Consider the following 57,671-nt stretch of genomic DNA (forward strand, 5'->3'; position numbering starts at 1 on the left):
TACACCGTATGCTGCGGGAACGGCTTCATTTCTCCTGCCGCCATCGCGGGCTGTGGAGAGCCGAGCACCGGAAATAACTGCATTGCAAGCACAAGCGAGGCTCCAAATCGATACACCTTGTTCATAAGTGCGCTTCTCCCCTCGTTTCAAACGTTTACAAGCTATAGGCTTCGATCTCGTTGATCGTCGGGACATCGGTTGCCGTCGTGATATAAATCCGCAAATACCGGGAGGTCACAGGTGTGAAATTGATCGTTTTGCTCGCGCCGACCGTCGTTCCGGCCGTCCCGGCAATATCCGTAAAGGTGGTGCCATCGGTGGACGACTGCAGCTTGTAGGACGAGACCCGCTGATAAGTGATTTCCTTAAGCACGACCTGGCTGTATGCCGTGGCAGTGCCGAAATCGACCGTGACCCATTGATTGTTCAGCGAGCCGCTCGAGGCCGACCAGCGTGTAGTGGTACTGCCGTCGAACGCGTTCGCCGCAGGATAAGAGGCACTCCAGGTCGTCGAGGCGCTGTACGTTTTGCCTAACGCAAGATTCCCCCCCGCCGCCTGCGTCGTGGCCGTGGCCGTATTGCTGGCCGCCGATACATTCCCGGCTGCGTCCTTCGCTTTGACCGTATAGCTGTAAGCCGTCGAAGCCGTAAGTCCTGCATCCGTGTAGGTCGTCGTTGTCACGGAACCGACCTTGGCCGCGCCGCGATAGACATCATAACCCGTGACGCCGACATTGTCGGTCGACGCCGTCCAGCTCAGCTGAATTTGGCTGCTGGACGCTGCCGTTGCCGTAAGCCCTGTCGGCGCTGCCGGTGCCGTCGTATCCCCGGCCGCAGTGCTGTAAACCTCGACCTCGTTGATCGTCGGAACGTCAGTTGCCGTTGTGACATACAGCCTTAAATAACGGGAAGTTACAGGCGAAAAGCTGACGGATTTACTTGCGCCGATCGTCGTGCCCGATGTTCCCGCAATGTCCGTATAGGTCGTGCCATCGGCCGAGGACTGAAGCTTGTAGGACGAAACCCGCTGGAACGTCGTTTCCTTGAGCACGACCTCATTGTACGTTGTGGCCGCACCCAGATCGACGCTGACCCATTGATTGTTCAACGAGCCGCTTGAGGCTGACCAGCGCGTAGAGGTGCTGCCGTCGAATGCGTACGCCGCAGGATACGATGTACTCCAGGTCGTCGAGGCGCTGTACGTTTTCCCCAGGGCGAGATTGCCCCCTGCCGCTGCCTGAGTCGTAGCGGAAGCCGTATTGCTCGCCGCCGAGGCGTTGCCCGCAGCGTCCTTCGCCTTGACCGTATAGCTGTAGGCCGTCGAAGCCGCAAGCCCCGTATCGCTGTAGGCTGTCGTGGCGGACGAGCCGACCAAGATCCCCCCGCGATAGACATCATAGCCCGTGACGCCGACATTATCGGTTGAAGCCGTCCAGCTCAGCTGGATCTGGCTGCTGGATGCTGCCGTTGCCGTCAGGCTCGTCGGCGCTGTCGGCGCCTGCGTATCATTGCCGCCGCTTGTATTCCGCTGGTTTTTCACCCACAGAAATCGGGCGAACGTAGCCATGCTCGTTGTGGACAGATTCGGCAAATCCACGTTGCCCAAGGTGTAATAAATATCCGGGCGAAGCGCCGCCAGGAACAGGTTTCCGTTGCGCGCATACGTCGTCGGCGCACCGTGTCCCGTACCGTCGGTTCCATCGACGCGGCCTGCAAAATCATTCGGCCCCCTCATCATCACATCGGCATACATGTTCGCAAAGGGCATCATCATAGCGGTAGTTATGCCATAACGGCCGATCAGGAAGGCACGGTAAAAGCCGGCCACGTCCAGGCTTGCGTGATTGGAGTCCTCCCCGCCGAGGATCGTAGGATTGTATCCCCAGTTGTAGGCGACATTTCCTTTGCTGTCGATATACGTTTGCTTGGCGCTGTCATCGGCAAAAAACCAATTGAGGTTCGTTTGCACAATCCCATCATATTGAGTAACAAGGGAGGCGTTATCCCCGATAATCGCATGGGATGCCGCCAAATTTTGCAGGCCGTAGGAAATCATCATCTGCTGATTCCATGGCATGATGCCTCCGGACATGTAGGGCGACTGCGTGGAGAAATAGTATTTATTGCCTCTGGAGAGATCCAGCAAGCTCGGAAACAGGAACTGGCTGACAACATAATCCGCCTCGGTAATAAAAGTGTTGGCCCGCTGTCTGTACGTCGCCCCATGGCCGTAGGTGTCGGTAACGGGAACCGTCGTATTCCAGATCGCAGGGGTCTGAAGAATCAATCTTGCACAGTAAGCCAGGTGGCCGACGGAATCACCGTTCGCCGAATCGGCGGAGGCAGTACCTGTATTGTTGCCCGGCCATATAGGGGCAATCGTATTCGTCCAGACGGTACGTTGGCCATAAGGGGCCGGTAGAATATCATTGCGCTGCGACAGCAGCACATCGCAGAAATAGATCATGCGGTCAAGGATCTCGGTATCCCCGGTAATTTCATACATGAGGCCCATCGCCTTGATGTTTTCGCCGCTTTTGCCCTGCGCATACTCGCTTTGCATCGAGCCGGTGTTCGGCCATACGACAGGCTCCACCGTTTGAATAAAGGCCTTGAAGGAAGTGATTTCGTTCTGGGTGACAGGACCGTCGTAGCTGTCCAGCACCATGGACCCGGCGGCCGACACTTGATGTCCCGGCGCCAGTCCCGTTCCGCTAATGACGCTAATGATCAGTACAGCAAGTAAGATACGTGCGAATAAGAGCCGCATAAGTAAACCCTCTTTTCCCATCCCCATCGGCTGGGGGTTTGGCTGCAAAGCATTGTGGCCGAGACAAGAGTACCCGAACACCTCCCTTCCTAATGGACATCGTCATGCAACAAAAGGGCCGTTCCCCGAAGATTATAAAGCGTTTTCAAATGAGAATGAATGACTGCCGCTAACTACTTTCTTCGTGAAACTAACTTTGTGCCCCCCTGATAGAGCTTGCGATAGTCCGAGGGCGTTATGCCCGAATGCTTTTTAAAGGAGGTGGAGAAGTGGGAAGCGTCGTTAAACCCCGTCGTATGGGCAACTTCATTGATCGTTAACGAGAAATCGCCCAGCAGCTCCTTCGCCTTCTCGATCCTACGCTCTTGGATGTAACGCATCGGGGACATGCCGAGATGGGTTTTAAAGAAACGGATAAAGTAGTTCGGGTGAAAATGCGCGGTTTGGGAAAGCTCCGGGATGGAAATCTCTTTGTCCAAATTAGCGTCAATGTACCGGATCGTGTCCATCAGCTTGTTTATGGATAAGGGCTCCACTTCGATTGCGGATTCCATCAGCGCGCTGTCCATATAGCAAGCCATAATTTCGAATAGAGCGGACTGAACCTTCATGAGGGAGGACGGATGATCTTGGCCACGATGGTCAATCAGCTGCCGAAAATGCGCCAGTATAGCTTCGCAATCCTGCACATTCGTAATATTAGGGACACCCATGGAGCGAAATAGAGGGTTGAATCCGATGTTGGAGGTGAAATGGCACCAGTACATCGTAAATGGCGGGCCGCCAGCTGCCGAATATGACTGCAGTGCACCTGCCGGAGCAAAGAACAGCTGTCCCGGCTCAGGCTGATACAGCTTGCCATCGATTCGGATCCATCCGGTGCCTTCGCAAATAAAGTAAAACTTGTTGTATTCGGGTACAAAATCGAAACGGTTCCACTCCCGGGTACAAACGGAAAACTTAGCGGCTATCAGCTTTACCTTGAGTTCAGCGAGGGTATGGTACAACAACGGATTAGCAGCTTGCATGGCAGACCCATTCCTTTCCGATTGGGGTGCATACCTGGTAAGGAGGAACGCTCCACATGCTTTGGGCAAATGGAGCGTTGACGTTCACGCGTATTCGGTCATCTTGAAAAAGCATTATTTCTTATACTTCGTATCATAGGCTTCCTGATAAATTTGCAAATAGCGTTTAATTTTCATTTTGTCAAGCGTCGCCAAGTAATTGTCCCATTCTTTGTCGATCTGCAAATCCCCTATCACCATGCGGGCAAATGTCTCTCTGCGATAATCGTCTATTGTTTTGGCGAGTGATGCAATCTCTTCCGTTTGACCGATCGAAAGCGCTAATGGCGGGACGTTCTTCTTCATATCCATCGCATACGGGGTATAATTGTTCTTCGTCTGGTTATACAGAAACACTTCCAAAGGGTTATTGAGATCGGCAGATTGGCCTAACCGCCACTCATTCGTCCGGACCGAGGGTCCGATTTGCGCCCAATGCTCATTTTGCGTAGCTCCGAATGTAGTCAATACATCGTATAATGCCGGCTTTCCGTTGATCCCGAGCGTCGTTTTGTCCGCTACTTTCCAATCCTTATCCGGTACGCCCAGCAGCGCGCGGTATGTCGCCTCCTCGCTGTACAGAAAATCTGCCAGCCGGAAGGCTAGCGCCGCACTTTTCGCTTTGCTGGTGATAACGTAATTACCGTTGGTTACACTGTAGGGCCAGTACTTGGAGGATTGAATGCCGGTCGGCCCCTTCAAAGGCGGAACGGATACGTAATCTTTCCAATTGGTTGCAAAGATCGTAGGGTTTTGTGCCGGAATGGCGCCCGCAATGGCAATCGGGTTATCTCCGATCTTTTTCAGCTGCGTCCGGTCCTGTGTCAAGGTTTGCGGAGCGATGAGTCCTTCCGTATACAGCTTGTGCAAATAGTTCAGGCCATCCTTCCAGCCGGGCTGTGTATACGCGAGATTGACTTTACCGTCCTTGACGAACATCAGTCCTTTATCGCTCTCAACAAACGATTGCATCAGAAACTCGTCAAGCGTTGAGTTCGAGTTCGTTGCGCCGACCAGCGGAATTTCGTCCGCCTTGCCGTTGCCGTTGGGATCCTTCTCCTTAAACGCTTTCAAAACCTGCTCAAACTCCTCCGTTGTCGTCGGCATCGCCAAGCCCAATTTGTCCAGCCACGCTTTATTGATCCACATTTTGGAGCTCTGCCAGCAGTGGTAGCATTCGTTGACGACTGGAAGGGAATAGATGCTGCCTTCATTGTTCGTGATTAAATCCTTCACGGTAGGCACCGCTTGAAACATCTTTTTCGTTTCCACTCCGTACTTGTCGATTAACGGATTGAGCGGGATAAACACACCGTCATGTCCGTAGAGCGACAGCTCGCTGTCCCCCATATTAAACCCGAGAAATACTTCCGGATATTCCCCGCTGGCCAGCGTAATATTGAGCTTTTCCTTCGCATTGGCATTCTGGACAACCTGCCATTCGATATGAATGTTCGTCTTCTCCTCCAGCCATTTCGTAAATTCATTGGTCTCGAAATTATCCACCTTGCCGCTGTTTTTCACCATCACCTTTAGCGTCGTTTTCGTTTTGGCAATGGGAAGCACACCCGGCGGGTTCAAGTTATCGTCCGCAGACGCTGCCGCATCGTTTCCCGGGGACCGGGCCGCATCCGGATTTTGTGTGCAGGCGCTTAAGAGCAGGGCCGCAAGCAGGATGAAACACAGCATCCGTGTTCCTGATTTTCTCATATTCAATAAACCTCCCTATTTCATTCCTTACGGCGTTCGTTATCCTTTGAGAGAGCCGATCATGATGCCTTTCACAAAATGCTTTTGGACAAACGGGTAAATGATCATGACCGGGAAGGATGACACGACTATCAACGCGTATTTCAATAGCTCCCGCTTCCCTTCCGCCTGCAGGTCCGAAGTTAAATCAATTCCGTCCGACTTGTTTTGAACCAAAATTTCACGTAAAACGAGCTGCAGCGGATACAGCTTCTCCTGGCTTAAATAAAGCAATGCGCCAAAATATGAATTCCAGTGTCCGATCGCATAAAACAAGCAAAGCACAGCTATAATCGGGCCCGATAGCGGTACCACAATTTTGGATAAAAATTGGAAGTCGGTGCAGCCGTCCAATTGAGCCGCCTCGAACAGCTCATCCGGGATCGTCGATTGGAAATAGGTTCGGGCAATGATCACATTCATCACCGTCAGCGCCCCCGGAATGATTAACGCCCAACGGGTGTCGAGCAAGCCGAGATCCTTTACGACCAAGTAATGGGGGATCAGCCCCCCGCCAAACATCATCGTAAATACATAGAGAAACATGAGAACATGGCGAATGTAGAAATCTTTACGCGACAGCGGATAGGCGGCCATTAAGGTAAAGACCACGTTGAAAAAGGTGCCGACCACCGTGTAGTAGACCGAATTGCCTGCCCCCCGCCAGACGGCGTTATTGTCCATTACGGCTTGATAGCCATCGAGAGTAAACTGGACGGGCCACAGCCACACTCTCCCCGAAAGAATGGCTTCTGCCGAGCTGAAGGACGAGCTTACCACATAAACAAGCGGATACAATACGGTTAATGTAAATAGCGCGAGAATGATATAATTCACACTGTTAAATATACGGTCTGTTTTCGTTTCGACGATACGCTGGGATTCCATCGTTCTCCGGTTCACTCCTTCCTGTTACCATAGGCTCGTTTGCCCGACTTTTTTGGCTACCTTATTGATCGTAATGAGCAGGATCAGATTCACAACCGACTTGAAAAGTCCGATGGCTGCCGAATAAGAATAATGAATCCCGGTCGAAGCAAGACCGACTTTGTACACGTACGTATCTATGACCTCTGAGGCTCTTATATTTAACGGATTTTGCAATAAGAGCACCTTCTCGAAGCCTACATCCATAATGTGGCCCGTACTCATGATTAATAAAATAATCGTAATCGGAAGAATACCGGGGATATCGATATGCCACATTCGTTGGATCTTGGTTGCCCCGTCGACGACAGCGGCTTCATGAAGCGAAGGATCAATGGCAGCCAAGGCGGCTAAATAGATGATGCAGGAGAAGCCGACATTTTGCCATATCCCGGACCAGACGTACAGCGACATGAAATATTTCGGATTGCCCAGGAAATTGATCGCCTCGAAGCCAAATAGCTCGATGATCCTGTTGACGATTCCCGTTCGCGGGTCCAGCAATTGAAGAATGATGCCTACCATGACGACGAGAGAAATAAAATGGGGCGCGTAGGTAATCAGCTGCACAGATTTTTTAATTAAGGTACGGTTCACGTAATTTAAACTGAGCGCCAGAATGATGGGGAATGGAAATCCGGCGACAAGACTATAAAAGCTCAACACAAGCGTGTTCTTAATAACCTGCCAAAATTCGTACGATTCAAAAAATTTCTGGAACTGCTTGAACCCGACCCAGGGACTCCCCGAGTACCCCTTGACAGGCGTATAGTCTTGAAATGCGATAATGATCCCGTACATAGGCAGGTACTTGAATATAAGCAAGTACAGCAGCGGGAGAGCGGACAGCAGGTACAGCTGCCATGACTTCCTTACATTTCTGAGCATCAGAACCAGGTGACCCGCTTTTTCTTTTTCCACTTTTCGTTTCGATAATGTAACTTCCAATCGAAGCCTCCTCCTTCTTTTCCTATAAGCAAATTATAGGTTCCGTCCCAGAAGGAGGCATACCAGTAACTTAAGCACGTATTGAACTAACTTAAGGCGTTCCGTGCAGGATTGAACTCTACGGCTTCCTTTCCTGCTCCGCCCGGCATCGTTAACGTCACCACCGCCCCCGTCCCCGAGGTGCTGTTGGCAATGGTGAGACCGTACTTATCGCCGAATACCATTTGAATCCGGTTGTGCACATTCACCAGGCCGATGCCTCCTCTTCGTTCCTGGCGCTCCGCCGCATCAGGACTGGCTTGCAAGCCTCCGCCCTTCAGCTTCGTTTGAAGCTCCTCCAGCCTCTCGGGAGTTATACCTGCGCCGTTGTCCGTTACAGTCACAATGAAATCATCATGATCGATAAAGGCATTGATCCTTATGCAGTGGTGGCTCTCCATGCCATTGGGGAACGCATGCTTGAATACATTTTCCACTACCGGCTGCAGCGTAAGCCGTACCATTTTGTTCAATAAAAGCTCCGGTGGAATAAGAACGTCAACTTCAAAGGTGTGACCGATCCGGTAGTTCATAATGTTCATAAACTGCTGGACATGCTTCAATTCGTTGGCTACCGTAATTTCCTCCAGGTCGGCCCGAATCGAGTAGCGCAGCATGTAGGAAAGGGACCGCACGATGTCCTTGATCTCTTGGGAATCCTGAATGACGGCATAGCAAACAATCGTTTCCAGCGTGTTGTACAGAAAATGGGGGTTGATTTGCAGCTGCAGCGCCTGAAATTCGGCGGCTTGCCTTTTGAGCAAATACTCCTTGTTCTTCAGCTCCTCCAGGTAGACCTGCTCCATCAGCTCCTGCAGCCGGGTGACCATCATATTGTAGCTCATGGTCAAGCGGTCCATTTCCCTCGTGTTCCCGCTGAGGGCGACATGCGTCCATTCCCCCTTCTCGGTTCTCCGCATTCCGCTTTCCAGCCTTTTGATCGGCCCGAGGATCGACCGTCCGAACCGGTAGGCAAGAAACAGCGCTGCAAGCACCGCAAGAAAGCAAGTTAGCAAGGTTGTTCTTCGGATGTTCATAACCGGCTGCTTGAGCTCATCCAACGGCATGGAGGCTACAAGCGTCCAGCCCGAATAATCGGATTTTCTGTTGAAATACACCCGTTCCGTATCGTCCTTATAGTTGAAAATACTATTGGTGTGTTGGTTCAGCTTCACTAATAATTGGCTATCCAGATGGGTACCGATCATGCCCGCCTTCGGGTGATATACGATATCTCCCTTGTCGTTCACAATGAAGAAATATCCGCTTTCCCCTAAATGTATGCCCTTCCATAAAGTTCGAAGCTCATCGATGTTCAGCTCGATGCCGAGAATTCCCTTGAACACCTTGGACGTTGGGCGATCGGACAATTTGCGGGTCAGCGCGAGCATGCCGTCCACAAAGCTCCAATTCATAATCGTCAGCTTCCCGTCATGATTCGTAATGTCCTTTAAATCCTGCATTTTCTCAAGCAACAAGGACTGGTTCATATCGGGAACATCCGCTCTTTGATCCGTAATAATCTGGCCTGAATAATTCATTAGGTACACGATGCTGATCTCCGGATTCCCGTTGAGCAAGGGCTGCATCATCTTCTCTTTGATCGGCCGGATCGACTTGTAATACGAGATGAAGTCGTTCTTATCCATGTTCAGAAATTCCTTGACATTGCTCGTCGTCATGATGGACAGCGTAGCCCGATCGTATCTTTTCAAATACATATCGGTATGCTGCATTGCATTATCGACGATTTGCGTCAGGAACACCTCGGTTTGTGTCTCCACCTCTTTGGAGGACTGGATGTACAGGACGATCCCGACGATAGAGGAAGAAATAACGATGACGATGATAAAATATAAAAACAATTGGACCGCCATACTGGTTCTCATCATTTGATTCCTAGCATGCTGCGGTATTCAGTCGGCGAGCATCCGGTCATTTTCTTGAATATTTTCGTAAAATACGGATAGCTCTGGTATCCGATTTCAATACCGACATCGACTACCTTGTAATGCGGAAGCTCCAGCAGCTGCTTCGCCCTCTCAATCCGTTTTCTCATGCGATACTGGATGAAGGTTTCATTCGTCATCTTTTTAAACATGTAGCTGAAGTAGGTCGGAGCCAGGCCCATCTTCTCGGCTACCTCCTCCAGGCTCAGCTCCTCCGATATGTGGCTGTCCATGTATGCTTTAGCTTCCTCGAACACATTTTTTTGATTGCCGCCTCTCCACAGAAACAATTGATTGTACAGGCTGACCAATTCCGATTCCAAATAATGCATCGTTTCCGCTGCGGATTGGGGTGGCGGGGTTGCGGATTCATGGATGGAGAAGCTGGCCATTCCGCGTGCATTAAGCTTTTTGACCAAAATCTTAAGTCCGTCCGTAATGATTAAGGCAAGCTGCTGAACGGGAATGCCTGCCGTCATCTCCTCCTGCTTCCAATCCTCCAGAAGACGGACGAGCGTCTTGAATTCGAGCGACCATATAGCCGCCTCTACCTGTTCGAGCCAGGCCTCCACCTTATAGATCGATATCGGAGCCGGAGCGCTCTGGAGCAGCAGTTTATCCAGCACGGGATATAGCTCATGTTCTGTTACCGGTTTCAATAAGTACTCCTTTACGCCGTACGTAAGGCACTTCTGCGCATATTTAAAATCATCGTAGCCCGATATGACCGCGATGGACAAGCCTTGGTGAAGCTCCTGCACCTGACTGCACAATTCGAGCCCATCCATCCTTGGCATGTGGATGTCTGTCAGCACTATATCGGGTCGCTGCTTCTGAATCTCGTTCAAGGCATCCGCTCCGTTGGCTACTGCGACAGTGCTCAGCAAGGGGCTGTACTGCCGGACCAGCTTGGCTAACCCGAGCCGGACCGTCGGTTCGTCGTCAACAATCAGTATATGTTTCATAGCGGGCTCACTCCCTCATTTGACTTTGGATGATTCTGTCATTACCTGCATTATACGGGCATGGAAATAGGGAATCAATGCGAAAAAGAAGACCGGAGGTCTTCTTTTTCAAGCCATTAATACTTGGCATTGGCAGGATTGACATACACATCGACTGTGATCGATTTGCCGCTGGCTGCGATCAGGGTTACCGTGAAGGAAGCGATTTCCACATCTGATCCATCCACTGCAGATTTCGCAGGCATATAGACATATTTGGCATCACCGCGGTTCAGTCTCACCTTGGGATTGACCGTGGAGAATACCCAATCCGCCGGATCTACAGCCGCACCGGCCGTAGCGCCAATGGCCGAATCTGTGACAGGATAGGTGTACACGCCCTTCGCATCCGGTCCATTCAACGGGTAAGGCGCATTGGATAAACCATTGACACTGTTGACGCCGCTACTATTGGACTCCACGGCAATATAACCCGAACCCGGCACGATAGAATCGGACGACCATCTGACATTGCTGACCAGCGCTTGTATGCCAAATAACGGAAGCACCCGGGTAATCGAGCTGTTCTTAAAGTAGTTGCTGACGTACTGATCGTTCATCGTTATGTTGCTGAAGGTGATGTTCTGATTCAACCGGCCCGTACTGTTGCCTTGGAAAATGTTGATTCCCGCTTTCAAGGACGATAGCCAGATGGATTTGGCCTTCCCGTTATACGTCGCCGCAAAGGAAGCTACCGACAAACCATCCTCCTTCACAGCGATGTTATCCAGAGCGGCGAATTTAAGACCGCTGTAGTTGGACGGCTGGAACGAAACCGCGATGTTCGTGGTGCCTGTATCCTTTCCGCGAATACCAAAGCCGTCGAACGTATTCGGGACCTGCCCGTCCGGTTTTGTTTTCAGAACGACCGTAGCGACTGCGGCATTCGATACGGACACATTTTTCACCGCATTGTTAGGCAGCTGGACGATATTGCCCCCGGCATCCTTGGCCGTTAACGTAACCTTGCCGGCAAACATATTCTCCAGCGCGTAGCCCTCCGTGCTGTACACATATTTCGTTACCGTGGAGGTCGGATCATTGACGGCTGCGGATGCTGCGCCCTGCAGCACGCCCTTCACTTTATCAATCGCATAGATTCCGTTAGGAAAAGGGGAAATCGTATAGGTTAAATTGTCCGCCTCCTTGCCCTTGAGAAGCTGGACGGTGCTTACCGCCGTAGATAGAAGCGTTGCCGTTCCCTCTGCGACAGCCGTCCGGTCGCCTTTGAACAATTTGGCGGTCATTCGATAAATGCCCTGATTGTTATCACCCACGTTGGAAACGAAAATAATATCTTTATCCCGATAAGCGTCGATATCCGTTTCGGTTATGCTTTTTTCTGTAGGCTTGTATCCGTCTACGGAACCGTCCGCGCCATTTAAAATAATCGAGGTGACGAGATTTTTGGTTTTATCGAATCCGCCCTTGAACAGGTACACCCCATCCGTTACCGAGCCCGCAGCTTTATCCATTGTCAATTGAACGGAATACCCCCGGTAATCCCTGTAAAATTCCTCTCCATATTGGTCTCTGAACTTAATCCGGGTCGGATTCTCGGTTCTTCCATTATTCATATCAAAGGAAGGCATCATTTTAGGCTTCGGCACGACGGAGATGAATACAGTAGCCGGATAACGTTTATCGTAAATGTTCGTGCTCCAGGTCGCCGATTTGCCGCTTGTCGAGACGCTGGCCGTGATGGTCAGCGTTCCCTTGCGCTGGTTGTCAGGCCTTAGCCGGCTGGACACTCGAATTTTTCCCCGATTGGCGCCGGTCGTCTCCATACCTCCGATCAGCTTCGTTCCGGCCGAATCAACAACTCCCACCGTTACCGTGCTGGATCCGCTGCCACGAACGTTAATTTTGTCAGCCTGATTAACCAGATCATCCGTGCTTAAAGGATTCCCGGCAGCATCCTTCACGACGATAGGTATAAATACATCGTCGTCACCGACGGCAATCGTCCCTGTAAAGGAGCCAAAGCTGATGTCATAAGGAATTTTGGGAACGGCGATTTTCATCACTTTGGTGACGGTCTGGCCCGATTGGAGGGCTACAACCCGGAAGGTCACCTCCTGATCTGTTGAAAAATCGAATTTATCGACGGCCTTGATTCGCAAATCAGGCAGGCTGTCGCCTGTCTCGTCCGTAACAAAACCAAACCCGTGCAGGGGAGCCGTTATTTTCGTATCAATAATTCCATTGTCCGTGCTCCATGTGCTTACGTATTCCTGAAGTACGTCCAAATCGATCACCGGGTAGCCATATTGGTCGTACGCCTTGTAAGCGAGGGAAGCGAAATCGCCTTCCTCCAGACTCGTTTTACCGGAAGCATAAATGATGTCGCCCAGCTCGATCTTTCCGACCGTTTGCTCATCACCCAGCTTGAAGGACTTCGTCACGGTCAAAGTATCATCGAAGGAACGCACGGTTACGGTAAAGGTGCCCTCCTTGTCCAGTATGCCGGTGCTGACGGCATTAGCTGTGTCGATCGTCACGGATTGGGAATCGGCTGCCGGGAGCGCATCCAGCTCCGGGCTCGTCATCACCGTAAATCGGGCGGCGCTTTGATCGGAAACTTCATTATATTGATTTATGGCTTTAAATCCGATTTTGATTCTGCCCAGAGCTACCGTTTCGGATGGGGCGGCAAACTCCAGCTTCATCAGCTTCTCATCTACTGCAGTCACATCTGCAGTGCCTTTATCGACCGTTAAACCGCTATCTTTAGCAGCCTCTAATTTGACGGTATACACGCCGCTGACTATTTTGGCATTGAGTGTGATGGTGGCTTCATTTTTGACTGCATTCCACTTTGGGGTACCATTGACCGGTGTCCCGGAAGTCCCCCCGCTGAAAACCGAAACGGTTAGCTTGGCCGGATCGGCAATAGCGCCGTTCAGCTTCAACCCTAATGTTTTGGCGCCGGTCACTTTCAATTCGGTAATGGATACATTAGTCACGACGGGGGGCTGGCTGCCGCCGGGTTTCCATTGGGTTGCTTCGTAGGCGGCTTGCACCGCCACTTCCCGCTTGGCAGCCAGGGTGTAATCTGGCATCGATGCAATAAACCCTGCCTTGATGGCTGCGGCCACGCTGTCTTTGGCCCAAGGAGAGACGGCTCCGCTAACCGAAGCGTTCGGGTCAGGCTGGAGCTTGAACGCCCGAGCCATGACAGCTGCAACCTGTTCGACCGTAATGCTTGCGGACGGTTGAAAGGTGTCGGCGGATACGCCGGTCATGTAGGTGGCCTTGGTCACGGAGCCGATGTAACCGGCTGCCCATCCGGCTCCGTCCAAATCGGTGTACACGGCGCTCGCTGCTTTATCCTCCTTGAGACCTGTCAGACCTGCCAAGACCTTCGCCATCTGGGCGCGTGTCATTTCCTTATCCAGCCCAGCCGTACCCGCTTCATCCAGACCGTCAAAAATCCCCTTCCCCTTAAGAGCATCAAACTTGGCTTGAAGGGATGTCGGGGCAGCGGAAGCGTTGGCTGGTGCTGTAGTGCCTGGAGCTGAGGCAGCCGGTGCGGATGCGGCTGGCGCTGGCGATCCCCCCGGAGATGGCGCTGTGGATGCTGCCGGTGCTGCTGATGAGGCTGCTGCCGCTGTCGGCGATGCTGTCGAAGCTGATGATGAGGCTGCTGCTGCGGTAACCGCCGCTTCAGCCAAGGCATCTGTGGCGATGCCAGGGCAATTCAGGGAAACGGCAGCGAGCAGTAACAAGCATTTTTTCATAATGATACGCTTCACATGGATTCCTCCTACAAAAATAATGTACAACGATTTTTTCTATAATGGCTCTGCCCCTTGATGACATTCAATCTCTTTTTGCAAGCGCTTACTATTTTAACTCTCCTTTCGCTCTTCTTTCGCTATCTTGATCACATCATAATGGACGGGAAAGCGCGCAACATACTAGTTTCTTATGATCGTATTGAGCTAACTTAAGGTAAAATAGCTAAAAAAAACGTAAGGTAAATTCATCCTGGCGGTCCTTTCGTATGTAAATTCATACGTTTGCACGTCCGGGAGGGAATTGGGCATGAGGATTTGTTCTCTGATTCATCGGAGACTTATAAATTTTTATGTGGTAAAAAAAGAGGCTTGCCCCTAAGGTATTGAACCTTAAGGACAGCCCCGTCAAGAGTACTGTATGTTTGAAAAAGCAGCTGAACGGCTGTTTTTCATCGCTATTCTTTTTCTTAAATATTCGAGCTCCTCCTTCAGCGTCACCTTACCCTTAATGGTGAACTTACTGTGACGCAGCATTTTACCGAAGGAAGCAGCTTTGGAGCCCGAAATTTTACAAACTCCGGCAAGCCAAAAAAAGGAGCCCCACGCCCTTTTCAGGTACGTAGAAGGCTCCTTCTTCCTTGTTTATTGCAGGTCAACAGCCCCTGCCGGTGTTATTTCACTTCATCGTTCAGGCTTTTTTGCCATGCTTCGCTACCGTCGTTGTTACGGGTCGATTCATGGGAAACCGTAGCTTCCTGCACGTCTCCTTCAGCCCAATGACTTTCCGGTACATCCGGGAACTGCGGCGCAAGACCGTGAAGCGGTCCGCGATACAGCATCCGGTTAATTAACGTCACTGCTTCCGAACGGATAATATTGTTTTGCGGCTTGAATGTTCCATCCGGATAGCCGGACACATATTTGCCGCGATACAAAGCTTCAATCGCATCCGCCGCCCAGTATCCTTCAACATCCGTGAAGTGAGCTTCCCCTGCTTTGCTCACGTTCAGCTTCAGGAAACGGGACATGACGGACGCAAGCTCACCTCTTGTTACCGGCGCATCAGGACGGAAGGTTCCTCCCTCAAAGCCATTGAAATACCCGTATTTCGTTCCAATCTTAATATAATTGGCCGCCCAGTGACTTTCGGTCACGTCGCTGTAGTTCAACGGTTCGGATAAATGGTTGTTATCCGTCAATCTCGACACGATAGCCGCCAATTCAGCCCGGGTGAGCGGACGATCCGGCTTAAACTGTCCGTCCGGATACCCCAGAATATAGCGCTGATGGCTTAAGTGACCGTAACGGTCGGAGTAAACCTTGACCTTCGCCGCCGAGCTCGCCTTTACAGCCTCGGCATCACCGCTGCCTACAGAAAATTGAGCCGGGAAATCGAACTCTTTATCCGCTTGGGACAGCTGGTTCCACTTCACTTCCAGCTTCAGGCTGCCTGCTGCTCCTGCCGCCAAATCGGATACGTTCCACGTGATTGTGCGGCCGTCCACCTTGCCGCCGTTAGCGTTCACCACCACGGCTGCCTCCGGTACGGTCACTGAAATTTGACCTTCGCTCAGTGTTGTCGAAGCGAGGTTTTTGTAATCCAGCGTAATGATCGAGCTGTCGCCTTCCTTCACGAGGTTTTTGTCCACAGAAAGGTTCAATGAAACATCCGGCGTCGGTACAGAGGCAGAACCGCCGCCCGAGGAGTGGCTGGATTTGCGGATTGGCGTCAGTTCAAAGTTTCTTTGAACGATATCTTTTTCCACGTTGATGGTCTCGCTTGTTTGACTGATATAGCCGTCTTTGGTTACCACGATGTAATAATCTGCATAAGGATATACCATGTACGCATACAAGCCTGCGGCATCGCTCAGCTGCACCGGACTCTGATTGTTATTCGGGGCAAAATCGCTGATCGCCGGCAGCGTAACGCCAGTGTTCGGTGTTCTGCCGTTGTCGCGGTTTCTTTGTGTATCTGCATAGTACAGAGCTACCTTGGCACCTTGAATCGGGCTATGCGTATAGGCATCCGTTATCTTGCCGTAAGGGTCCACCAGCTCCAGTGAAATGTTCATTTCACCGTCAGCCGTTACCTTCACCGTGCTGCGTCTCACGACGATTTCCTTGCCCGGTTCGATCTCGTAGCTGACCTCCAGGCTGTATGTCTCGCCTTTCGTTAATCCCTCTACGTTGAATACGCCTTGATTCTGCAATGCATATACCTTTGGACTTCCGTTTTCCATCAGGTAATTGCCGTTGGCATCCTTCATGTATACTTTCATCTTGCTTAGCATATCCGAGTTAAACAAGCTGGACGTACCGTCCTGTTTCTTGAAAAGAACCATACCGGTGACCGTTTCCTCGGAATCAAAGGAATCGTCGCCAGAGCCTTCAACGGTTCCGACCTTGGCTAATTGCTTGTAGGTTACAGGCGTTTGCACTCCGCCGATCGTTACATTTTGCGTAAATTCCAGTGTGTATTCCTTGTCCCCTTCAGGAACAGGAAGCGAATAAGAGCCGTTCGCTTGGGTCGTTACCGTCTGATCAAAATCAACACCCGGTTGAATCAAGCCATCGCCGTTCAAATCCAGCGTAACCCGAACCGTTGCTCCGGCGACAGGCTCATGATTTGTACCCGATGTGATGATGCCGTTAATCGTCGGCGGCAGGAAGGTAAGCTCGATCTCATCCTTCGCCGACACGCCTTTGGCGATATCCAGCACGGTTGCCTTGACAGGGATTTGGTGCTCCTCTACCCCGGAAATTTTGGCCGATTTAAAAATAACGCTGGCTCTGCCCTGGCTATCTGTAATGGCCCGGTCCGGACCTACAAACGAGCCTTGGCCTGCAGGTGCGCTGAATACCACCTCACTGCCCGCAATCGGGTTTCCTTCTTTATCCGTAAGCACAGCCGTCAATGTGGAAGTCGACTTGCCGTCGGCCAATATTTTGGCTGGATTGGCTGCAAGCTTTAGAACCGCCGGTGCCGGAACCTCGAATTTATTATCCGCCAGTCTGGAATTCGGCTCCGCAGGCAGCAGTGTGCTGTCTGCAGCTTGGGCCGCAAAGGACACGCTGTAGATGCCAGGAACGGTATCCTCGGACAGCTTGAAGGTGGTCGTTTCCCACTTCGTGAACCCATCCGTCATATAAGTCGTCGGATTCGTCAAATTCAACGAAACGGTCGTTCCGTTCACGGTAGCCGTTACTTTCTCCGCATCCACCGAGCTTACCGCCGACAAAGGAAGCAGTTGTCCCGGAATCACCTTGACCATGGAGGCATCTCCTTGGGCTTTGCTGCCAGCCCAGCCGTCCAACGATTTGTTGACCTTGATGCTAACCGTTGCCGGTGCGCTTTGTTGTCCGTCCGCGTCCGTTACCGTATAAGTAAAGCTGTCTACACCTGTAAAGCCGGCATTTGGCGTATAAATCCATTTGTCGCCATCCGGATTGTTGTCAGGAGCCGGAGTCAGGGTTCCTTTATGAGGCTGCGACGCAATGCCATACACAAGCCCTGTGACGGTTTCCAGATCGGAGCCCTTCAATACGATGGTAATCGATGGGGTTCCTTCTTCCGAACCGGCAGCCAACGGCTGGGCGACAGGAAGTCCGTTATAGCTGATGCTTACCAGTGCCGAGGCTTCCGCATTCTGCTTGCCGTCATTGCCCACCCACGGGAAAGTGACCGTGCTTCCGTTCGGCAAACCTGCTGCAGGCTTAAACTTCAAGCTGTCCAGCTCGGATTTGCTGATCGTTTGGGTTGTACCCGGATTCAGATACGTAGCACCGGATACCGACGTGTACCACAAGGTGCCTTGGCCTGCGAACGTGCCTGGAAGCGTGATGCTTACCTTCTGCAGCTCGTCTCCATCCGCATCGGTATAGCGAGGCGAGTTGGCAAAGTCTGCCCCATTGAAGGAAATGACCGTGCCGGCCAAGCCGGTTTTCGTCACATTCCCGAGTACCGGAGGCGTATTAATCGTTACGGTTACCTTCTTCGGCGTTTGCGCGTACTGCACTCCGTCGGAGCCGTTCCAATCAAACGTTACCGTACCAGTTTGGCCTGCCGCAGGAACAAATTTCAGCTGGTTAAGGCTGGCTGCAGGAATTTCCTGACCAACCGTAACCTCCACTGCGCCCAGCATTAATTTGCCCTTCGCAGGATCGGGAAGGGAAAGAACCTGGATTTTGTTCAACGGTCCATTCTCGGGATCGATAAATTTAGTGCCGGTAAAGTCATCCGGCGAGAAAACCACATCGGTGCCTTTGTTGACGGATTTCGTTATCGGATCCACGGTAGGGGCCGCATTGGCCGTAATCGTCACGTTGCCGTCAAACAGCTCGTAATCCGTCCCGTCCGAGGTGCCGTTCCATTTGAACGATGCAGATCCGGTGAAGCCCCCGTCTGCATTAACGGGCACGAACTTCAGCTTGTTCAAATCGAGAACGTCGATTTCCTGGACCAAGGTCACGTCTGTCGGCGGATTCGTGCCATCATCCAGCACCAGCCGGCCTCTAGCCGGATCCGGAAGCGTGACGATCTTCACCTTGCTCAGCGATTCCGGTTTTTCCGAGCTATCCAGCTTGGCAAACTTGTCTTTGAATTCATCGGCGTTAAAAGGCGTCGGCAAATATTGGGCACCGTCCTTTTCGATGTCTTTCAAAGTCGAGGTCATATAAATTTGCTCGGCCATCCCCGGGTCAATCGGGTTGGCTGCTGTAACAGCTCCACCGCGATCATCGAATAAAATAATATTGACCGAATATTCTTTCGCCGGATCGAGTCCGGAACCAAGCTCAATCCCGGTCCAGCTCTGTTCTGTGCCGGCTGCCGAACTCAAGAACCGTTTGGCCGCCGTGTCCAGATTTTGCTCGTTGACCGTTCCGTCCGCATCCTTCACTTTCTCAATCAGGCTGACCTCCATAGCGAAGTTCCCGCTTATTTTCGGGAGAAAACCTGTATCCACGACCATTTTGCCGTCTACAATGTGGAAATTCCCTTTTGTCAGCTCGCCTGTCTGCCTTATGCCGCCGTCAATAACCAGCTGGCCCCAATCGACTTCAACAACCCAGTTCGGGTTAAAGTTGCCGGCCTTGTAGTAATGATGGGTCGAAAGAGCCGCATAGTAATCTGTATTCGCCGCCGTGATGAGCGATGGATCGACCTGCAGCACCGTCGTATTCCATTTTTCATTATTCCCGGACAAGGCGCCCAAATAGTTGGCCTGGGGAAGCTCCTTCTTGTACTCGTCCGCTGCCCCCCAGCTCGCAGGCCATGGTGTATAAGGCGCCCCCAGCTGGAGATCCGCTGCGTTGGACGAGAAGTAGATGCGGTCCCATTCGCCGGTACCGGAAGTTCCGTCGTATTCGTCCACGTCAAAGGCTCTTACAAGCAAATGGGCACTTTTAACAGGCTGCTTGTCCACATTCGTAAGTTTAAACTCGATAGGATATTTGGCATCGCCGTTCTTGATTCTCGACGGACTGCTGTAATCCAGGTCGCCATCCGCCGGTGTGCTTCCAACACCGTTACCTCCCCAGTTATCGGTATCGGTAAAATAGGTTTGTCCCTGCAAGCCGCCCCCTGCCGCCCAAGCAGGAGCTGCCGCCATGTTGCTCAGCAAGCACAAGCCCATGGCTAACGATATAAAACGTTTACTGCCCCGTTTCTTTCTCAACCTTTTTCTCTCCTTTTCGCTGTACTCAGGTTTTACGTCCTACCTTTATACCTCCTTAGTCCCTTGATTATCATAAAGCTGCGATCTCGACAATTTCTGAACAAATCCGATTGGCCTTCGTGAACATAGGTCATCCGACCTATCACATGAAGACATCCCATGATTTCGAGCGCGCAAAAAAGACACAAGCATGAAACCATACGGTCCATTGCTTGTGCCTTTTATTCAATTATGAATGTGAGCCTGCAGTTCAATTTCCATCTGTACAATTTCTAAACAAACGGTGCAGCCCCATTAAGCCTGGACCTGATTCAACGGTTCCTTCCCGCTGAACACATCGAGCAGCGCCTGGGCGGTAACCAAACCCACCTTATGATACGTTTCGAACGTTTCCGCCGCCGTATGCGGTGTAGACACCAGATTATCGAGCTGGAATAGCGGGTTGTCCGCCGATACGGGCTCGTGCTCATAGACGTCAATCGCCGCCCCGGCAATCAGACGATTGCGCAGGGCATGATAAAGCGCCTGTTCATCCACAAGCGCCCCTCTCGCCGTATTGACGAAGTAAGCCGTTTCCTTCATCATCGCAAACTGCACTTCGCTCATCATGTGATGCGTCTCCGGAAGGCTTGGAAGATGCATGCTGACGATGTCGCTTTGCTTCAGCACCTCATCGCTGCTTACCAGCTCGACGCCAAGCTCTCGGGCTCTGTCCGCATTCGGGAATTTATCATAAGCGACGATGCGGATATCAAAGCCGCTCAATTTCTTCGCGACCATCTGGGCGATGTTGCCGAAGCCGAGCAGCCCGACCGTTCTTCCAATCAGCTCCGCTCCGACAAAACGGTCCCAGTAGCCCATTCTCGCCGATTGATGCAGCGAAGGGATATTTCTCATGACGGATAAAATAAGTCCGACTGTCAGCTCCGCTACCGCGTTCGCGTTGCCGCCCGGCACATTGGTTACCTTCACGCCGTACTCCCGCGCTTTCCCCAAGTCGATATTGTCGACGCCAACGCCAAAGCGGGCAATGGCTTTCAGCCGGGGCGCAAGCTTGAATACATCCTCATTCCATGTGTCCACTCCCGCAACGACACCGTCGATATCGGACACAAGCTCCTTCAGTTCATCAAAGGTATGGGGACGCCCCACCTTATTTTCTATCACTTCAACGCCATGGCTTTCCAGCAACTGCTTGGCTTCTGCACAAAGCGTCGAGTAATTCGTTGCCGTTACGAGTACCTTTTTCACGTTGGACATTATTTAACTCCTCCTACTGTCATGCCGCTGACCATAAATTTGGATGTAAACAAATACATAATGATGACCGGAATTGAAGCGAGAATCGAGCCGCCCATCAGCGGTCCCCAAGCGAAGACGTCGCCGACGATCATATCGGACAAGCCGAGCGTGATCGTCTTATCCGCGCTTTTCGTCACCACGACCAAAGCGTACAAATATTCGCTCCAGCAGAGCGTAAAGGCAAAAATAAATGTGGCCGCAATCCCCGGCGCCGATAAAGGAAAAATAATACTGAGCATCGTACGAAGCCTGGTGCAGCCGTCGATCATCGCCGCTTCTTCAATCTCCGTCGGAATCGATTTGAAATACGAGATCAGCATCCATGTCGCATAGGGCACGGTAATGGTCGGGTAAATGAGCATCAAGCCATAAATGGAATCATTGAGCCCGATTCCCGACACGAGCATGTAAAGAGGAATGAACAATACCGCCCTCGGCATCAGGTAGGCATACAATATTCCTTTGGATACAATGCCCCTACCCTTAAAGTGCAGCTTGGAGATCGCATAAGCCGCAAGCATGCTGATGACAATCGATACGAAAGAGACGAGCAGCGATACCCACACACTGTTTTTCACGTTAGTAAGAAAGTTTTTCTCGTTCACGAGCTTGTCATAGGCGCCCCAGCCAAAATGCTTCGGCCAAAACGACGGCGTCATGCTGTATATTTCAGCCTGCGATTTGAACGACGTGTTCAGCATCCAGTACAGCGGAAACAAGGCAAATATCAATAATACGATTAATGTGGCATACACGATAATTTGTTTGCCCACCGAAGTCTTCTCCATCCTTAATCACCTACTCCTTCGATAGCGAACGCTTCGTGACGATGTTAATCAGCATAATAAGAGGTGGCATCGTCAGGATCGCAATGGCAATGGCCTTGCCCAGATTCATATTCAAGAAACCGATCGTATAGCTAAGCGTGGACAATACTTGAGTTCCGTTCGAAGGCCCTCCACGCGTGAGCAGCCAAATGATTTCAAAATCGTTCAGCGTCCAAATCGTCGTCATGACAGCCGCCAATACCGTAACTTCTTTAACCGAAGGCAAGGTCATATAGAAAAACCGCTTGATCGCTCCCGCCCCGTCCAGCATGGCTGCCTCGTACATCTCCTTCGATACCGTCTGCAAGCCTGCAAGAATTGCTATCCCCATAAACGGAATGCCCCTCCACACGTTAACCAATATGACGGAGAACATGGCTAAATCAGGGGTTGCGAGCCAGCCTACAGGTTGGCCCACCAGTCCGGTTTTCATCAAAATAAAGTTCAGCACGCCGCCGACATCCGAATAAATCCACTGCCATGTAAAAACCGAGACGATCGTCGGAATGGTCCAGGGAAGAAACAACAGCACCCGGAATACGTTGCGGAACATAATCTTCTCATTCAAAACCAATGCCATAACCATACCAAAAACCGTTTTGCCGACTACGGCGATCACCGTAAACAAAATCGTGTTCCATACCGCTTTCCAGAACAACGATTCCTGAACCAAATCGATATAGTTTTTAAATCCGATAAACGTTGCGGGAACCCCCACGACCTTGTTGGTGAAGCTTAAATATACCGCCCAGCCGAAAGGAAGCACCATGACGGCAAGAAGATAAATCAGCACAGGACTCATCAGCACATAAGCAAGCTTGTTGTCATCATTCGTTTTCAATCCGCATCCCGCCTTACTTATTGAGCCTTGGATGACCGGACTGGCCGGCCATACCAAGGAATATCAATTATTTTTTGTTATACGTTTCTTCAATTTTGGTTTGCAAATCTTTGACGGCCGCTTCCGGTGTATAGCTTGTTTCGAGAAGCAGCTTCTGGAACGTGTCATTCACCAAACGAAGGTTGAACACTTCGCCGGCCTTCGGATTGTATTCACCCGGGTAGCCGAGGAACGAGAAGCCCTTGACGGAGTCAACGAATGCTTTATTTTTGGCATCCTGCCATACCGGCTCGCTTGATAATTTGCTGTAAATCGGGCCTGTGAGCGGAGCGCCTTTTTCAATCCACGTTTTGTACCAGTCTGGCGCTACCATGTAGGCTACGAACTTTTTAGCCAAATCCTTGTTCTTGGAATCTTTGAAAATCCCGAGGTTGTTGCTGATACCGGGAATGAACGTCCCTTTAGGTCCCGCCGGGTAAGGAGCGATGCCTGTATTGTCATACAGCTCCGGATTGTCCTTCTTGATCGTGCCAAGCAGGCTGCCTACGTTGAAGATCATGGCGGACTGGCCGCTCAGGTAAGATTTGTTGTTGCCGCTGTCGTCCCAGCCGACCGAGCTGGGCGGCGTACTCTTATCCGTCAGGAAAATATCCCGGATGAACTTCGTCGCTTGAACCGTTTCCGGCGAATTCGCGATGATCGTCTTGCCGTCCTTCGTATCGACCGATCCGCCGTAGGACCAAATGATGCCCCGAGTCAAAAACTCCGCGTCCGAGTTCCCTTTGCCGTAGCCTAGCCCTGCTCCGTAAATCCCTTTGCTCGGGTCCGTTAAAGCCTTGGCCATCGATCTGAACTCATCCCAGGTTTTGGGAGGGTTATCGAAGCCTGCCTTCTTCAGCATATCCTTCCGGTAGTACAGCACCTGCGTTTCCGTCCAGAACGGAATGGCATACTGCTTCCCTTGGAAAGTAACCGCCTTCTTCATGCTTTCTTGAATGTCTCCGTTACTGCTCTCAACCGTTTTCACGACATCGCTTACATCTTCGAGAACATTCTTCGCATAAAATTGGCCCACCTCCTGATAACCGAAGAAGGACACATCCGGCGTCGTAGACGATTCAATGGCTGCCGACCATTTCGGGTAGAAATCTTCATAGGCAATCAGCTCGACGTTAACATTTACATTATTTTCCACACCGAACTGTTTGGCACGCTCTTGAATCAGCTTGTTCTGATCGTCGAACAGCTGCTTTTTCATCCAAAAGGTTAACGTGCCTGTCGGCTTCGCACTGGACTTGCTTGCACTCCCTGCCCCGTCCGTGCTCCCGCCGCTGCTGCAGCCCGCAGCAAGCGAAGCCAGCAATAGCACAGCTATGGATTTGGATCCCCATTTGTTCATCTTCATTCGTTTGACCTCCCTAGAGCTTATGAAATGATGTTTATGATGCTTGCCTTACTCTTTTTATTGTAGAGGGCGGGCTGGCCGCTTGATATGGCAAGGTTTTAACCAAGGGGATACAATCTTAACACGTTGGAGGCTGGCGCAAAAAAATACAGCCTGCCTCACGATGAGGGGCTGCATGATGATGAGGAAACCTGTTTAATTACCCTCCTCCAGCTTTAAACGGTATTCCTGGGGAGTCAAGGAATAATACTTTTTAAACACTTTATTGAAATAATTCGGATTCTGATAGCCTAATTTCAGAGCGATTTCATAGTTTTTGACCGACCTGTTGGCGAGCATCGCTGCCGCCATTTCCATTTTCAGCCGCAGAATATAGTCACTCAAGTTCTCCCCGGTCTCCAGCTTGTAAATTCTCGAAATATGAACGGGATGCATATACATGAAGTCGGCCACGGCCTGCAGCGACACATCCTTTGTAAGGTGCTTTTGAATATATTGCTTAATTTTCCCGACGGTATGCTCCCGGTCATTTCTCGTTTCATTTTCCATACTGTCGCGCATGAGCCTGAATGCTTGGAACGCCCAGCTTTCCAGTGATTGAATCGAACGGCATGCCGTCAATCCGGCTACGTCGGATAAGGCCGGGCCGATCATAGCGGCCAATTCACGGCCGTTCTTATGCGCAAACGAACTGAACGAGGCATAGATGGCGAAAAACACCTCAATCAGGTGCTCCGAGGAATCGGCCCATTTCCGGTGCAGCTCGTGAAATATGTTGACGAGCTTGTCCTCCGCCGACTCCCAGCTTGCCGATTCCAGCAAATGAACAAGCAAAGGCGGCTCATACAGCCGCTGCAGCGAATGGACGGGCTGCTGCTCCAGCTCGTCGGATACGTAAATAAACAGTCCGCTTTGGCTGCCGATCCTTCTGCGGAGCGAGTACAGGCTGTCCTGGTACAGCTTGTCGACATCGCCCGGGAACTGTCCCCATTTGCTGATCAACACCGATACCGTCCCTTTCAGGTAATGGTTGACGCTCAGCTGCAATTGGGAGGCCAGCTGCTGCAGCTGCTGATCGACAGCCTCCTTCTCGGCAAGCTCCTCCCTCTTCTCCGCCTTCACCATTACCAGAAATACGAGGAATCCGTGAATATCCTTGCAGGGCCATAAACGGAAATAATCCTCGAATATTTCCTCCGCCATATTGCCAATGGCAAAATCCATTAACGATAAGCTGTATAGATCCAGCTCCGACAGCTTCCCCTCCATGCGAACCAGCATGAGGGCAATGCTCTCGTCCAGGAGCATGCTCACCTTGAGCAGCTCCATCTTCTCCTGCAAGCGGCGCGGTGACAGCTTCAGCCCCTGCAGCAGGTCGTTCAGCAGCTCGCCCCTGAGCTTCGGGAGGCTTTCCTCGAACGCCTGCGCCACAAGCTGGTACGACTGAAGCTCATCCCGCTCCACCTTCAGCAATTCCACCAGCTTGCTCACCTTGTCCAAAATATCTTCATCGCTGATGGGCTTCAGCAAGTACTCGTAGGTATCATGCCGGATCGCTTGCCTTGCATAGTCGAACTCCGCATGTCCCGAAAGCAGGATGCATTTCATTTTTTTCCAGCTGCGTCGCGTCTTCTCGAGCAGCTCCAAGCCGCTCATGCCCGGCATGCGAATGTCGGTTATCAGGATATCAATCGTATTCGTATGGAGAATTTCAAGCGCTTCAAAGCCCGAATACGCTTTAAAAACAGAGCCGATACCGATCTGCTGCCACGGCAGCGTATCGGCAAGGCTGTCCACTACAGCGGATTCATCATCCACGATTAACAATTGAAACATAGCTAGGCCTCTCCTTTCTTCAGAACGTCGTCGCTTCGTTGCTCCCAGGCCATCATGACACGAAATCCATTCATAGGAGACAGGGAGAAGCTTAGGCCCGAACGCCCCTCATACATGTGGACAAGCCTCTGGTGTATATTCCAAAGACCGCAGCCCGTTTCTTCCTCCATCGGCAGCTCCAGCTCCTTCTGAAGGCGGGCCATCTCATCCATCGATATGCCTTTCCCATTATCGTCCACAATCAGGCGATGGAGGCCGTCTTCCGTCACGCCCGACACGTAGATGATTCCGAATTCGGGGCTGTTCTCAATGCCATGAATAATCGCATTCTCTACAAGCGGCTGAAGCAGAAGCCGGGGGATCGACAGATCCAGCATCGCTTCCGGGATGTCGATTTCATAATGAAACCGCTGAATACGCAGGTTTTGAATCGTCAAATAATTGTCCACCAGCTTCAGTTCTTCCCTGAGGGTGGTCATCGTTTTCTCCGTGCGGGTCGTGTAACGGTAATATTCTCCCAGATTTAAAGCCATAGCCGCCACGGCTTCCTTCTCCCCGAGGCTGGCCATGCTTTTGATGTAAAACAAGCAATTGTACAGAAAATGCGGATTGATTTGGGACTGCAGCTGCTTTAAGGTTGCCTCCTTGGACCGGAGCGTCTCTTTATACACCTTTTCGATCAGCTCCTGGATCTGCTCCGCCATCTCGTCGAAGCTGTTGAACAGGAAGTCGAACTCATTGTTCGGCTGCTTCTTCAAGCGTACGGAATATTGGCCGTCCTTAATTCGTTGGACACCGCGGATCAAGAGACGGATCGGCCTTTGGACATTGCGGTAAAGCAGCAGGGTAACCAGAATGCTTAAAAGCAGCAGCAAGCCGACGATAATATAAAATAAATTACGGTTGACCGTAATGGGCGAATAAATTTTTTCCAGCGGAACGAAGTCAACCAGATACCAGCCCAAGCTCTCGGAGCGAATGTAATTGACGACATACTTTTGCTCCTTCAGGGTAATCGTCTGGCTGCCCGACCTGTCCAAGGCGATGCGGTCCAATTGCTCGATGACCCCTTTCACCAGCGCCTGGTTAGCGGTTCGGTTCGTCAGTGGCTCCTGCCCCTTCTGGTACAGGAACGGGTCGGTTTCTCCTCCCTGCTTCAGCAGGTTCAGCATATTCTCGATGTTGTCGTCGGCAAACCGCACCTCAACCAATAAATTAGGTTTGTCCGACTCTTTCAGCCTGGAGAAAAAGGTTTGATCCCCCAGCTTGCGGTGGGACCACCTTTTAAATTCTGAGCCCCGGATGTAGCTCTCATTGTACGTAACGGAGTAATCGGTAGAAATAACCTCCTTCGAATCGGTTACGTACAGAATGAGCTGATTATTCCAGCTGCTGGTCGCAATCTGCATATTCAGCATTTCCGAAATCCGCTGCCGTCGTTGAACCTGAACGACCGGGGAGCTTTGATTTCGTCCGTTTAAGTATTCCATGATGCTGTAATCCTTGCTGGCAATGACGGAATACTTGGTCAGCTGCTCGATCATCGATTCCATTTGGCTCATAAAAAAAGAAAGACGGTTGCGATTTCCGTCCTCAACCGTCTGTTTTACGACATTGACACTCACTTGATGGGAATATCCGTACAACACAATGATCGGAACCAGCAAACAAATAATGAGTGCAATCACTTTGCCAAAGGTGTTCATCTTTAGGTTCATGGGCGTGTACCTCATTTTTTGTTGTCTCTGTCTATGATGTCCTGAAAATCAGCATTCGCCTTAGTTGCGGCTTCCTTCAGATCTTCCCCGAGCAGGCCTTTGATCACCATATCTCCAACAATATCGCGCGCTTCCCCGACACTGATCACCTGCGGGCGGTCATGCCCTACACCGGCTTTGATCGATTCGTTAATTACGGCAATGTACTGTTGAGGAAAGCCGCTCACCCCTTGGGGGTCATTCCAGACCGAGTTGCGTGCGCCGGGGTTGCCTTTTTGCTGGGATCTCATCACGAGATCCTTGCTTGTCGCCCAATGGATAAAGGACCAGGCGGCGTCTTTATTGTCGGAGGCGGCGTTGATAGCCAGCCCCCAAGCCGTAATGTTAAAAGGTCTTGCCCCCGCTTGCCCGGCCGGGAACATGGCATAGCCCACCTTATCCGCAATCGGTGACTTCTCCGGGTCCGCCGCACCGGAATAAATAGCGCTGGCATCGGTATAAAAGGCGGCCTTGCCTTGCGCAAAAACCCCCATCGCCTGCGGCCAGCCCATATTCATCACTCCGGGAGGGCCGTAGTTTTTCAGCAAATTGACGTATCGGCTGATCCCGCGGATGGTCTCGGACGTATTCAGCGCAGCTTTGTCTCCATGCTGGAAATCGCCGCCCTCGGAATAAATAAAGGAAGACAGCTGGGTGACCAGCGCATTTTTCTGCCCTCTGGCGACGAAGCCGTACATACCGTTTGGCGGATCGTGCAGCTTTTTCGCCGCGTCCTCCAGCTCGTCCAAGGTTCGCGGAACGGGGAGGCCGGCTTGCTGGAGCAGGTCCTTGCGATAGTATAAAATTTGCTGCTCCGTGGACAGAGGAATGGATAGCAGCTTGCCCTTATCTGTCGTGGAATCGATCGCCGACTTGGAGAAATCGTCGAAATCATAATCGGCATCCTTTCGGACGTATTCATCCAGAGGCTGAATCCAGCCGTTCTTATGAAACAGCTTTAGCTCCTCCAGCGGCCTAAGCATAAGGACATCAGGATTCGAGCTGTCTGCGGCAAGCTGAACGGACAGCTTCGTGCTCAGCTGTTCGTTAGAAAATATTTGAAGATCTACCTTCAAGCCGGTTTGCGATTCAAATTCCGGTAAGGAGGCTTTGATGACCTCCGCTGCCGGCCCTCTGCCCATATAAACCCTGATCGTTTGATCGGCAAACTTGGCGGCTCCAGCTTGATCGGAAGCGTTGTCATTATTTCCCATGCAGGCTGTCAGGGCGCATATCAGAAAGGCAAAACAAACAGGTAGGGCCGACCTGCGGATTTGTTGGAATTTCATGCGTCATCACTTCCACTTCCCGGTAAGCATTCTTTTTGTATTTTCTATTGTACACACGATCCGTGAAGAATGAAAATGGAAGATATTTATCTTAGGGGTAATAAATTAGCCTGATGAACAAAGAAAAGACCGGGATGACTGATCATCCGGTCTTCTATACGAAATTGCTATATTCAGGTGCAGATGCAGATTGGTTTGCCACATACATGGCATACTCCAACGGCTTCCTAATAGAAGCCTGGTAGCAAGCCAATTCCTTCGATTTCAGAAAGGCGTCATGGCTTGGCTTCGGATTGGCCTCAATTAACCAAACGTTCCCTTGGACATCGATCCCGACATCAAGTCCAAATTCAATCATGGAGCCGAAGCGGTCTTCCACTACACCCATCAATTGGTGAGCCAGGCGTTCGCATTCCCGATCGATCTCGCCTGCTTTTTGTGCCCCAAAACGGTCTTTCATAAAGGTCTCAAACCGCAATGCTTTCCCGTCACCGTAAAGGAGATTGGTTGTGGGGCTGTTTCTTCCCCCTACGCGCAGCACCTTTCCGGTCACTCCCCATTGTCCGCTGCCGTCCTTCTGTATCAGCAGCCTTGTATCCACCATCCGGCCAGGAATGAGCTCCAGGTCCAGGCCCTGCTGAATCATGAACTTGCCTGAACGAATTTGTTGGGATTGAACCCACCTGTTGAACCAGCGGACTGCTGCTTTCATGGAGCCCACCTTCTGGTTGACAACCGCACCCGACCTTTTCCTGCCCCGAATCCAATATCCGCCGCTCACCTTCTGAATCTTGGCCACACTGTGGCCGCCGGTTCCATTCCCCGGCTTCACATAGACGATGGGATGCTTCTGCAGCATTCGTTCAAGCTCAGGGGCAGAATACATCAGCGTCTCGGGAATCCACTGCTTCACCCGGTCGGAATCAGCGAACAGCCTCATCGCCCTCCATTTGTAAGTAAACTTATGATTGGCGTAAGTGAACAAGTCTTGACGCCGGCGCATCTCCCGAAACGGTTTATACAGCTTGCGGCAAAAATCAATAACCACGTCAGGCCACGGATGCGTCCCCATCCTCCACCTGCCGCCAGAGTCAGGAGTAAATCCGCGAATGGTTCTGCTTCGCTCATTCAGGTCCAGATGGGAAAACACATAAACGTGTGCCCCCAGTTTATCGCTTTCCCGGACAAGATCACGCAAAAACCTGGCATTCCTTATGACGTTGCCGTTTCGATGCACGAGAATCCCGACCACTGGCTTTGCCATATGTCACCTCCATTTGACCCTCGTCATGCTTTATTATGCCGCAAGCTCCGGAGTAAGCTTTAGAGCGGTTCGGGAATCGACAGGTTTTTCGTTTCAACCGACGTAATCCGGTTATTCTTATCTACGAATACAACCTTCGGCTCAAGAGATGCGATTTCTGCCGCATCCATCAACCCCATGCTAAGAATGATAACGATATCCCCGGGCTGAAACAGATGGGCCGGCGGGCCATTCAGGCATATTTTCCCCGAGCCTTCGGGTGCCGGAAGCGCGTAGGTTTTCCAACGGGTTGCATTCCGCAAGCTGGTCACCTGAATCATTTCGTAGGGGGAAATGTTGGCTTCCCTCATGAGTCCCGCATCGATCGTAATGCTGCCCACATAGTTCAGGTCCGCTTCCGTCACGGTGGCCCGGTGAATCTTGCCCTTACACATCAATCGCAGCATGCTCGAATCTCCTTTAGATAGGTATTTATCCTATATATACGCTCCGGCCCTCGATCCGGTCTATGCGGATGCCCAGTCTTTGAAATCATAGGTAGAAGCCGTTCCCTTCTCTTTTTACCATTATAAAATAAACTAACGACCTAACATCTCAATCAACGGCATGCACAAGCTGAAGTACGGAGGCACAGAATGAATACATTTGCTCTTGTTTGTTCCCGCTGCGGAGTGCGGCAGCCCTTTGCGCTGAAAGGCGTTTGCTCATGCGGCGGCACGTTGCTGGTAGAATTCGATACGGAACGAATCTCTTTATCGCTGCGTGATGAAATCCAAGGGCGCCCTTGGACTATGTGGCGGTACAAGGAGCTTTTGCCTGTTTCGAACATAAGTCGGATCGTAACCTTGGGAGAAGGCGGCACCCCGTTACTGCGGCTGGAGCGGCTGGAGAAACGATTCGGCTTGGGACCGCTTTACAGCAAAAGGGAAGAGCTCAACCCTACGGGCAGCTTTAAAGCAAGAGGATTTTCGTCAGCCGTCACACTGCTGAATGAACGGGATATACGAAAAGTGGCCGTTAACTCCAACGGCAACGCGGCCTCCGCTTTAGCCGCTTACGCAGCCGGCTGCGGGATGGACGCTTACGTTTTTGTCCCCAAGGACTGTCCGGGACTGATCGTAGAGGAATGTCTTCTTTATGGAGCCCATACTTATCTCGTCAACGGTTTCATCCAGGATGCCGGTGCTATTGTTGCAGAAGGAGCCTCGGAGCAGGGCTGGTTCCATGTCGGAACCCTAAAGGAGCCTGGACGAGTGGAAGGCAAAAAAACAATGGGGCTGGAAATCGCGGAGCAGCTCGGCTGGAAATTCCCGGATATCGTCATCTATCCTACTGGCGGCGGGTCAGGCATTATTGGTTTATGGCGGGCGTTCCTGCTGCTGAAGGAGCTCGGCTGGGTTCAAGGACCATTACCGCGCTTGATCTCGGTACAGGAGCAAGGCTGTGAGCCTGTTGTTCATCGCTTCGGGGGCCGAGACGCTCAAGTGGGGGAGGAGCATGTCACGGCAAGTGCTACGGGGCTGCGCGTTCCGAAGCCTCCCGACATCGAATTAGTCGTATCTATTTTACAGCAAACCAACGGGCATGCCGTATCCGTCAGCTTGAGCGAGATCGAAGCAGCGGTTCAAAGCTTGGGACGATACGGACTTAGCGCATCGCCGGAAGGTGCAGCGACGTGGGCCGCTTTGCTGAAGCTGAAGGATGAACAGCGGATAACGGCCGGTGAAACCATTGTGCTGTTCAACACGTCCCATGCCGGAAAATATATGCCGTGGAAAGTAACCCAACAAACACCGGTAATCACCTCATATCACGATTTTCGATATTGGCACAGCAGGAGGTCATAACCGATGCCCGGTAAATGGAGCTTGCATCGATTTTACGAGAGGGATCCCCGCCTTCGCAAACTGCTGCCGGAAACACGGCTGCTCCGGCCCGAATCGTTCCGGGCGATGGTTCGCCGGTACGGTTCGGTCTATGTTAAACCGAATATGGAGCATGCCGGCAAAGGGATATTAAAGGTATGGAAGACGAAAGGCAGCTATCGGCTTGTCAAAATAAAAGGAAAGCCGCGGCAGTTCGGCTCCCTGAAGGAAGTCACCCGCACCGTCATGAAGCAGGTAAGCAGGAAGCCTTACATCGTCCAGCAAACGATCAACCTCGCGGTTGTCGGCAGCCGCCCCTACGATATCCGCGTGATGATGATGCGGGACCGTCATGACCGCTGGCGGTACACCGGCATGCTCGCCAAGGTAGCGGGAGCGTCGAGCGTCGTTACGAACGTTCAACGCGGCAAAGGATATGTGCTTCCGATGGGGAAAGCGCTCCGGCTTTCCCTTACTCACGACTCCGGCAGGCAGAAGCGGATCCTGAACCGGATCATTCATACCAGCTACGCTGTGTGCAGGAGATTCAACAAATATAAATATTCCTCGCAAATTGGAATCGATTACGCCTTGGATCGCAAAGGCCGTCTATGGATCATCGAGGTGAATTTCGACTATCCCTCTCACGCGCTGTTCGCCCGCTTGGCCGATAAAACAATGTATCGCTTGATCAAGCAGCGACGCAGCGAATATGTTCGCAGAAAAAGATAAAGCGATCCCGCAGGGGACCTGCGCCTACGCTCTACAGAACGTTCCGCCGTGCCCGCGAATGGAATCGGCGTACCGTTCCCGACGTTACCCGCTTGCATTCCCGATCTACTCAAAAAAATGAGTATAGCATTTGCCCACCCTGTATGCTTATGATAGGATTACAGGCAATCATAGCCGTTTCGAGATGGGAAAAGGAGGATGACGGATGAGTGCAAACGGGGAAGCAGACGAGCAAAACCTGTACCAACGGCTAGGAGGACAGGAAGGGGTCAGAGAGATCGTACGCATTTTTTATGAGAAGGTGCTGGGAGATCCGAACGTAAATTCCTACTTTAAAAATACGGATATGGCCAAGCTGGCCGAGCACCAAACCGTGTTTATTTCCTTCGCCGTTGGCGGTCCGGAATACTACACGGGACAAAGCTTAACGCAGGCGCATGAAGCGCTGAACATTGCCTCAGGACATTTCGATCAGGTCGTTAAATATTTGGTGGAATCGCTGCTGGAAGCAGGCGTAGCCATTACCGACATCGACGCTGTAGCTGCCAAGCTTGTCCCGTTAAAGAGCTGTATCGTTCGCCAGTCCTGAAGCCCCGATCAATGAAGGCTCCATCCTTGCAGACCTCTCTGCAGAGATGGAGCCTTTTGGGTGTTCCTTTACATAGCGCCGATTACCGATATCAGATTGGTAGAGGAGTGGCCAAACCCGACATGCCAGCTTCCCTTTGTTACCGCTACCCCAGGGTGATGCTTTTGAAGGATGGCTGCTCCCGGAATTGCGCATGGGCGAAATCCGGCCTGCCGGAGCCGATCGGTCCAATGCTCTGTCAGCTCATGCCTTTCGCAGCGAAGCTCTTCCGGACTTGCGACAATGTCTTCGATTTCCCGTCCGAAAAATATTTTCAAAGCCCGTTTTTCTTCTATTTGGAGCGGCAAGGAGTCAATGAAGTGAAAGACGACGGAAAAATGGCGCCAGCTATGATAGAAACGGTGTCCGAGATCATTGGTCTGATGGTTGGAATCCGGCTCGCAAAGAACGAAGACAGAGGGCTGTAAGCGCTGGATACGGCGCAGGATTTCATCCTTCATGGAGCGTTGGGCCCCGTTATCGCGGATATGATGAAGCGCGAAGGAAGCATTGACCAGCATGGAGCCCTTTTGTTGCTGCAGCAGATCCCAAGCACTGTCCGGCAGACGCTCGATTTCCATGCAATACGGATGAAAATGAAGGGGAATCCCCAGACATTCTGCTGTCTCCTTCACATTCCTCTCCGCTAGCTGCATGCAATGCTCGCTCGGCTCAATCGCATACAAAGTCAAGGAAGAGGGCAGCTTGCCTTGTTCGGCAAGAAGCTTCAGCAGCAGGACGATCTGGCGTCCGGTGCCGATCCCGATCTCAAGGAACCGGAGCGGCTCTCCCGCCCGCACTTCATGAGCAAGCATCCGGTTCGCTGTCGATGTAACGCACGTCATTAGCGGAAATTGGTCAGCAAGCAGATTGAACAATGCAATTTGTGGAACATCGTACTGCTTCAGATACAAATTCATCTGATCGCTTTTGGCTGTATCCAGCCGTTTCATCAAAGCGGTGGTGAACAGATAGGACAAGAGGTCCTCCTGATTGTCCTCTACATGAAGCCGGTCCGCGAACCGGGAGAGCTCCGCTCTGACGATAGCAGGATCCGCCTCCTGCAAAGACCTGTGCAGCAATGAGGTAAGACAGTCGTAAGCCGATATTTGTTCAAGGTTCATCATAATAGTCACTCCTATCGTTTAGCTTGCCGGGTCATTCGGTTACCCGTTCATAGTAGCTAGCTTACGACATCGCAGGAGCTTGCGATATACTTGCTTTTTTGAGTAAAAACGCGTGAGCCTGCGCAAACTTTATCCTTTTATGGATGAAATATGTATTTCGGACTATTTACGCGGAATCATCGCATCCGATATACTTACTTATAGTTTTGCCCATTTCCAACTTTTACCTTGGGCTAGGAGGATGGCAACAAAGCATGAAGCCAATTGACGTGTTTGTATGCGAGGATGACCCCATGTTCCGGGAGCTGTTCGTCGACTATTTGAGCAGGCAGGAAGACTTGCGGGTTGTCGGCTCGGCGTCCTATAAGCATCAATTGATTTCAGCCATAGATACGATCCCGATGGATGTGCTCGTGCTGGATATCAACCTGAGCGGAACGAATTATGACGGACTGGAGGCTGCCATTGAGATCAAATCCAAGCAGCCGGAGCTCCAAATCATTGTCCTCTCCTCGCTTGACGGCGAGGATGTGATGCTTCATGCCGTATCGTACGGACGCGTAACGAACTATATTACCAAGGAGCATTACCGCGACCTGCCCGAGGCGATCCGGATGGCGCATCTTCGGCAGTCGGGCTTGCACCATTCCTCTGCCGGCAAGCTGCTCAGCCAATTGAGTCACAAGGAAAATGAGGAATTGAAGCGCAAAATTACGCCCAAGCAAATTGAAATTTTGCAGCTGCTGGATCAAGGCTATAGCCGCAAGGAAATCGCTGATAAGCTGTTCTACAATGAGCAATCGATCAACAATGAGCTGTGCAAAATATCTAATGTCGTCAAAGGCAAGTTCCCGTATCTGGAATGGCTTCGGCTGAAAAAACACAACACGATTCATATCCTTGAGCTGGCCAAACAGCTGGGCATTCTCTCTTAAAGTTTGATATAAAGGACCTGATCGGATGTTGTTCATACTTATGTTCGTCACCTTGTGGACGATTAGCTTCGTCATTTGGCGTCATGCCCGCGGTGCCGACTACGCCCGCTTGGTTGCGCTGATGTTTATTGCAGGCGGCTGCGCCAGCTTCTCCGTATCTATACACCATGTCATCCTACCCTTTTTGCGGCAGCATACCGAAGTACCTCTCCCGCTGCTGGAAGCCGGACGTATCCTCGGAACCGCCGCTCTCCATGTGTACTATTATTTTATTTATTACCTTTTTCTTATGGGAGCTCTTATCATCAGCGGGTTGTTTACCAAACGGCTGCTCCTGTGGCTCGGTCTGGCGGCCCTTCTTCCGCCTCTATGGTCCCTTGCTGCACAGACCAGCTATTACCCCATCACCGTGGTGGATGTTCAATCCATCCGCACGTGGTCATTCATTTACATACTTGCCGGCATCTCCTGTTATGTCATCGGCTACATACGGGAGCCTGAACGGCTGCAGAAGCGCAATATTTTGCGTTCCGGCCTCCTGATCAATATCGCACTGGTCCTTGCGTTTGTAACGGACTTTTACAGCGTGGCTGTCGTTACAATCGACGAATCGGATATTCTTTTTGCAAATGGAAACCATTGGGATGCGAACTCGCTGATTGTGCTGTGGATCCTGCTGCTGTTCGTTCTGTTTGCCCTCCGGTATGGCGTTTTCGGTGTTAAGCTGCGGATCGAGCAGCAGAAGCTCGATTACTCGATTCGGGCTCTGACGAAAGGCACCGCTATCCTGAATCATGCACTGAAAAATGAAGTGGTGAAGATCAATTTAATCGGGGAGCATATCCAGTATTTGCTGGAGCACGGAGAAAAGGCTTCCGCTCAGGAAACCGTCTCTCATCTATTCCAAATTACCGATCGCATGACGGCTCTGTTTCGCAAAATCGGCGATCAAACGGAAGAAATCATATTGAAAAAAGAGCCGGTTCGGGTGAACCCGCTGATCGATTCGATCGCCGCCCAGCTGCAGCCGTTGGCGGAGAGCAAGGGGGTTGCCATCCGCTGCTCGTATCAGTGCGATGTGAATCTAATGTGCGATCCTCATCACCTAGCGGAAGTACTCAACAATTTATGTCTTAACGCTATGGAGGCGATAGTCTCGGACAGGGGGAACATTGAGATCTCAACGATGATGAGAGGCGGACGTCTCTCCATTACAGTCAAAGACGACGGTCAGGGGATTCCCAAGGAAATGGTCAGTCATGTATTCACCCCTTTTTTTTCTACCAAAAGCGGTCACGCCGTGCACAGCGGCCTCGGATTAAGCTATTGCTACAATGTGCTGAGAAAGCATGGCGGTTCTATTAAGGTGCTTGCCTCGGACGTGAACAAAGGCACTCTGATCGGCTTGTCTCTTCCATTAAAGGAATAACGGGCGGGGAGCCCTGTTCCAACCTTATACTTTCCTATCTACCCGCAAAAAAGCGGCCGCACCGTTACCGGGCGACCGCCTTATCATTATTTTACGGATTCCGTAGTGACATTGTAGTAACCGTAGAAGCCGTTGCCGCCGGTAACATAGACCGTCGCTTTTGCTTTCGCACTTGTTGTACTCGTGAACTGGATTTGCGTGCCGTTGACGATAACCGCCTGAATATTGGTCGCTCCGACCACCTTAACGGATTGTACGTTGTTTTTCAATGTGGCCGGCAGCTCCTTCACTTGGGTTCTGTACTCGGGATAAATCAAGGACACATCATCGATGTAAGCATACAGAAGATACGGATTTTGCAAAATAATTCCGCCGTCCAACGCTGCTCTGCTGGGCGTTTGCGCACCGGCAGGCATACACAGCATGGCGGAAGCCACCACACCCAATACAGACGCTTTAATCACTTTTTTCACATTGTTCATTTTTGTTACCTCCTAGGATTTTTTTGCCTGATGGCTCAGGCTCGCTTTCACAATTCATATCCTAGCAGGTATGAAGAAGGTCCGATATACTTAAAAATTCGAGTAAAATCGGCCCTATACTCGCTTTTTTGAGTATGGACGCCATAGCGGCTTCCATCCGTACAAGGAGCTCAAACGAACAAAGGGGCTGCTGCCCAGGTCACCTCTTCACCTGGGCAGCAGCCCCTATCCATTATGATTCTATGTGCTCTTGAAACCAGCGCATGATCCGATTCAACCGTTCCACGCGCAGCGACGGTTTGCCGCTTCGAGGCAGCGCATGGTTTGATCCTGGGAAGCGGACGAGCTGCGTCCGTTTGCCCAATCGCTTCAGCGCGACATACAATTGCTCCGCCTGCTCGATCGGACACCGAAGATCGTGTTCTCCGTGCAGTATAAGCAATGGGGTATGGATATGCGCCGCATAAGCGAGAGGCGAATGCTTCCAGAGCTTGTCCGCATCCTCCCAAGGGTTCCCCTCGATCTCCCCTTCGGTATAGGAGATGCCGATATCGCTCATCCCGTAGAACGAAAGCCAATTGGAGATCGAACGGTCCGTAACAGCGGCGCGAAACCGGTCGGTATGGCCGACAATCCAATTGGTCATAAATCCGCCGTAGCTGCCGCCCGTTACCCCCAGCCTGGTTTCATCCACGAAGCCGCAGGTGCCCGCCACATGATCCACTGCATCCATCAGATCGTGATAATCCCTTCCGCCGAAATCACCCCGGCACGCCTTCACGAAGTCTTGTCCGTAGCCGAAGCTGCCGCGCGGATTCAGATAAAGAACGACATAGCCTTGGGAGGCCATCGTCTGGAACTCATGACTGTAGGAGTTGGCGTATAAGGCATGAGGCCCCCCGTGAATGTTGAGAAGCATCGGATACTTCTCCCCCGGCACCATGCCGACCGGCTTCATGAGCCAGCCTTGAACACTCCGGCCGTCCGATGCTTCAAACCAGAACGACTCCGGTACACTTACCTCCAATGATTCCAATAACTCATCATTGCCGCTCGTCAGACGGAGCTCTTCCCCGGTATGCGTATCGATGCGGTACAAATCGCCCGGACGGGCCGGATCCGAGGCCGCTGCAACAAGATAACGTCCATCGGACGTCATAGTAAGCTGATAAAACTCCCTGTCGCCCCTGGTGATCTCCTTATAGGTTCCATCCATCGAAAATCGGCCAATCTGCACATTTCCCCGCAGCGAGCCAAGCAGGTACACGTCTCCGGCGGCAGTGAACCACAGTGCTGTCGAGGCTGCTGCCGCCTTCATATCGCTAAGCGCGAAATTGCCGAGCTGCAGCTCCTGCGGTTCGTTGACACATACCGGCTTCCCGCCGGATGCGGGTACGGTGTAAATACGATTCTGCGTCGCGCTGCCGTAGATCCGGTCATTTCCGATCAGTACGATCGTCTGTCCGTCCGGCGAATAACCGGCTTGACTGATGGACAATGTGGAGTCTGTCAGCTTCTCCAAGCCGCCGCCATCCGACCGGATGCGGTAGATGTCGCTAAAGGTCAGCAGGTCGGGATCCAGCGAAGGGACATCGACCTTCTTGGCCAAGAAAGAAAGCCGGCTCCCGTCCGGCGACCAGAAGGGCAGGGCCACGTCGAAATTTCCGGACGTGACCTGCCTGATTTGACCGCTGGCCAGCTCAAGCACATACAGATGGGAGTACAATCCGTCCCACCAGCCGGAGCCCTCCGCCTTGGGTGTGGTCCGGTCAATCACCTGTCCCCGGTCATGGGCCTTGCCGTTATTTTCTAGAGCGGCTTCGGCCCCGTCGACCGCTCCTTCACTCACCCTTGTCGTGAATGCGATCCGCTTCCCGTCCGGTGACCAAACGAACGACCCGATCCCCCGCTTGACATGGGTCAGCTGCCTTGCCTCCCCGCCGTTCAGCGGGATGAGCCATAGCTGCTTTCCCTGATCCGTCGTCCTCAAGAAAGCGAGCTCCGAACCAGCAGGAGACCAGGCAGGAAGCTCATCCTTATCTCCATAAGTGAACGGTCTGTCCGAGCTTCCGTCTAGTGCCACTAATCGAACATTTGTTCGATATGTGTTTTTTTCTTGATCGATCGTCTTATGAACATAGGCTATAGCACCGGTTTGCGGGCAGACGGACGGGTCGCTGACCCATTGATAGCTGTATAAATCTTCCACAGCTACGTAACGTTTTTGCATGATGGCACCTTCTCATCTCAGGCTGCTTAATGGCCGGACTTCACTTGCTCGGCATCGTTCCGAATGGCCCCATCGGGTCCCGGCAGCAGCGCCTGCTCCAGGTCTGCAATAATATCGGCAGCGTCTTCAAGACCAACGGAAAGCCGAATCAAGCCATCGGTAATGCCGAACTGCTGTCTTTCTTGTTCAGGGATGGAAAAGTGCGTCATCGAAGCAGGATGCTGAACCAGCGTCTCCGGATCCCCGAGACTGAAGGAGATCATCGCCAGCTTCAAGCGATTTATAAACGCTTTCCCCGCTTCCATGCCTCCTTTGATCTCAAAGGAGACGATGCCTCCCATCCCCCTCATTTGCTTCCTCGCTAATTCATGCTGGGGATGAGCCGGGAGTCCAGGATAATAAACCTGCGCAACCCCGGGATGACCTTGCAAATAGGCTGCTACTTTCATGGCATTGTCGCAGTGGGTCCTCATCCGTATCCCTATTGTTTTCAAGCCCCGAAGGATAAGGAACGATTCCCAGGCATTTAAGTTTTGCCCCAGGTCTCCCGCAATCCGTTTCCGGATAAAGTCGATGACTTCCTTCTTGCCGACCACGAATCCGGCCAGCACGTCCCCGTGCCCATTCAAATACTTGGTCGCGCTGTGCACAACCACGTCCGCGCCAAGCTCCAGCGGCTGCTGCAAATACGGCGACATAAACGTATTATCTACGATAAGCGGAAGCCGTCGTTCTTTTGCAATCGAGGACAGCATCGTTAAATCCAGCACCGTAAGCCTCGGATTGGATGGGGTCTCCACATAAATTGCTTTTGTATTTTCTTTTATCGCCGCCCTAACCTGCTCCGCATCCGTGCAGTCGACAAAGTCGAAGGTGATGCCGAAACGCGGAGCCAGCAGCGTAATAAAATTGTACGTCCCGCCATACACGTCCCGTGTTACCAGCACATGATCGCCATGCTGCAAAAATGCCAATAGAGCGGAAGAAATCGCCGCCATGCCGCTGCTAAGTCCGATGCTGTCTTCTCCGTTTTCCAGCTGTGCGATCTTTTGCTCCAATGTACGTGTAGTCGGATTTCCGTACCGGCCGTAATAGGTCCCTTCCTGACAACCGGCAACAACGGCGGCGGCTGTCTCCGCATCCGGAAACGCATAAGCTACTGCCGGAACGATAGATTGGGAGATGGCACCTGTTTTGTCGTCCGGCTTCTGCGCTGCGTGAACCGCAGCCGTGTCAAAGCCCCAGCCCTGCTTCATGTTGTTTTCCCTCCGTTCCCTTAAAACCGCGCATGAGGCTGAGGATGGCATCACTTGCCTGCCTGCTCCCCAATTCCCCAATGTTCACTCAAAAACTGGACAATCCGGTCCACCGATCGTTCCACTAACGCTTTGCCTTTATCGGCCGAAGCTGCCGTCGAGTCTCCGACGGTCCCCCAATCGGTGTTGTCCGACAGCTTGCCGTATTTCATAATTTCCGGGAACGCGTCCTTGCGTTTTCGAGACACATTCATCGTCCTGCCGAGATCGACAAGCTCCGGATACAGGTGCAGCATGACGGACGTTCCGGCTTCCCCCGCATGGGAATGGGCAAGCTCGCCGGAATCCAACAGTCCCTGATCCACCGTTTTAATAAATCTCCAATAATCGATCTGCGCCTTGCGGATGTCTGTCCGTTCCCGGTACGTATACGCGATCTGGTTGATAATCGGAACATTACCGGCATGGGCGTTAATGAAGAGGAAATCTTGAAAGCCCCATTTCACCAAGCTGTCCATCACATCCGTCAGGTACGCTTTAAAGCTTTCCGGACGAATCGTGATCGTCCCCGGAAACTCGTCGAGCATAGAGGAATCCCCGACCTCCAGCACCGGTCCGACGATGCCATTGACACGCTTGGCCACAAGCTCCGAGATTTTGACCGCAACCAAAGCATCCGAGCCAAGCGGCAGATGGGGGCCATATACCTCGCAAGCCCCCGTTGGGATAATGGCCAGGTTGGTCTGCTTCTTTCTCTCCACGAACTCGGCCCAGCTCATTTCCTTGAGAAAGCTGCTGCTCATCGCTCTCCTTCTCCTTGAGCGGCCTTAGTCAACGTCTCGTCCAAGAAGGCCTCGATCTCCTCCCGCGTCTTGCGCAGCTTGCTGACAAACCGCCCTTGCTCCTGGGCGCGCTGGAAAACAATAAAGCTTGGTATACCAAGCACATGATTCTCCTCGCACAGTTCGGGCAGCTCATCGCGGTCCACCTCGATAAAATCCAACCGCTGCGCATAGCTCGCCACAAGATCAGGCATGAAAGGATTGATATAATGGCAGTCCTTGCACCATTCGGTTTTAAACACAACGACCGTAGGCTTGTCGCCGCCAACGGCCTCCCGGTACTCCGCTACGCTCTTTACTTTGTTCATGCTCAGCCACCTCTTCTGTATTGGTCTGTTCATACACCGCAATATTAAAGATCAGTTTCATACAATTCGGGTCTCCGGTGCACATATGAAGGCAGCTTTGACCGCACTTCCTCCAACCGCTTCAGGTCAATCCGGCAAGGAATCAGAGCTTCCGTCTCCGGTCCGTTAACCATCACCACGCCCATCGGATCGACAATCAAGCTTTGGCCTATATAAAAATTGTCGCTTACTTTATCGCAAGCTACCATAAACACCGTGTTTTCGATCGCACGGGTCGTAACAAGATTCGTCCAGTGCATTTCCTTCATCGGGCCGCGTACCCAGCCGGATGGAACAATGATGATATCGGCGCCATGCATCGCCTGGTAGCGGGCGATTTCCGGGAAGCGCAGCTCGTAGCATACGAAGAGCCCGATTTTTCCAAAAGGGGTCTCGATCGGCTTGAACAGCGCATCCCCCGGCTTAATGTTTCTCGATTCATTGTAGCCGAAGGCGTCAAACAGATGCGTTTTACGGTAAACACTGACAGTAGATCCATTTGCATCAACCACTACCGTCGTATTGTACACACGTTCCTCCTGAGGATCCTCCACCGCTTCGCGCATACCGAAAATGAGCCAGACGCCGAATCTTCGGGCCAGCTCCGCCATGCCCTGTACGAAGGGCCCGTCAACCGGCTCCGCATCCTTCAGGGAGATGTCCTTGGGCGTTCCGATCGGAAAATGACTCATGAACACCTCGGGAAATACGATCAATTGCGCTCCGTGAACGGATACGGATTCCTTGACCGCCTCTTCGGCTTTTTTCAAATTCACGTGCTTGTCGTCGGTAGATATCAACTGGGCCATCACTAATTGAAACGACATGGGATCACTTCTCCTCGGTCAAAAAATGGTTTATTCCCCTTGCAGCGGGAAATGACAAGCTACGGCATGCGCGGTCCCTTCAAGCACCGGTGCCTTCTCACGGCATAAAGCTTGCGCATACGGGCAGCGCGGATGAAAGGCACAGCCCTGCGGCGGGTTGGCCGGATTCGGCATTTCCCCGGTCAGCAGAACCCGTTTCTTGCGCAGGGTAGGATCAGGCACCGGGACTGCGGAGAGCAGCGCCTCCGTATACGGATGCCTCGGCTTGGCAAACAACGCGTCCCGCCCTGCCAGCTCTACAATTTTGCCCAAATACATGACCGCGATGCGGTCGCTGATATGCTTAACGGAAGGCAGGCCGTGGGCGATAAATACATAGGTCAGTTGAAATTGAGCCTGCAGCTTTTTCAACAGATTCAAAATTTGCGCCTGGATGGAGACATCCAGCGCGGACACCGGCTCGTCGCATACGATCAGCTTCGGCTTCAGTGCCAGCGCCCTGGCTATGCCGATCCGTTGACGCTGCCCCCCGCTGAATTCATGGGGATGCCGGTCCACATGATGGGCTCCAAGACCGACCGTCTCCAGCAGCTCGATAACGGTACTTCGCAGTTGAGCCCCTCTAGCCAATCCATGTACCTTCAGCGGCTCCGCTACGATGTCGAGAACCCTCATCCTCGGGTTCAGAGAAGCGAACGGATCCTGGAACACAATTTGCAAATCCCGGCGCGTCTGCCGGATGTCCTCAGGCCCCAGCTCATTCATTTTTTTGCCATCAAACCAAATTTCCCCCTCGGTCGGGTCAAGCAGCTGCGTTATCATTTGTCCGGTCGTCGATTTGCCGCAGCCCGATTCGCCCACAATCCCGAGCGTTTCTCCTTTGTTCACAGTAAAGCTGAGTCCGTCCACCGCACGCACATAGTCGATTTTGCTGGAAAATACGCCTCGGCGAAGCGGGTAATATTTTTTCAGTCCCTTTACTTCCAACATCGGCGTTAATGTCTCCCCATCCTGACTCATGATGACACCTCCTTGCTATGCAGGCACCGCACCCAACGGCCGTCCCCTTTTAGCTCCAGCTTCGGCTTGGTCTGGGTACACTGGCTGTCGGCATAAGGACACCGCGGGTGAAAGGCGCAGCCCTTGGGCATATCCAGCAGATTAGGAACCGTACCGGGAATCGAATCCAGCTCTTCCTTTTGTTCATTCATTTTCGGCAAAGAGCCTAACAGCCCAACGGTATAGGGATGACCAGGACGTTGAAATAAATCGTATACGGAAGCCTGCTCGACAATCTCTCCAGCATACATAACGACCACTCGATCCGCCATTTCGGCAACGACGGCCAAATCATGAGTAATGAGAATGACCCCGGTATTCTCTTCCTTGCTTAATGTGGCGATCAGCTCCAGGATTTGCGCCTGAATCGTCACGTCCAACGCGGTAGTCGGCTCATCGGCAATCAGCAGCTTCGGACGGCAGGCGAGAGCCATGGCAATCATCACCCTTTGGCGCATGCCTCCGGACAATTGGTGCGGGAAGCTGTCCGCTACCTTGGCGGCGTTCGGAATGCCTACGCGCTCCAGCATTTCGATGCTCTTTTGCTTGGCCTTCTGCTTATCCAGCCCTTGATGTACCCGAAACATTTCCCCGATTTGATTGCCAATGGTGAACACCGGATTCAGCGAGGTCATCGGCTCCTGAAAAATCATCGATATTTCGTTGCCACGCAGCTTGCGCATCTCTTTGGACGATAATTTCAGGAGATCCCGCCCCTCAAACCGTACCTCCCCGCCAACTACCTTGCCCGGTGGAGCTATAAGCCCCATGATGGAGAGGGAGGTTACGCTTTTCCCGGAGCCGGATTCCCCTACGATGGCCAATGTTTCCCCAGGCTGAACGGAGAAGCTGGTGCCGTTAACGGACGGAATGATGCCTTCTTCGGTTTTAAAGTGGGTTCTTAACTCTCTTACTTCCAGTAAATTCGTTGTCAACATCGATCCCTCGCTTCGTTTCGTTATTCCTTTGCCTTCATACGAGGATCCAGCACATCGCGAAGCCAATCACCCAAGAATATGACACCTAACACGGTAATCGTGATCGCTAATCCGGGAAACGTGGCAACCCACCAGCTTGTGGCCAAATATTGCCTTCCGTCGCTCAGCATGCCTCCCCAGGAGACGTCGGGCGGCTTGATTCCGAGTCCCAGAAAGCTAAGAGAGGCTTCCATAATAATCGTGGTTGCTACGCTCATCGTCGAAATCACGATAAAGGAAGACAGCACGTTCGGAAGAATATGCGTGAAAATGATGCGGCCGTCCTTCGCGCCTACTGCTTTCGCAGCCTTGACAAAATCACGCTCTTTCACACTCAATACTTCCCCACGGACCACCCGGGCGTAGGTAACCCAGTTGGTCACTCCAATGACGAAGATAAGCGTACCGAGTCCCGGCCCTAACACCGCCAGCACGACAAGCATAAATAGAATCGTAGGAATAGCCAAAAACGAATCGGCCACCCTCATAATTACAGCATTCATCCATCTCCCGTAATACCCTGCCAGCAATCCCAGTACGGCGCCGATAGCACCGGATACGAGAACGGCACAAATGCCGACAATCAAGGAGACTCGTGATCCGTATACGATCCGGCTCCAGATGTCCCTGCCCAGATTATCCGTACCGAGCAGATGCTGCGGGTTCCCCTTATCCAGCCACATCGGCGGCAGCAGCCTTTGCGTCGGATTAATTTTGGCCGGGTCCTGCGTAGCCAGGAAGGGTGCACATAAAGCCACTAAACAGACCAGGATCACCAGCACGGCTCCGACCGTTCCCGTTTTGCTTTTGAGCAAAAGCTTGAGCAAGCGTTTCACACGACTTCGCTTCACACCGTCTTCAGGATGATCTCCGGGTAAGCTCTTTGCCTGCGGTTCAACCGACAATGCCATCTATCTCCCTCCTTCCATCTAGCTGTACTTAATGCGGGGATCAAGTATCCGGTAAACCAGATCCGTCACTAGATTGCTGATAATAACAATAATGGCAATGATGAAAACAGCCGCCTGTACGATTGCCATATCGTGGGTGTTCACAGCGGTAACGAGCAGTTGCCCCAGACCTGGCCAGGAAAATACCGTTTCCGTAATCAAGGTCCCGCCGATTAAGCTCGTAAATTGCAAACTCATGATCGTAACTACGGGAATCAATCCGTTGCGAAATGCATGCTTGAAGATGACGACGCGTTCGAGAAGACCTTTGCTTCTCGCGGTTCGGATATATTCCTGATTTAAAATTTCCAGCATGCTCGATCGGATCAGCCTGGTCATCTGCGCCATAACGGCAGTGCCCAGTGTAATGGCCGGCAGCACCAGATGCTCTATTCCCCCTCTTCCCGAGACGGGGAAAACGCCCAACATGACGGAAAACAGGAGAATGAGCATAATGCCGGTCCAAAAATTGGGCATCGCTTTACCGAGAACGGAAATACCGGAAATGAACAAATCCAGGAAAGTATTGCGCTTCACAGCTGAAATAATGCCAAGCGGTACGGCCAGCAGGGTTGCCACCACCATCGCAGCAACGGCAAGCTCAAAGCTCGCCGGGAGCCTTTCGAGCACAAGCGGCAGCGCAGATTGTCCGTAATGAAAGGATCTGCCGAAATCACCATGCAGCACATTGTTCAGAAACACCAAAAACTGAATATATAAAGGCTTATCGAGCCCCATTGCATTGGATAAAACAGCCCGGTCCTCCTCCGTCGCCGTTTCCGGAAGCATTAATGCGACAGGATCGCCGGTGACATGGACAAGAATGAAGACGATCGTGGAGATCAAAAACAACACGGGGATCATCTGCAGAAGCGATTTGACAATATACTTTCCCAAGAACTTCCCCCCTCCTTCAATAAGGTAGTAAAAAGGGGAAACGTACCGTTTCCCGCCTTTTCACGATAACCGATTAGGACTTCGCCGGAGCAATCTCCTCGGCAAAGTACATCTCATCCAATCTTGGCTTGTAGTCCACCTTCGGACCGATCCCGTAGTTGCCTTTTAGCTGGTACAAATAAATGGTCGGACGATCGACAGCAAAAATTTGCTGCACTTTTTGATACTGCTTCTCCCTGTCCTCCGGGTTCATATTTTTATCAGCCGCTTGAAGCAGCTGCTCCACCTCAGGATTGTTATAATCCGTTTCTCCTTTGGCGTTTTCGAATTTGAACCGGTTGTAGTTGTTCGAAGCATCAAACAAGGAGTTGCCCACGCCTAGCAGGAACAATTCGTTAAATTTCTTGGAATTAAGCTTTTCGCTGAACTTGCTCGCCTCCAAAATGTCGAGGTTCACTTGGAAGCCTACCTCGGTAAGCATCGCCGCAGCTACTTCCGCAATTTCTTTGTACTGCACCTGTGCAGAGAAAGTAACCTTCGGCCCGCCGTTCGCGTAGCCCGCCTCTTTCAGCAGCGCTTTGGCTTTCTCTTTATCGTACAAGAACTGATTGTACAGGCTTGGATCCGCCCCGAAGTTGCCTGGGGTTACAGATGTTCGCGTAGGAATGCCGGCTCCGCCCGCAATGCTGTCCACGATTTCCTTGTCGTTGATGGCCAAATCGACCGCCTCCCGAACCTTCGGATCCGCAGTAACCGAGCCTGGTGTTGTCCGCATAATCAGGTGCAGTACTCTTTGAATCGTAGCCTGCTCCACCTTCATATTGTTCACACCCTGAATTCGTTTCATATCCGTCGTAGGCACGCCTGAAGCAATATCGATCCCATTGGTCAGCAGCTCCGAAACCCTTGTGGAGGCTTCAGGAATGACGCGGAAGGCAACCTTGTCCCATTTCGGCGTGCCGCCAAAATAATCGGCGTTCTTTACCAGCTCCACGCGGTTGTCCTTCTGCCATTGAGCGAACTTGTAAGGTCCCGTACCGACTGGCTCCTTCATGAAGGCGTCTATTCCCTTCTCTTGAATATATTTGGAAGGAAGAATATCTGCGCCCATGCGGGACAACCGGTTAAGAATCAATGGATCCGGTCCGTTAGTTACGAATTCTACGGTAAAATCATCGATGATATTGATTTCCTTCAAATTTTTGTAATACGTATTTTGCTTCAGCTTGGCATCCTTGGACAAACGCTCGAACGTAAACTTCACGTCCGCTGCCGTAAAAGGATCTCCGTTGTGAAACTTGACGCCTTGACGAAGCTTGAAGCGCCACGTCGTATCGTTTACTTTTTCCCAGGAAGTGGCTAAGCCGGGTACTTTTTTCTGGGAGCTGTCATTTTTCAAAAGATAATCGAACATATTGACCAGTACGGCTTCGCTCTGCGTATTGTTGTTGTTCTGCGGGTCAAAGCTCTCGATATCCGTAGCATTCGCGATCGTTAAGACTTTCTCACTGCCGCTATCCGCAGCTTTGGACGGCTGACCCGCCGCATCCTGCTTGCCTGCTCCACCGCTGCAGCCTGCTATCACCAGCATGGAAGCCAGAACAACGGTTAACCCTTTTGCATACCAACTTTTCAAAATAAAACAACCTCCCTTAATTAATATTTATATGTTGAATTGGGGTGAATCCGATAAAAAGGAGAGAGCCACCGCAGACAGCATAGCCACTCCGTAAGGCAGCGCATCCTCATCCAGATCAAACTTCGGATGATGCAGCGGATAGCTGGTGTATTCCTGGGCATTGCTGACGCCTAAGCGAAAGAATACGCCCGGAACGGCTTCGGAATAAAAGGCAAAATCTTCTCCGCCTGTCGAGGGCTTGACGTAATCCCACCGCTTATCGCCGAATACCTGCTCACTTGTCTTGGTCAAGAAGTCAACCATTCCTTCATGATTAACAACGACAGGATAGCCTACGTTATACTTGAATTCATATTCTGCGCCGAACGCTTGGGTCACGCCACGGATAATATTCTCAATGAATTCCGGCATGTTCTTGCGCAGCGAAGGGCTTAAGGTTCTTACCGTGCCGACCATCTCTACCTCGGGGGCAATGGCTGTTCCCATGTATCCCCCTTGAATTTTGCCAATGGTTACAACGACAGGCTCCAGAGGATCGACTAACCGGCTGGCTACATGCTGCAGAGCCGAAATGACCTGTGACGACACCGTTATCGCATCGACCGCTTCATGTGGGCGGGCAGCGTGACCGCCCTTTCCGATGATCTTGATGCGAATGCTGTCGGCTGAGGCGAACGCCACCCCTTTGGTCACAGCAATCGATCCTGTAGGCAGGGCCGGAAATACATGAAGTCCCGCCATAGCGTCAACCATCGGATTCTCCAGCACCCCGTCGTCCATCATTGCCTTAGCGCCTGCAAGCCCCTCTTCCGCAGGTTGAAACACGAATTTAATGTTGCCCCGCTTCGGTTTCCCTAAGCTGACCAGCAGTTGGGCTGCCCCCATCAGCATACTGGTGTGGGCGTCATGGCCGCACAAATGGCCTTTGCCCGGCACTTGTGAACAATAGGGCACCGTCTTCTGATCCTGTATCGGCAGCGCATCCATATCTGCTCTGAGCCCTATGGTCGGTCCCGGATTCTCTCCTCTCAGGATGCCAACAACCCCGGTCTTCCCGACATTCGTCTTCACTTCAAGTCCGAGGCCTTCCAAATGCTCGGCAACGATTTTCGACGTACGAAACTCCTCATACCCGGTTTCCGGATGCTGGTGAAAATCTCTGCGCCACGTGACAACTTGTTCCTTCATCTCTTCTGCAAGACCAATGAGTTTTTCCAGTTCCAAAGCAACAACCTCCCATAATAAGTATCCGATTTGTAATTTGTCATAGGAACCGACCTATGTATCCTTGGTAATGACCCGGGAATAGATTGCATCGGCCGTTTCACTAATGTGCTGTTTCATAATTTCTTTGGCTTTCGCCCCATTGCGTTCCGCCAGTGCATCCAGCAGTACCATATGCTTTTGATAGCTGGACAGCTTCACGTTCGGGTTGTACGGCATTAAATCCAATGCAGGATTAATTTTCGTACGGATTTGCCTTACGGCTTTTTCGAAATATTGGTTGCCGGAAGCCTTGGCGATAGAAAGATGAAATTTAACGTCCATCGCCCGGAACATTTCCCGGGTGCAATCCTCCTCCATGCTTTTTTCCACAAAGCCTTTAAGCTGATCCAATTCGGCCGGAGTAATCCGTTCCGCCGCCATACAGGCTGCCTCCGGCTCAATCACCGAGCGAAACTCAAACACCTTCAGCATGTTATCCCAGTCATTTTTGATTTCTTCCCGGTTGCGTTGATGGGAGTTCAGCGTGAGCGGAAGAACGAACGTGCCTCCCTTGGCTCCAAGCCGCTTTTCGATTAACCCTTCTTCTTCCAGCTGGGACAAGGCCTCCCGAACCGCCAATCGGCTTGCATTGAACATGGACGCCAGTTCTCTCTCCGTAGGCAATTGCTCCTCCGATAAAAACTCCTTCAGAATAATGGCTTCCTCCAATTGTTCCAAAATAAAGTCGCTTACTTTTTTGGGCGATACTTTTTCGAATTGCAAAGTAGCCTGAGAATGCAAAACTATCCCTCCAGCGTCTCATAATGCATTAAGGTTCAAACCTTAGACCATTAAAACAAGCAAAAAAAATTAGCAACCTCTATATAAACATTTGAATATTCTAATAATAATACCTCAGCTTCATATATGTCAACATAAGTCACATCATTTTAAGCGTGATTTTGTGAAAAAAATCTTTATTCGATGACTTCATCGGCCTGGAATGTCATTTTCATGATACATAAACTAACGCAAATATGACACGCTGATGAATAAAATGAACTCTCATTTCAATGGCTCTCGTTGTTGTTTTTTATTATAACTATATTTTCACAATAAATCAACATTAATCATAGTAGATTACTTGGTAATTGAAAAAGAGGGGCGAGCCCCTCCTCTCATAACACCGTGTTATAGATTCTATAAAGCAGTACTGCCGCTTCCGCTCTCGTCGCGTTTCCGGTCGGATTCAGCATGCTTCCGTTTCCTTCTACGATGCCGCCTTGAATTAATGCAGCGATGTCGTTTACCGCATAGGAAGCGACATTCGATTTGTCGGTAAATGCGTCAAGATCGCTTGCCATACCCCGGGCATCCAATTTTCCTGCCTTGCTCATTGCTCTTGAAAGCAGCACCATCATGTCCTGACGTGAAATCTGTTCATTCGGATTAAACCTTCCATCCCCTTGCCCCTCAGCCAACCCAAGCTGTTTCGCTATGCCGACTGCTTCATAGTAATAACTATTAGGGTGGACGTCGCTAAAGTTCGATGGAACCTCAGCCGTAAATCCGAATGTTTTCGTTAACAACATCATGAAGTCAGCGCGCGTAATCGCAGCTCCCGGATTGAACGACATATCCGAGATGCCGGATATAATTCCCTTGGACGCCATCACTTCGATCGGCTTCTTCGCCCATTCGACAGTATCCAGGTCCGTAAAGCTCTTCTTCACAAAAGCGACAGCAAATGTGTTGAAGTGCGAAGCAGTGAACGTCACAGTGCCGGATGCAGCGTCATATTTCCCGTTCGGGACCGGCTCCACCTTCCCCGTCGGGTCTACACTCCAAACAACAATGTGCTCAGGATCGTTCAATTCCTGCTCCGTTGGCTCATATGGAATGGCTACTTTAGCTAAATGATTCATGCTTACCGCTGCGCCGTCTATCGCCATGCTTAATTCAATAGCCGGCTTATTTTCAGTCAACTTTCTCAGGTCGTCAGGAAGCTTGCTGAGGTCAGCCTTGGATATGACCAAACCGACTTGTTTAGCGCCTTCCAGATTAACATTGGCCGATAGGGTGACAGGCATCGAAACGGAGGCAAATTCTGTTGCTACCGTTATTTTGTTTGGTGAAGACGGCGCAAATAGATTGGCCGGAGCATCCAACCGGTACTGTTCGGCACCTGGTTTACTTTGAATTTCAACTATGACATGGGTACCACCTGCTGAAATTACTGCTGATAGCTCTTCTGCATCCAGCTTTGCTGAAACAATCCTGCCGGTGGGATCTACCGTTATATCCGGAGTAATCCTCACCTCAAGCCCTGCTTCGTTTGGCTTCGGTAATGGTATGGGAGTATCCGTACCAGGAATCGTTGTACCCGGAGCCCCATGAGAAGTACCGCCGCTGCCTCCACTGCTATTCTTACGCCCGTCGGCAAGTGTATTGTTCCACATCATTGTCGCAACCGCGTCGGCGCGCAATCCTTTTACAGTGATCACGTAATTTCCTAATATCAACCTAGGGATGGTATAGCTAACCGTGTAAACGCCATTTTCACCGGTCACTCCATCCTGCTTGAACTCCTCAGTGCCGAGAGGATTCACAATTTGAACGGTGAAGCCGTTGCCTGCCGATATACCAAGGTTTCCCGTTACCGTAAGCGTTCTATGACCATCAAACGATGTGTTGGCCGTCATTTTTACTTCAAAGGTCGTTCCTGTTGCTTGACCCGCATCTTGTCCGGCAATATTGACAAAATAGGTGCCGTTAATTCTTTTCTTCAACACATAATTGAACTGGTAGGAGCCGTTTTCTCCGGCTGTTGTTTGATCAAGGTAATCCAGCTGGTTCAGCGGATTCGTTACTTGAACGGTAACAAGCTTGCCTTGACCTGAATTTACTGTGCCGGTTATCGTCACTTGGCCGGTATTCTCATGATATGATGCTGTGACGGTTATCGGTCCCGAAGAAGCAAACGCAGACGAAATCATCGTTCCGAAACACATCAGGACAGAAAGCAGCAGAATCGCCCATCTTCGCAAGCCTATCAAGCATATTCCCCCTTTTAAGGACATAGGAGAGAGGCTGACATGCAGCCCGCTCTCATATCCCACCACATGATTAAGAAACTGTTCTTAACGAATTGTGACTTCGTTTGAAATTCTGATTTGACTTGTTGTGCTGTCCCAAACAAAGGCTTTTAACTGGTAGCCCAAAACAATATCAGGCACCCGCAGTATCGCCTTCATTTGCTTGTCTTCACCGGATGCGAACATATTGGACACGATGGAGTATCGTACCATGCGGTTTTGCTGATCGAATAACCCTATGACAAGTACTCCGTTCTGACTCACTGCCGAATTGTTATGAACGGAAATGGCGGCAACGACATCACTGGAACTGACCAACCCCGAGACTGCATTCCCGCTGCGATCGGTCAGGGTTAGGCCCGCTACGTTAAACAACTGGTCTCCCCAGTTTTTCACATAGGTTACCTGATAGGTTTGATACCCGCTGACCTGATAATCATCAACGCTTGAAACAACAATCTCGTTGCTTCCTTCCTTCAAAGAAATCGGAACGGTAAACGAAACATTCTTGAGCTGCTTGACGTGATCAAGAACTACCTTTCCATTCACCATGACGGTTACACTGGCATCTCTGCTAATGCTGCCCACTAACGAGTAGGAGTGCGAATTGACAACATTCGGAATATGGACAGAGGGAGTATAGACTACAGATGTTTTGTTATAGGTAACCACAATGGTTTTAGAGCTTACGGAACTGCCGAAAAGCTCCTCATTCGATGCAGAGACAACAATCGTATTAACACCTTCGTTCAAGGTGATTGGTTTGGAGAAGGTCCCGCCTGCTTCCGTATAGACTGCATCCACAACGGATACTCCGTTGTTGACAACCGATATTTTGGCGCGATCCTTTACCGTACCCGTGATGATATACGCAGGCGTCTCCACCGTTCCGCTCGCCGCATTGTCAAGCGTAAACTCGGCGGAGCCATAGAGGTGAAGATCGGTAAAATTCGCAGCCATCAAATAATCGATGTTCGTTGTCGTCTTGGGCGCATCCACGGCCATACCGACATAGACGGTCTCCCCGTAATCCACATCATTCGACGCAACAAGCGACCAGTCTACACCATCCTTCGAAACATACCCAGAAACCTTATTCGCTACCCTCTCCATTTTTATCCAGTAGGGAGCTTTTAAGCTGGAGCTTCTACGCAGCTGCTCCTTGTACTTGCTGCCGGCAGCAGTTCGGTTGATCACCGATATTTTTCTTCCGCTAGTATCCACGCTGAAATCATCGGTAGGATCCGTTGACAGGAATACACCCGTTGCCTTTGAGGCTGGGTCTAGGCTTTCACGCAGCATGAACCCTGCTTTAACATCCTCGTCGTATTCCGATTCAAACGATACATTGGCATATAGTTCGAAATTTCCTTTAACGGGCTGGTATACATAATGGAATGCATCGGACGTGCCATTTATATCGATTTCGCCCGAGCCTTTCACTTTGTAAGCCGTCCCTGTCATGTTGGCGGTACCGGGAATTTGGACTGTGCCCACATCTTGAGAGCTCCAGGGGGCAGCATTTGCCGGACCGTTTACATACGCAATGACGGCATCCGATAACGTCATCACACCATTGCTGTCAATCGCTTTGGCATAGATGTAATGCTGGCCTTCGACCGCATCTGTCCAAGTGAACTGGTAGGGTGCACTGGAAACCTCGGCAATCTTCTGATCCCGGTCGTAAAAAATGACCTTGGCTATGGTTGCGCCACTGGCAGCTGCTGTGGCTGTAGCACTAAGCTGGATCGGATCGTTCACGACAAATGCCTGATGCTTTGCCGGCGTATCGACGGAAACGATAGGATTGGACTGTACAGGCGTATCCGCCAGTGAGTTAATATAGTCCTCAAGGTTTGTGTAGCCGTTGCCGTCCATATCCCCGAAGCTTCCGTTTGGATTGCCCGCAATTTTATTGCCGTTGGAATCAAGACCGTTATCGTTAGGGTCGAGTCCATGGGCAGCTTCCCATGTATCCGGCATCCCATCGCCATCCGAATCCATCGGTGCAGGAACGGACAATAATTCCGGCAAGCCGCCATCGTTGGCAATTTTATTGACGGTTCTTCCAGTTCCGTTCTTCACCTCGTTGACGATACGGGCATCTAACGAATCCCGCTTCGGTAATGAAGCTCCCCCGTGAAGCAGTACTTTTTGGTAAGCGGCTTCAGCCGTGTCCGTCGTCGTCGGTCCGCCAATCGAGTCGTTTGCATCCGGATAAATAAATGGCGTCGTTTTGAGCGTAAACGTAGAATCCGGATTAATGGCTTTATATGATCCGTTTGCATTTTTCACCAAGTTGTTCGCTGTTACTTCCGGATCGCCTACCATATAGTTGCCGCTAATATAAAAGGCTCCTCCCCCAGCATCGCCAGCTGAAGGGGCAACAATTCTGCTAAATGAATTGTAGGTATTCGGACCCGGCTTGAAATAATTGTTGACGATATTAATGCCTGTCGCCATTTCCCCGCCATAAATCGTATTGCCCGCCCAGTTATAGATCACATTATTTCGGAAATCGATCTTCTGGGGGTAGTTCGGTATATCCGTCGCCCGGGCAAAGCGCGGATTCCGGTTGACATGGTTCGTAATCAGGTTGTGCGCAAAGGTTGCATTGGAGCCTCCCCAAATGCCGCCGTAGCCGTGCGGCCCCTTCGTGTGTATGGAGTGGTTTAAGCTATCGGTAATGAAACTCCATTGAAGAGTAAAATTTTTGTTGTTCTCCGAGGAGAACAGCTCATCCGTACTCCAGCTGCCTGAAACGTGATCAAGAATCACGTTGTCTCCCGTAATGTTGAAGGTATCGTCCAGTAAAGTTTCACCGCCACGGAATCGAATGTATCTTACGATAATGTTTCCGCCTGCGGTGCTCGTGCCGCTGCCGATTTTAACCGCGTAGCCGCTAAGCGCGATGCCGTCGCCAGGAGCGGTTTGTCCGGCAATGGTCAGGTTCGGCTTGCCGATCGTTAAAGGTTGGGCCAAATGGATCGTTCCGGATACGCTGAAAATAATGGTCCGATTCGGCTGACTGACCGCATCTCGGAAAGAACCGGGAATTGGCAATGCCCCTTCCGCATAATCCAATAAATTGTTTACAACGTATACGGAGCCGCCCCGTCCGCCCGTGGCGTACATCCCCCCGCCTTCAGCGCCTGGAAAGGCCGGTGTTCGCGTATTTTCGGCAAGGTTAATGTTCAAACTAATCTTTTTGCTGGTGCCTGCTCTTCCTGCGGCATCAACATACCGGTATTCAACCGTATTAGCCCCTGCATCACTAACCGTGAAAGCACTTGTATAAGTAACCCAAGGTCCATTATTGATACGATATTGCACGCGATTCGCTGCAGGGAGGTCGTTATTCACTTCCATATAAACCAATACAGGCTTCATGTAAGAACCCAAAACTCCATCGGGCAGCGCCGGGTCCACGACGGGCGTTACCGATTCGAATATTTTCGGATATACAACCCGTATACTCGGATCCCAGCCTCCGAAAATACGCGGAATGGTTAAATTGCTGGCTTGCTCCGCAGTCATAGCAAAATGAGCCGGGTCTGTGTCCGCTGCAAGCTTACGGGTGGACGGACTTGCTCCCGGCCCGGTACTGTTATACTCCGAATAAAAGTAAGTCAGATTATCGGTCATTTCTGCCCAACCGTCTTGATGAATATGGTCATCCATCCACGTGTTAATGTAACGAACGGTCGGCTGGTCCTGCCAAGGACGGCCCAAATAGTGCTTCCCTTGGGTTGTGCTGTCCTTTAATAGACGAGAATTCATAAATACAAATCCGGGAAGCTCGCCTGCTGCATTTTGTGTAGCACCCGCGGTAATGTAGCCTCCGGAGCGCGAAGGTCCGTTCATACTGACAATATCGCATTGGTCAAAAACCGCGGCAGTTGAAGGCCCGTAAATAAAATCGACCGAGCCCTTGATCTCGCAGTTGCGATAATATTGCCTGCCGGTTTTGTCGTAATAAGTGACTCCTGTGTAAAGCGTATCCTGATACCCGACAAATCTGACATTCTCGAAAACAACCTGATCCGAAATGACACGAGCAGCCAAGGCCCGGCCTTTCGTCACGTCCGAAGCGTTCTCAATGGACAAATTCGCCGCATAAAAATAATTGGCTGTCGTTCTGGTGCCATCGGCTCTATCCTTCGTGCCGCCGACAGTTAGCGTTGCCGTGTCTAAAGCAGGTAATGTTGCCGTCCCGTTGCCGGAGACCGGTGTAAATTCATTATCATTATAAAAAATTCGGGTTTTATCCTTGCCTTCGCCTATCATAGATACATAAGGCACCGTTACAGAGAGCTTTTCATTGTAAGAACCCGCTTTGATGTATATAATTTTCCGTGTCGTATTGTTGGCAGGGATGGATTCGAGAGCAGATTTGATATTGGAAAAGTCCCCTGTACCATTTTGGGCCACGGTGATCACCATTGCAGGGCTCACAGCTGCTTCCTCACTAATGGCGCTTTCCCCGCTTGCATTAGCAGCCGCAACAATATAGTAATAGGTCGTTCCATTCGTAACCGATGTGTCCGTATACGATGTTGTCGTTAAAGTGCTGGTTAACGTCGTATACGGACCTCCGCTGACTACGCTTCTCTTAACAGCGTAGCTCGTTGCGCCAGATACCGCAGACCATGTCAGCTCAACGCTTCCGTCATTGGCTGCTCCGGCTACGTCCGCCGGTGCTGCAGGCGCACCCGCTACCGGCGTATAGGGTACAGCCCGAGCCTGGTTGGAAATC

At 51.4% G+C, this 57,671-nt stretch carries 40 protein-coding genes (2 of these 40 cut by a window edge); 5 read left to right on the forward strand and 35 right to left on the reverse strand.

Translation table 11 applies throughout. From position 1 onward, the window contains the following. From CF651_RS31950 to panD, 19 genes are all read right to left on the reverse strand, one after another. Window positions 1-125 carry the start of a glycosyl hydrolase family 8 gene (locus CF651_RS31950; RefSeq protein WP_144029056.1) on the reverse strand. 2,269 nt of this gene lie to the left of the window's left edge, so the window shows 125 of its 2,394 coding nt (coding positions 1-125); the start codon lies at window positions 123-125; the stop codon falls past the left edge of the window. Window positions 126-154: 29 nt separating this feature from the next. Then, entirely contained in the window at window positions 155-2,770 is a 2,616-nt protein-coding gene (locus CF651_RS33165; RefSeq protein WP_179232833.1) for a discoidin domain-containing protein, read from the reverse strand. 173 nt (window positions 2,771-2,943) lie between these two features. Continuing rightward, complete coding sequence (locus CF651_RS15480; RefSeq protein ID WP_094015770.1) at window positions 2,944-3,798, reverse strand: AraC family transcriptional regulator; 855 nt, start codon at window positions 3,796-3,798, stop codon at window positions 2,944-2,946. Window positions 3,799-3,912: 114 nt separating this feature from the next. After that, window positions 3,913-5,547, reverse strand: a complete 1,635-nt coding sequence (locus CF651_RS15485) for an extracellular solute-binding protein (protein WP_094015771.1) — start codon at window positions 5,545-5,547, stop codon at window positions 3,913-3,915. Between the two features lie 39 nt (window positions 5,548-5,586). Beyond that, window positions 5,587-6,474, reverse strand: coding sequence for a carbohydrate ABC transporter permease (locus CF651_RS15490; protein ID WP_094015772.1), 888 nt, complete (start codon window positions 6,472-6,474; stop codon window positions 5,587-5,589). Between the two features lie 24 nt (window positions 6,475-6,498). Then, complete coding sequence (locus CF651_RS15495; RefSeq protein ID WP_245855933.1) at window positions 6,499-7,461, reverse strand: ABC transporter permease; 963 nt, start codon at window positions 7,459-7,461, stop codon at window positions 6,499-6,501. A gap of 86 nt (window positions 7,462-7,547) precedes the next feature. Next, the gene (locus CF651_RS15500) at window positions 7,548-9,392 is read right to left on the reverse strand and encodes a cache domain-containing sensor histidine kinase (RefSeq protein ID WP_094015773.1); all 1,845 of its coding nucleotides are present in this window, start codon (window positions 9,390-9,392) and stop codon (window positions 7,548-7,550) included. After that, entirely contained in the window at window positions 9,389-10,414 is a 1,026-nt protein-coding gene (locus CF651_RS15505) for a response regulator transcription factor (RefSeq protein WP_094015774.1), read from the reverse strand. Before CF651_RS15505 ends, CF651_RS15500 begins: the two co-directional genes overlap by 4 nt. A gap of 116 nt (window positions 10,415-10,530) precedes the next feature. Next, window positions 10,531-14,208: an S-layer homology domain-containing protein gene (locus tag CF651_RS15510; protein ID WP_094015775.1), complete on the reverse strand. Its 3,678-nt coding sequence runs from the start codon at window positions 14,206-14,208 to the stop codon at window positions 10,531-10,533. Between the two features lie 656 nt (window positions 14,209-14,864). Further along, window positions 14,865-19,871, reverse strand: a complete 5,007-nt coding sequence (locus CF651_RS15515; RefSeq protein WP_094015776.1) for an S-layer homology domain-containing protein — start codon at window positions 19,869-19,871, stop codon at window positions 14,865-14,867. Between the two features lie 294 nt (window positions 19,872-20,165). Continuing rightward, entirely contained in the window at window positions 20,166-21,131 is a 966-nt protein-coding gene (locus CF651_RS15520; protein ID WP_094015777.1) for a phosphoglycerate dehydrogenase, read from the reverse strand. Continuing rightward, complete coding sequence (locus CF651_RS15525; protein ID WP_094015778.1) at window positions 21,131-21,961, reverse strand: carbohydrate ABC transporter permease; 831 nt, start codon at window positions 21,959-21,961, stop codon at window positions 21,131-21,133. The genes CF651_RS15520 and CF651_RS15525 overlap by 1 nt, the downstream gene beginning before the upstream one ends. A 10-nt stretch (window positions 21,962-21,971) precedes the next feature. Further along, a complete protein-coding gene (locus CF651_RS15530; protein ID WP_245855934.1) occupies window positions 21,972-22,841 on the reverse strand; it encodes a carbohydrate ABC transporter permease in 870 nt (289 codons plus the stop codon). 67 nt (window positions 22,842-22,908) lie between these two features. Continuing rightward, window positions 22,909-24,246 (reverse strand): ABC transporter substrate-binding protein, encoded by a 1,338-nt coding sequence (locus CF651_RS15535; protein ID WP_094015779.1) that lies wholly within the window; start codon window positions 24,244-24,246, stop codon window positions 22,909-22,911. Window positions 24,247-24,441: 195 nt separating this feature from the next. Further along, on the reverse strand, window positions 24,442-26,082 hold the full coding sequence (locus tag CF651_RS15540; RefSeq protein ID WP_094015780.1) for a response regulator: 1,641 nt from the start codon (window positions 26,080-26,082) through the stop codon (window positions 24,442-24,444). A 2-nt stretch (window positions 26,083-26,084) separates the two neighbouring features. After that, window positions 26,085-27,800, reverse strand: a complete 1,716-nt coding sequence (locus CF651_RS15545; RefSeq protein ID WP_094015781.1) for a sensor histidine kinase — start codon at window positions 27,798-27,800, stop codon at window positions 26,085-26,087. Between the two features lie 11 nt (window positions 27,801-27,811). After that, window positions 27,812-29,128 carry an ABC transporter substrate-binding protein gene (locus CF651_RS15550; RefSeq protein WP_094015782.1) on the reverse strand — a complete coding sequence of 439 codons (1,317 nt, stop codon included), beginning with the start codon at window positions 29,126-29,128 and terminating at the stop codon, window positions 27,812-27,814. A gap of 154 nt (window positions 29,129-29,282) precedes the next feature. Further along, window positions 29,283-30,392 carry a YheC/YheD family endospore coat-associated protein gene (locus CF651_RS15555; RefSeq protein WP_094015783.1) on the reverse strand — a complete coding sequence of 370 codons (1,110 nt, stop codon included), beginning with the start codon at window positions 30,390-30,392 and terminating at the stop codon, window positions 29,283-29,285. A 59-nt stretch (window positions 30,393-30,451) separates the two neighbouring features. Then, window positions 30,452-30,838, reverse strand: a complete 387-nt coding sequence (gene panD / locus CF651_RS15560) for an aspartate 1-decarboxylase (protein WP_094015784.1) — start codon at window positions 30,836-30,838, stop codon at window positions 30,452-30,454. Window positions 30,839-31,027: 189 nt separating this feature from the next. On the opposite strand from panD, the gene CF651_RS15565 reads away from it, so the two are divergent. From CF651_RS15565 to CF651_RS15575, 3 genes are all read left to right on the forward strand, one after another. After that, window positions 31,028-32,239, forward strand: coding sequence for a threonine synthase (locus tag CF651_RS15565; protein ID WP_094015785.1), 1,212 nt, complete (start codon window positions 31,028-31,030; stop codon window positions 32,237-32,239). 3 nt (window positions 32,240-32,242) lie between these two features. After that, window positions 32,243-32,989 carry a YheC/YheD family protein gene (locus tag CF651_RS15570; RefSeq protein ID WP_094015786.1) on the forward strand — a complete coding sequence of 249 codons (747 nt, stop codon included), beginning with the start codon at window positions 32,243-32,245 and terminating at the stop codon, window positions 32,987-32,989. Window positions 32,990-33,194: 205 nt separating this feature from the next. Next, entirely contained in the window at window positions 33,195-33,578 is a 384-nt protein-coding gene (locus CF651_RS15575) for a group I truncated hemoglobin (RefSeq protein ID WP_094015787.1), read from the forward strand. A gap of 68 nt (window positions 33,579-33,646) precedes the next feature. Here CF651_RS15575 and CF651_RS15580 read toward each other — a convergent pair whose 3' ends face one another. Beyond that, window positions 33,647-34,744, reverse strand: a complete 1,098-nt coding sequence (locus tag CF651_RS15580) for a GRAS family protein (protein WP_094015788.1) — start codon at window positions 34,742-34,744, stop codon at window positions 33,647-33,649. Between the two features lie 254 nt (window positions 34,745-34,998). Here CF651_RS15580 and CF651_RS15585 point away from each other — a divergent pair, with 254 nt between their 5' ends. Both CF651_RS15585 and CF651_RS15590 read left to right on the forward strand, forming a co-directional pair. Beyond that, window positions 34,999-35,679, forward strand: a complete 681-nt coding sequence (locus CF651_RS15585; protein WP_094015789.1) for a response regulator transcription factor — start codon at window positions 34,999-35,001, stop codon at window positions 35,677-35,679. A 25-nt stretch (window positions 35,680-35,704) separates the two neighbouring features. Beyond that, window positions 35,705-37,108, forward strand: coding sequence for a sensor histidine kinase (locus CF651_RS15590; RefSeq protein WP_094015790.1), 1,404 nt, complete (start codon window positions 35,705-35,707; stop codon window positions 37,106-37,108). A gap of 86 nt (window positions 37,109-37,194) precedes the next feature. Here the strand turns inward: CF651_RS15590 and CF651_RS15595 are convergent, their stop codons facing one another. The 15 genes from CF651_RS15595 to CF651_RS15665 form a co-directional block, all read right to left on the reverse strand. Beyond that, a complete protein-coding gene (locus tag CF651_RS15595; RefSeq protein ID WP_094015791.1) occupies window positions 37,195-37,590 on the reverse strand; it encodes a hypothetical protein in 396 nt (131 codons plus the stop codon). A gap of 232 nt (window positions 37,591-37,822) precedes the next feature. Beyond that, a complete protein-coding gene (locus CF651_RS15600) occupies window positions 37,823-39,820 on the reverse strand; it encodes a S9 family peptidase (RefSeq protein ID WP_094015792.1) in 1,998 nt (665 codons plus the stop codon). Between the two features lie 26 nt (window positions 39,821-39,846). Further along, a complete protein-coding gene (locus CF651_RS15605; RefSeq protein ID WP_094015793.1) occupies window positions 39,847-41,076 on the reverse strand; it encodes a trans-sulfuration enzyme family protein in 1,230 nt (409 codons plus the stop codon). Between the two features lie 50 nt (window positions 41,077-41,126). Beyond that, window positions 41,127-41,879 (reverse strand): creatininase family protein, encoded by a 753-nt coding sequence (locus CF651_RS15610; protein WP_094015794.1) that lies wholly within the window; start codon window positions 41,877-41,879, stop codon window positions 41,127-41,129. After that, a complete protein-coding gene (locus CF651_RS15615) occupies window positions 41,876-42,259 on the reverse strand; it encodes a thioredoxin family protein (protein ID WP_094015822.1) in 384 nt (127 codons plus the stop codon). The genes CF651_RS15610 and CF651_RS15615 overlap by 4 nt, the downstream gene beginning before the upstream one ends. 11 nt (window positions 42,260-42,270) lie before the next feature. Further along, entirely contained in the window at window positions 42,271-43,092 is an 822-nt protein-coding gene (locus CF651_RS15620; RefSeq protein ID WP_094015795.1) for a carbon-nitrogen hydrolase family protein, read from the reverse strand. A 30-nt stretch (window positions 43,093-43,122) separates the two neighbouring features. Beyond that, complete coding sequence (locus CF651_RS15625; protein WP_094015796.1) at window positions 43,123-44,112, reverse strand: ABC transporter ATP-binding protein; 990 nt, start codon at window positions 44,110-44,112, stop codon at window positions 43,123-43,125. Further along, window positions 44,109-45,086 carry an ABC transporter ATP-binding protein gene (locus CF651_RS15630; RefSeq protein WP_094015823.1) on the reverse strand — a complete coding sequence of 326 codons (978 nt, stop codon included), beginning with the start codon at window positions 45,084-45,086 and terminating at the stop codon, window positions 44,109-44,111. Before CF651_RS15630 ends, CF651_RS15625 begins: the two co-directional genes overlap by 4 nt. Before the next feature lie 23 nt (window positions 45,087-45,109). Further along, window positions 45,110-46,039 carry an ABC transporter permease gene (locus CF651_RS15635; protein WP_094015797.1) on the reverse strand — a complete coding sequence of 310 codons (930 nt, stop codon included), beginning with the start codon at window positions 46,037-46,039 and terminating at the stop codon, window positions 45,110-45,112. 18 nt (window positions 46,040-46,057) lie between these two features. Continuing rightward, window positions 46,058-46,975: an ABC transporter permease gene (locus tag CF651_RS15640; RefSeq protein WP_094015798.1), complete on the reverse strand. Its 918-nt coding sequence runs from the start codon at window positions 46,973-46,975 to the stop codon at window positions 46,058-46,060. Between the two features lie 73 nt (window positions 46,976-47,048). Next, window positions 47,049-48,566: an ABC transporter substrate-binding protein gene (locus CF651_RS15645; protein WP_094015824.1), complete on the reverse strand. Its 1,518-nt coding sequence runs from the start codon at window positions 48,564-48,566 to the stop codon at window positions 47,049-47,051. A gap of 72 nt (window positions 48,567-48,638) precedes the next feature. Next, a complete protein-coding gene (locus tag CF651_RS15650) occupies window positions 48,639-49,802 on the reverse strand; it encodes a M20 metallopeptidase family protein (protein ID WP_094015825.1) in 1,164 nt (387 codons plus the stop codon). Between the two features lie 90 nt (window positions 49,803-49,892). Further along, window positions 49,893-50,621, reverse strand: coding sequence for a FadR/GntR family transcriptional regulator (locus CF651_RS15655; RefSeq protein ID WP_094015799.1), 729 nt, complete (start codon window positions 50,619-50,621; stop codon window positions 49,893-49,895). Window positions 50,622-50,998: 377 nt separating this feature from the next. After that, entirely contained in the window at window positions 50,999-52,876 is a 1,878-nt protein-coding gene (locus CF651_RS15660; RefSeq protein WP_179232834.1) for an S-layer homology domain-containing protein, read from the reverse strand. Window positions 52,877-52,960: 84 nt separating this feature from the next. Next, window positions 52,961-57,671 carry the 3' portion of a pectinesterase family protein gene (locus CF651_RS15665; protein WP_094015801.1) on the reverse strand. The gene runs 338 nt beyond the window's last position, so 4,711 of the gene's 5,049 nt are visible here — the last part of the coding sequence; its start codon lies beyond the right edge, outside the window — the gene reads right to left on this strand; it ends in the stop codon at window positions 52,961-52,963.

It is taken from the genome of Paenibacillus rigui (assembly GCF_002234615.1).
Taxonomy (GTDB): Bacteria; Bacillota; Bacilli; order Paenibacillales; family NBRC-103111; genus Paenibacillus_S; species Paenibacillus_S rigui.

Coding starts and splice junctions, on each gene's coding strand:
- CF651_RS33165 (WP_179232833.1), bottom strand. CDS start 2,770: ATGCGGCTCTTATTCGCACGTATCTTACTTGCTGTACTGATCATTAGC.
- CF651_RS15480 (WP_094015770.1), bottom strand. CDS start 3,798: ATGCAAGCTGCTAATCCGTTGTTGTACCATACCCTCGCTGAACTCAAG.
- CF651_RS15485 (WP_094015771.1), bottom strand. CDS start 5,547: ATGAGAAAATCAGGAACACGGATGCTGTGTTTCATCCTGCTTGCGGCC.
- CF651_RS15490 (WP_094015772.1), bottom strand. CDS start 6,474: ATGGAATCCCAGCGTATCGTCGAAACGAAAACAGACCGTATATTTAAC.
- CF651_RS15500 (WP_094015773.1), bottom strand. CDS start 9,392: ATGATGAGAACCAGTATGGCGGTCCAATTGTTTTTATATTTTATCATC.
- CF651_RS15505 (WP_094015774.1), bottom strand. CDS start 10,414: ATGAAACATATACTGATTGTTGACGACGAACCGACGGTCCGGCTCGGG.
- CF651_RS15520 (WP_094015777.1), bottom strand. CDS start 21,131: ATGTCCAACGTGAAAAAGGTACTCGTAACGGCAACGAATTACTCGACG.
- CF651_RS15525 (WP_094015778.1), bottom strand. CDS start 21,961: ATGGAGAAGACTTCGGTGGGCAAACAAATTATCGTGTATGCCACATTA.
- CF651_RS15535 (WP_094015779.1), bottom strand. CDS start 24,246: ATGAAGATGAACAAATGGGGATCCAAATCCATAGCTGTGCTATTGCTG.
- CF651_RS15540 (WP_094015780.1), bottom strand. CDS start 26,082: ATGTTTCAATTGTTAATCGTGGATGATGAATCCGCTGTAGTGGACAGC.
- CF651_RS15545 (WP_094015781.1), bottom strand. CDS start 27,800: ATGAACCTAAAGATGAACACCTTTGGCAAAGTGATTGCACTCATTATT.
- CF651_RS15550 (WP_094015782.1), bottom strand. CDS start 29,128: ATGAAATTCCAACAAATCCGCAGGTCGGCCCTACCTGTTTGTTTTGCC.
- CF651_RS15555 (WP_094015783.1), bottom strand. CDS start 30,392: ATGGCAAAGCCAGTGGTCGGGATTCTCGTGCATCGAAACGGCAACGTC.
- panD (WP_094015784.1), bottom strand. CDS start 30,838: ATGCTGCGATTGATGTGTAAGGGCAAGATTCACCGGGCCACCGTGACG.
- CF651_RS15565 (WP_094015785.1), top strand. CDS start 31,028: ATGAATACATTTGCTCTTGTTTGTTCCCGCTGCGGAGTGCGGCAGCCC.
- CF651_RS15570 (WP_094015786.1), top strand. CDS start 32,243: ATGCCCGGTAAATGGAGCTTGCATCGATTTTACGAGAGGGATCCCCGC.
- CF651_RS15575 (WP_094015787.1), top strand. CDS start 33,195: ATGAGTGCAAACGGGGAAGCAGACGAGCAAAACCTGTACCAACGGCTA.
- CF651_RS15580 (WP_094015788.1), bottom strand. CDS start 34,744: ATGATGAACCTTGAACAAATATCGGCTTACGACTGTCTTACCTCATTG.
- CF651_RS15585 (WP_094015789.1), top strand. CDS start 34,999: ATGAAGCCAATTGACGTGTTTGTATGCGAGGATGACCCCATGTTCCGG.
- CF651_RS15590 (WP_094015790.1), top strand. CDS start 35,705: ATGTTGTTCATACTTATGTTCGTCACCTTGTGGACGATTAGCTTCGTC.
- CF651_RS15595 (WP_094015791.1), bottom strand. CDS start 37,590: ATGAACAATGTGAAAAAAGTGATTAAAGCGTCTGTATTGGGTGTGGTG.
- CF651_RS15600 (WP_094015792.1), bottom strand. CDS start 39,820: ATGCAAAAACGTTACGTAGCTGTGGAAGATTTATACAGCTATCAATGG.
- CF651_RS15605 (WP_094015793.1), bottom strand. CDS start 41,076: ATGAAGCAGGGCTGGGGCTTTGACACGGCTGCGGTTCACGCAGCGCAG.
- CF651_RS15610 (WP_094015794.1), bottom strand. CDS start 41,879: ATGAGCAGCAGCTTTCTCAAGGAAATGAGCTGGGCCGAGTTCGTGGAG.
- CF651_RS15615 (WP_094015822.1), bottom strand. CDS start 42,259: ATGAACAGACCAATACAGAAGAGGTGGCTGAGCATGAACAAAGTAAAG.
- CF651_RS15620 (WP_094015795.1), bottom strand. CDS start 43,092: ATGTCGTTTCAATTAGTGATGGCCCAGTTGATATCTACCGACGACAAG.
- CF651_RS15625 (WP_094015796.1), bottom strand. CDS start 44,112: ATGAGTCAGGATGGGGAGACATTAACGCCGATGTTGGAAGTAAAGGGA.
- CF651_RS15635 (WP_094015797.1), bottom strand. CDS start 46,039: ATGGCATTGTCGGTTGAACCGCAGGCAAAGAGCTTACCCGGAGATCAT.
- CF651_RS15645 (WP_094015824.1), bottom strand. CDS start 48,566: ATGCTGGTGATAGCAGGCTGCAGCGGTGGAGCAGGCAAGCAGGATGCG.
- CF651_RS15650 (WP_094015825.1), bottom strand. CDS start 49,802: ATGAAGGAACAAGTTGTCACGTGGCGCAGAGATTTTCACCAGCATCCG.